The organism is Clostridium sp. chh4-2, assembly GCF_002899675.1.
GTDB lineage: Bacteria > Bacillota > Clostridia > Lachnospirales > Lachnospiraceae > CHH4-2.
This window is the reverse complement of record NZ_PKUU01000008.1, coordinates 57,672-115,342: the sequence shown is the minus strand read 5'-3', so window position 1 is coordinate 115,342 and position 57,671 is coordinate 57,672. Positions and strand designations below refer to the sequence as shown.

Annotated in this window: 53 protein-coding genes (2 of these 53 cut by a window edge); 25 read left to right on the top strand and 28 right to left on the bottom strand. The window is 46.3% G+C overall.

From position 1 onward, the window contains the following. From C0033_RS10505 to C0033_RS10495, 3 genes are all read right to left on the bottom strand, one after another. Positions 1 to 430: the start of an ABC transporter ATP-binding protein gene (locus tag C0033_RS10505; protein WP_103227825.1), read on the bottom strand. 1,301 nt of this gene lie to the left of the window's left edge; only the first 430 of its 1,731 coding nucleotides appear in the window; its start codon is at positions 428 to 430; its stop codon lies beyond the left edge, outside the window. 4 nt (positions 431 to 434) lie between these two features. Further along, positions 435 to 872 (bottom strand): hypothetical protein, encoded by a 438-nt coding sequence (locus C0033_RS10500; RefSeq protein ID WP_103227824.1) that lies wholly within the window; start codon positions 870 to 872, stop codon positions 435 to 437. Positions 873 to 1,110: 238 nt separating this feature from the next. Then, positions 1,111 to 1,407 (bottom strand): hypothetical protein, encoded by a 297-nt coding sequence (locus C0033_RS10495; RefSeq protein WP_103227823.1) that lies wholly within the window; start codon positions 1,405 to 1,407, stop codon positions 1,111 to 1,113. Positions 1,408 to 2,195: 788 nt separating this feature from the next. On the opposite strand from C0033_RS10495, the gene C0033_RS10485 reads away from it, so the two are divergent. Beyond that, positions 2,196 to 2,831 (top strand): HD domain-containing protein, encoded by a 636-nt coding sequence (locus tag C0033_RS10485; protein ID WP_242984468.1) that lies wholly within the window; start codon positions 2,196 to 2,198, stop codon positions 2,829 to 2,831. A 187-nt stretch (positions 2,832 to 3,018) separates the two neighbouring features. Here C0033_RS10485 and C0033_RS10480 read toward each other — a convergent pair whose 3' ends face one another. From C0033_RS10480 to C0033_RS10455, 6 genes are all read right to left on the bottom strand, one after another. Beyond that, entirely contained in the window at positions 3,019 to 3,717 is a 699-nt protein-coding gene (locus tag C0033_RS10480; protein WP_103227820.1) for a GntR family transcriptional regulator, read from the bottom strand. A gap of 151 nt (positions 3,718 to 3,868) precedes the next feature. Continuing rightward, entirely contained in the window at positions 3,869 to 4,744 is an 876-nt protein-coding gene (locus tag C0033_RS10475) for a dihydrodipicolinate synthase family protein (RefSeq protein ID WP_103227819.1), read from the bottom strand. A gap of 10 nt (positions 4,745 to 4,754) precedes the next feature. After that, positions 4,755 to 5,078 (bottom strand): L-rhamnose mutarotase, encoded by a 324-nt coding sequence (locus tag C0033_RS10470; RefSeq protein ID WP_103227818.1) that lies wholly within the window; start codon positions 5,076 to 5,078, stop codon positions 4,755 to 4,757. A 16-nt stretch (positions 5,079 to 5,094) separates the two neighbouring features. After that, entirely contained in the window at positions 5,095 to 5,973 is an 879-nt protein-coding gene (locus C0033_RS10465) for an amidohydrolase family protein (protein WP_103227817.1), read from the bottom strand. Between the two features lie 41 nt (positions 5,974 to 6,014). Further along, entirely contained in the window at positions 6,015 to 7,097 is a 1,083-nt protein-coding gene (locus C0033_RS10460) for a Gfo/Idh/MocA family oxidoreductase (RefSeq protein ID WP_103227816.1), read from the bottom strand. Positions 7,098 to 7,126: 29 nt separating this feature from the next. Beyond that, positions 7,127 to 8,137, bottom strand: coding sequence for an L-rhamnose/proton symporter RhaT (locus C0033_RS10455; RefSeq protein ID WP_103227815.1), 1,011 nt, complete (start codon positions 8,135 to 8,137; stop codon positions 7,127 to 7,129). Between the two features lie 315 nt (positions 8,138 to 8,452). Between C0033_RS10455 and C0033_RS10450 the strand changes: the two genes are divergently transcribed. The 4 genes from C0033_RS10450 (at position 8,453) to C0033_RS10435 (ending at position 12,450) form a co-directional block, all read left to right on the top strand. Next, positions 8,453 to 9,592 (top strand): extracellular solute-binding protein, encoded by a 1,140-nt coding sequence (locus C0033_RS10450; protein ID WP_103227814.1) that lies wholly within the window; start codon positions 8,453 to 8,455, stop codon positions 9,590 to 9,592. Between the two features lie 69 nt (positions 9,593 to 9,661). Beyond that, positions 9,662 to 10,810, top strand: coding sequence for a CaiB/BaiF CoA-transferase family protein (locus tag C0033_RS10445; protein ID WP_103227813.1), 1,149 nt, complete (start codon positions 9,662 to 9,664; stop codon positions 10,808 to 10,810). A gap of 42 nt (positions 10,811 to 10,852) precedes the next feature. Beyond that, positions 10,853 to 11,980, top strand: a complete 1,128-nt coding sequence (locus tag C0033_RS10440) for a CaiB/BaiF CoA-transferase family protein (RefSeq protein WP_103227812.1) — start codon at positions 10,853 to 10,855, stop codon at positions 11,978 to 11,980. A gap of 23 nt (positions 11,981 to 12,003) precedes the next feature. Then, positions 12,004 to 12,450 carry a MaoC/PaaZ C-terminal domain-containing protein gene (locus C0033_RS10435; protein WP_103227811.1) on the top strand — a complete coding sequence of 149 codons (447 nt, stop codon included), beginning with the start codon at positions 12,004 to 12,006 and terminating at the stop codon, positions 12,448 to 12,450. Between the two features lie 161 nt (positions 12,451 to 12,611). Here C0033_RS10435 and C0033_RS10430 read toward each other — a convergent pair whose 3' ends face one another. After that, positions 12,612 to 13,496 (bottom strand): AraC family transcriptional regulator, encoded by an 885-nt coding sequence (locus C0033_RS10430; RefSeq protein ID WP_180994674.1) that lies wholly within the window; start codon positions 13,494 to 13,496, stop codon positions 12,612 to 12,614. Positions 13,497 to 13,963: 467 nt separating this feature from the next. Here C0033_RS10430 and C0033_RS10425 point away from each other — a divergent pair, with 467 nt between their 5' ends. The 7 genes from C0033_RS10425 (at position 13,964) to C0033_RS10395 (ending at position 22,657) form a co-directional block, all read left to right on the top strand. Then, the gene (locus C0033_RS10425; protein WP_103227809.1) at positions 13,964 to 15,325 is read left to right on the top strand and encodes an extracellular solute-binding protein; all 1,362 of its coding nucleotides are present in this window, start codon (positions 13,964 to 13,966) and stop codon (positions 15,323 to 15,325) included. 114 nt (positions 15,326 to 15,439) lie between these two features. Beyond that, complete coding sequence (locus C0033_RS10420; protein WP_103227808.1) at positions 15,440 to 16,309, top strand: sugar ABC transporter permease; 870 nt, start codon at positions 15,440 to 15,442, stop codon at positions 16,307 to 16,309. Between the two features lie 53 nt (positions 16,310 to 16,362). Continuing rightward, positions 16,363 to 17,136, top strand: coding sequence for a carbohydrate ABC transporter permease (locus C0033_RS10415; protein WP_242984476.1), 774 nt, complete (start codon positions 16,363 to 16,365; stop codon positions 17,134 to 17,136). A 13-nt stretch (positions 17,137 to 17,149) separates the two neighbouring features. Continuing rightward, on the top strand, positions 17,150 to 18,649 hold the full coding sequence (locus tag C0033_RS10410) for a sulfatase-like hydrolase/transferase (RefSeq protein WP_103227806.1): 1,500 nt from the start codon (positions 17,150 to 17,152) through the stop codon (positions 18,647 to 18,649). Then, positions 18,592 to 20,049, top strand: a complete 1,458-nt coding sequence (locus C0033_RS10405) for a sulfatase-like hydrolase/transferase (RefSeq protein ID WP_103227805.1) — start codon at positions 18,592 to 18,594, stop codon at positions 20,047 to 20,049. The genes C0033_RS10410 and C0033_RS10405 overlap by 58 nt, the downstream gene beginning before the upstream one ends. Positions 20,050 to 20,066: 17 nt before the next feature. After that, positions 20,067 to 20,993: a glycoside hydrolase family 43 protein gene (locus C0033_RS10400; RefSeq protein ID WP_103227804.1), complete on the top strand. Its 927-nt coding sequence runs from the start codon at positions 20,067 to 20,069 to the stop codon at positions 20,991 to 20,993. Positions 20,994 to 21,025: 32 nt separating this feature from the next. Beyond that, positions 21,026 to 22,657, top strand: coding sequence for a DUF6259 domain-containing protein (locus C0033_RS10395; protein ID WP_103227803.1), 1,632 nt, complete (start codon positions 21,026 to 21,028; stop codon positions 22,655 to 22,657). 132 nt (positions 22,658 to 22,789) lie between these two features. On the opposite strand, the gene C0033_RS10390 is transcribed toward C0033_RS10395, so the two are convergent. The 6 genes from C0033_RS10390 to C0033_RS10365 all read right to left on the bottom strand — a co-directional run bounded on the left by C0033_RS10390 (position 22,790) and on the right by C0033_RS10365 (position 29,477). Continuing rightward, complete coding sequence (locus tag C0033_RS10390) at positions 22,790 to 23,644, bottom strand: MurR/RpiR family transcriptional regulator (RefSeq protein WP_103227802.1); 855 nt, start codon at positions 23,642 to 23,644, stop codon at positions 22,790 to 22,792. 397 nt (positions 23,645 to 24,041) lie between these two features. Next, positions 24,042 to 25,532 carry a sulfatase-like hydrolase/transferase gene (locus C0033_RS10385; protein WP_103227801.1) on the bottom strand — a complete coding sequence of 497 codons (1,491 nt, stop codon included), beginning with the start codon at positions 25,530 to 25,532 and terminating at the stop codon, positions 24,042 to 24,044. 3 nt (positions 25,533 to 25,535) lie between these two features. Then, positions 25,536 to 26,399, bottom strand: coding sequence for a glycerophosphodiester phosphodiesterase family protein (locus tag C0033_RS10380; protein WP_180994671.1), 864 nt, complete (start codon positions 26,397 to 26,399; stop codon positions 25,536 to 25,538). 12 nt (positions 26,400 to 26,411) lie between these two features. Beyond that, positions 26,412 to 27,233, bottom strand: a complete 822-nt coding sequence (locus C0033_RS10375) for a carbohydrate ABC transporter permease (RefSeq protein WP_103227799.1) — start codon at positions 27,231 to 27,233, stop codon at positions 26,412 to 26,414. Between the two features lies 1 nt (position 27,234). Further along, entirely contained in the window at positions 27,235 to 28,104 is an 870-nt protein-coding gene (locus C0033_RS10370; protein WP_103227798.1) for a sugar ABC transporter permease, read from the bottom strand. 20 nt (positions 28,105 to 28,124) lie between these two features. Then, complete coding sequence (locus C0033_RS10365) at positions 28,125 to 29,477, bottom strand: extracellular solute-binding protein (RefSeq protein WP_103227797.1); 1,353 nt, start codon at positions 29,475 to 29,477, stop codon at positions 28,125 to 28,127. Between the two features lie 194 nt (positions 29,478 to 29,671). Here C0033_RS10365 and C0033_RS10360 point away from each other — a divergent pair, with 194 nt between their 5' ends. From C0033_RS10360 to C0033_RS10350, 3 genes are all read left to right on the top strand, one after another. After that, on the top strand, positions 29,672 to 31,399 hold the full coding sequence (locus tag C0033_RS10360; RefSeq protein WP_103227796.1) for a sensor histidine kinase: 1,728 nt from the start codon (positions 29,672 to 29,674) through the stop codon (positions 31,397 to 31,399). Beyond that, positions 31,396 to 32,778 (top strand): response regulator, encoded by a 1,383-nt coding sequence (locus tag C0033_RS10355; RefSeq protein ID WP_103227795.1) that lies wholly within the window; start codon positions 31,396 to 31,398, stop codon positions 32,776 to 32,778. The genes C0033_RS10360 and C0033_RS10355 overlap by 4 nt, the downstream gene beginning before the upstream one ends. A gap of 112 nt (positions 32,779 to 32,890) precedes the next feature. After that, positions 32,891 to 34,855 (top strand): NosD domain-containing protein, encoded by a 1,965-nt coding sequence (locus C0033_RS10350; RefSeq protein ID WP_103227794.1) that lies wholly within the window; start codon positions 32,891 to 32,893, stop codon positions 34,853 to 34,855. 29 nt (positions 34,856 to 34,884) lie between these two features. Here C0033_RS10350 and C0033_RS10345 read toward each other — a convergent pair whose 3' ends face one another. Next, positions 34,885 to 35,307: a DUF2000 domain-containing protein gene (locus C0033_RS10345; RefSeq protein ID WP_103227793.1), complete on the bottom strand. Its 423-nt coding sequence runs from the start codon at positions 35,305 to 35,307 to the stop codon at positions 34,885 to 34,887. Between the two features lie 464 nt (positions 35,308 to 35,771). Here C0033_RS10345 and C0033_RS10340 point away from each other — a divergent pair, with 464 nt between their 5' ends. Then, positions 35,772 to 37,037, top strand: a complete 1,266-nt coding sequence (locus C0033_RS10340; protein ID WP_103227792.1) for a hypothetical protein — start codon at positions 35,772 to 35,774, stop codon at positions 37,035 to 37,037. A gap of 489 nt (positions 37,038 to 37,526) precedes the next feature. Here C0033_RS10340 and C0033_RS10335 read toward each other — a convergent pair whose 3' ends face one another. The 5 genes from C0033_RS10335 to C0033_RS10315 are packed head-to-tail and all read right to left on the bottom strand — an operon-like array spanning position 37,527 to position 40,854. Continuing rightward, the gene (locus C0033_RS10335) at positions 37,527 to 38,285 is read right to left on the bottom strand and encodes a PHP domain-containing protein (RefSeq protein WP_103227791.1); all 759 of its coding nucleotides are present in this window, start codon (positions 38,283 to 38,285) and stop codon (positions 37,527 to 37,529) included. Next, positions 38,278 to 38,613, bottom strand: a complete 336-nt coding sequence (locus tag C0033_RS10330; protein WP_103227790.1) for a hypothetical protein — start codon at positions 38,611 to 38,613, stop codon at positions 38,278 to 38,280. The genes C0033_RS10335 and C0033_RS10330 overlap by 8 nt, the downstream gene beginning before the upstream one ends. 34 nt (positions 38,614 to 38,647) lie before the next feature. Further along, a complete protein-coding gene (locus C0033_RS10325; protein WP_103227789.1) occupies positions 38,648 to 40,045 on the bottom strand; it encodes a [Fe-Fe] hydrogenase large subunit C-terminal domain-containing protein in 1,398 nt (465 codons plus the stop codon). A gap of 39 nt (positions 40,046 to 40,084) precedes the next feature. Then, positions 40,085 to 40,507, bottom strand: a complete 423-nt coding sequence (locus tag C0033_RS10320) for an ATP-binding protein (protein ID WP_103227788.1) — start codon at positions 40,505 to 40,507, stop codon at positions 40,085 to 40,087. Continuing rightward, a complete protein-coding gene (locus C0033_RS10315) occupies positions 40,507 to 40,854 on the bottom strand; it encodes a DRTGG domain-containing protein (protein WP_103227787.1) in 348 nt (115 codons plus the stop codon). Before C0033_RS10315 ends, C0033_RS10320 begins: the two co-directional genes overlap by 1 nt. Positions 40,855 to 41,078: 224 nt before the next feature. Here C0033_RS10315 and nuoE point away from each other — a divergent pair, with 224 nt between their 5' ends. The 5 genes from nuoE to C0033_RS10290 all read left to right on the top strand — a co-directional run bounded on the left by nuoE (position 41,079) and on the right by C0033_RS10290 (position 46,143). Next, the gene (nuoE, locus tag C0033_RS10310) at positions 41,079 to 41,570 is read left to right on the top strand and encodes an NADH-quinone oxidoreductase subunit NuoE (RefSeq protein ID WP_103227786.1); all 492 of its coding nucleotides are present in this window, start codon (positions 41,079 to 41,081) and stop codon (positions 41,568 to 41,570) included. Positions 41,571 to 41,574: 4 nt separating this feature from the next. Next, positions 41,575 to 42,132 (top strand): ATP-binding protein, encoded by a 558-nt coding sequence (locus C0033_RS10305; RefSeq protein WP_103227785.1) that lies wholly within the window; start codon positions 41,575 to 41,577, stop codon positions 42,130 to 42,132. Positions 42,133 to 42,199: 67 nt separating this feature from the next. Next, positions 42,200 to 42,577 carry a (2Fe-2S) ferredoxin domain-containing protein gene (locus C0033_RS10300; RefSeq protein ID WP_103227784.1) on the top strand — a complete coding sequence of 126 codons (378 nt, stop codon included), beginning with the start codon at positions 42,200 to 42,202 and terminating at the stop codon, positions 42,575 to 42,577. 14 nt (positions 42,578 to 42,591) lie between these two features. Then, the gene (gene nuoF, locus C0033_RS10295) at positions 42,592 to 44,379 is read left to right on the top strand and encodes an NADH-quinone oxidoreductase subunit NuoF (RefSeq protein WP_103227783.1); all 1,788 of its coding nucleotides are present in this window, start codon (positions 42,592 to 42,594) and stop codon (positions 44,377 to 44,379) included. A 15-nt stretch (positions 44,380 to 44,394) separates the two neighbouring features. Next, a complete protein-coding gene (locus C0033_RS10290; protein ID WP_103227782.1) occupies positions 44,395 to 46,143 on the top strand; it encodes an NADH-dependent [FeFe] hydrogenase, group A6 in 1,749 nt (582 codons plus the stop codon). Positions 46,144 to 46,194: 51 nt separating this feature from the next. Here C0033_RS10290 and C0033_RS10285 read toward each other — a convergent pair whose 3' ends face one another. Continuing rightward, entirely contained in the window at positions 46,195 to 46,842 is a 648-nt protein-coding gene (locus C0033_RS10285; protein ID WP_103227781.1) for a helix-turn-helix transcriptional regulator, read from the bottom strand. A 227-nt stretch (positions 46,843 to 47,069) separates the two neighbouring features. After that, the gene (locus C0033_RS10280) at positions 47,070 to 47,723 is read right to left on the bottom strand and encodes a hypothetical protein (protein WP_103227780.1); all 654 of its coding nucleotides are present in this window, start codon (positions 47,721 to 47,723) and stop codon (positions 47,070 to 47,072) included. Positions 47,724 to 48,044: 321 nt separating this feature from the next. Between C0033_RS10280 and C0033_RS10275 the strand changes: the two genes are divergently transcribed. From C0033_RS10275 to C0033_RS10260, 4 genes are all read left to right on the top strand, one after another. Then, complete coding sequence (locus C0033_RS10275; RefSeq protein WP_103227779.1) at positions 48,045 to 49,490, top strand: phospholipase D family protein; 1,446 nt, start codon at positions 48,045 to 48,047, stop codon at positions 49,488 to 49,490. Positions 49,491 to 49,554: 64 nt separating this feature from the next. Next, positions 49,555 to 50,196 (top strand): SGNH/GDSL hydrolase family protein, encoded by a 642-nt coding sequence (locus tag C0033_RS10270; RefSeq protein ID WP_103227778.1) that lies wholly within the window; start codon positions 49,555 to 49,557, stop codon positions 50,194 to 50,196. A gap of 70 nt (positions 50,197 to 50,266) precedes the next feature. Beyond that, positions 50,267 to 51,544: a S8 family peptidase gene (locus C0033_RS10265; RefSeq protein ID WP_242984467.1), complete on the top strand. Its 1,278-nt coding sequence runs from the start codon at positions 50,267 to 50,269 to the stop codon at positions 51,542 to 51,544. Between the two features lie 128 nt (positions 51,545 to 51,672). After that, positions 51,673 to 52,422: an SIMPL domain-containing protein gene (locus tag C0033_RS10260; RefSeq protein WP_103227777.1), complete on the top strand. Its 750-nt coding sequence runs from the start codon at positions 51,673 to 51,675 to the stop codon at positions 52,420 to 52,422. Between the two features lie 982 nt (positions 52,423 to 53,404). Here the strand turns inward: C0033_RS10260 and C0033_RS10245 are convergent. The 4 genes from C0033_RS10245 to kdpB form a co-directional block, all read right to left on the bottom strand. Beyond that, a complete protein-coding gene (locus C0033_RS10245; protein ID WP_103227774.1) occupies positions 53,405 to 53,590 on the bottom strand; it encodes a hypothetical protein in 186 nt (61 codons plus the stop codon). Between the two features lie 102 nt (positions 53,591 to 53,692). Further along, entirely contained in the window at positions 53,693 to 55,540 is a 1,848-nt protein-coding gene (locus tag C0033_RS10240; protein WP_103227773.1) for a DUF4118 domain-containing protein, read from the bottom strand. 26 nt (positions 55,541 to 55,566) lie between these two features. Then, complete coding sequence (gene kdpC / locus C0033_RS10235) at positions 55,567 to 56,175, bottom strand: potassium-transporting ATPase subunit KdpC (RefSeq protein WP_103227772.1); 609 nt, start codon at positions 56,173 to 56,175, stop codon at positions 55,567 to 55,569. Positions 56,176 to 56,233: 58 nt separating this feature from the next. Further along, a protein-coding gene (kdpB, locus tag C0033_RS10230; protein WP_103227771.1) for a potassium-transporting ATPase subunit KdpB crosses the window boundary here: on the bottom strand, positions 56,234 to 57,671 show its 3' portion. Its footprint extends 632 nt past the window's final position; only the last 1,438 of its 2,070 coding nucleotides appear in the window; its start codon lies beyond the right edge, outside the window; the stop codon is at positions 56,234 to 56,236.

Sequence of the window (57,671 nt, the reverse complement as noted above, 5' to 3'; positions counted from 1 at the left end):
AACAAAAAGATTCTATTATATTATCCGTAATAACATTCATATATTGGGGAGTGTCTGCATTAACTGTATGTACTGCATCTCCTGATTTCATCTTAGACAAGAAACTCCCATACGCGGAATATATTTTTTTCATAATAGCCAATCTTATATCTAATGCAAAACGTAATTGCGTAAACCAAAACCCTGAAGTAATAATAAATTCTAATAAGATACTTACTACTATAACAAGTCCAAGTATCTTAGCTAAACTAAAAAATACCTTTAAATTTTGATGATAGATAATCTCATCAATAACAAGACCATTTATTATAGGCAAAGCAACTTTAACCAGGGATTGCAAAACCATCGCAATCCCTAAAGTAAAAAAACGGCCCATATAAGGTCTGGAATAATATTTAAATATATCGATTAAAGTCATTTTATTTTTCACAATGCTAATCCTCTATAAGCCTTTCAAATAAACTTATATATTCACCTAATAGTTCAACCCTGACTTTGCTTTTATTATAGCTATCATTTTGAAGGTCATTTATATTAATGTTTATAACATACTCATTATAAAATTCGCTATACTGTACGATCCCCCTATATCTCTTGCTTTGATCATCATAAAACCACAATACCTCATCACCTTCAATATAGTCGGAATATGGATCTGCTCCATCAAGTCTTATTACATACTTATTCATATCATCCAACACTATCTTACCAGTAGTTTCATAATATTTATTGACTTGTGTCTTATTCAATATTTGAAAAGTTAATGCAATGCACAAAAATGTAATAGCAATAATAAAAAAGGGCTTATCGATTGCTGCCATAATAAATAACTTACTTATTTTTCTTCCGACCTTCCGTATTATTTTTTTCATTTCTTGGCCTCTTATTTCATTTTTAACTAGGATTATAGAAGTGAATGTAATATTTCTTTAATTAACGGATCATTATACTTGGTAAAACTTGTTTATTCAAATAATTTTAACTTGAATTCGCTTATTCTTATTCTCATATATATATGCCCTAAAATCAAACAAGAAATAGCCGGATATAAAAAAGAGCGTAAACCCTTAATAACTCACTAGAATTTACACTCTCATTTATGTGGCTGCATTATGAAATTCTTTGTAACTTTTCGCTATGCTCAGCAATTACCTTTTTCATAATTTCAATATCGGCTTGCATGGCCTCAATCTGTGGCACCGCTTTTTCGTATTTTTTAGCGGCAGGTACGTAATTTTCAGCTAAAAGTTTGATATCTGGTTTAATGATATTTTCGATATCAAGTTTTATGCACCTGATATCATTTTTCATTTCATGAATGTCAACTTTTAACGGTTCTAGCTTTGCATCTAATTTCGTGTCCAGCATTTGTGATATCGCAAGAAGATCCTCGTTTGTTAATGCCATTGCATCACGCTCCTTAATATTATGTAAGTATCTTACCACAATCGTCTAAGAGTGTAAACACGATTCAGTTATCAAAATTTGACTTTTTTCTTCATTCATAGTTTCATAACAGCCGTTGTATTCCGATGCTTGGGAGGAATTATCTATGAGTATGATACTAATTGCCACCGCCTTTTTTCTAGCCGTTTTTCTGAACAAACAGTACAGGATTAATCTCGGTTTGACAGCAGTTGCTTTAGCCTATTTAATTGGCTGCTTTGTCTTGGGAATGAATCCGGGAGTTTTGAAGGAATATATTCCCTTAAAGATTATTTTTCCAGTGGTATCGATTACCATGTTTTATGGAACGGCTGTTGAAAACGGTACTTTAGTCAAAGTAGTAAAACATTTTATAAGGAAAAAACAGAAAAGCTATCATCTGTCGGTCATGCTGTTTCTATGCTGTATTGGCATGGGCTTTATAGGTCTGGACTCGGGGACCATCACCATGATTATGGCCCCGATCACGTTGTCACCGACAAGTATAACAGGAGTTTCGCCTTTAACCGTCACATGCGCCGTCCTTTTAGGTACGCCTGTGGGCTCAAACTACATGTTTGCAGCCGTAGGGACTATCATCCGAGGAATTATCGAAGATTTGACATGCTTAATTCGAACATATATTATGATAACAGAAATAAATGAATCCAACTCTTTCAAAAAACCTCAATTACAACCGCCCACAATCAGGAGAATAAATAATGAATACCCAAACCTACGCCCTTCTCGAAAACCACATGCTTTCCTGCATGAAGGACAGCGCCCACGACAAAGAACATATCTACCGTGTACTCTACCTGGCATTAGACATTGCAAAAACAGAATCTCATGTTGATTATGATGTATTAATCGCCTCCTGCTTACTCCATGACATCGGAAGGCAGGAGCAGTTTGATAATCCCAAATTATGTCACGCCCAAGTTGGTTCAGAAAAAGCATATCGTTTTTTAACCAACCATGGTTTTGAGCAGCAGTTTGCAGAAAAAGTCCGCCAGTGCATTTTATCACACCGGTTCCGTAAAGCCGCTCCTCCTGAAAGCCTGGAGGCCAAAATCCTGTTTGATGCGGATAAGATTGATGTATCAGGTGCTGTCGGCATAGCCCGCACGCTGCTTTATGAAGGCCATTTATCAGAACCGCTTTATACCATATCGCCAAACGGCACCATATCCGATGGAACAGATGATGATACCCCATCGTTTTTCTACGAATTCAAGCACAAACTAGAACGTCTTTATTCCAATTTTCACACGGCCAGAGGTGCAGAAATAGCCGGACAGCGGCAGGATGCTGCCGCTGCTTTTTATAATAGCTTAATCACTGAAGTGAAAGAAACATACCAAACCGGCAGATCCCTGCTTAATGAATGCCTGGATAAGGAATAGTCTTACTGTACTAAATTGCTATTTAAAACTGAGCGTACACAAGATTGATGTAAATCTTTTTCATTTTCAGCTGGTCAATAGCTGCAAAAAAAGGATTCCCCGTCAATCCGGGGAATCCCTTCTTTCCAACATTTTTTACTCCACAAAAAACTCTCTGCACCAGCCTCTTATTTCATGCCTTCCCTTCTCAATGCATAGAAATCTCCTTAATCGAATACTTAAAGAAATCGCTCAGACATTTCTTCACCTTGGCCCTGTCATCCTGATGAAAAGAATTTAAAATCTTACACCGGTAAAACACCGCGCTTTCCTTTGACGATTCCAGAGACAATATCTTTATAGCCGATTCCTTTCTCATCAAAACCATGATCTGCATCAGCTTGGCGTATATACTGTTGCCGCAGGCATCTCCCACATAAGTGTCGATCTCCGTTAAAATCTGGCAAAATTCTTCCGCTGTCATCTCTTCAATCTCCATATCCAAAAGCCGGTCTCTGAACTCGTCCAGTTTTGCCAATATCTCAGGAGTTTTATTGTCATAGCAGGTCAGGTAGACTTCCGTTTCAATCAGGCGTCTGGCCGCATAGACCTCATCGTGCTTATGCATCTCCTGGTAATACATCCACATCACGGTTTCTTCCGGCAGCTTCATGCCCTCTTCACTGACAAAACTTCCGTCGCCCGGCTTGATGGTCAGCATGCCAACCAAAGAAAGAGCCCTTAACGCCTCCCTGATTCTGCTTCTGGTCACATGAAACATCTCTGCCAAATCGCGTTCATTGGGAAGTTTATCGCCCGGCTTTAACTGGCCGGAGGTGATCATCCCCGCAATCTGTTCTATAATCTGTTCTGTTAATGTTGTCTTTTTTAACGGTTCACATTCCATACCGACATCTCCTCTTCCGGTGTAACTTTCTGCCTAATATAATATCATACCCATTCCTCTTATGTCCAACAGAAAATGTCCCGCCGAAAGGTTAACAGCCCCAGATTTTGCGGCTCATATCCGAATGTCCGATCCGGTTTTGGCATCGCTGTCAGATGATTTCCAGATACTGTTTTAACACCTGGTTGATTTCTTCTTTCTGCGCCTGATCAAGCGGTTTCATAGGCTTTCTCACATCTCCCGCTTCAATTCCCTGAAGCGCCGCGATATATTTTAAGCTGGCGCAGAGGCCGTTTTTCAAGACCACATCCAGGATGTTGTTGGACTTTGTCTGCAGTTTTCGCGCCTCATCTCCCCGGTTATCCAGGTAAAGTTCCATGATCCGTTTGTACTGGGGGAGCATAAAGTTGAAATTGCTTCCGATAAATCCGTCGCATCCAAAAGCCAGAAATGCCACCATACAGTTTTCAAATCCGCCAAAACATTTGATATCCTCATTGATGCTGCGGATTCGTTCCATCTGATATAAATTTAAGTTGGTGTGCTTCACAGCCCCGATCGCTCCTGATTTTAAAAGCGCCCGGATATCCGGATGGGATAAGTTTAATTCCCTGTGGGTGCTGCTTGGAATGTTGTAATATAAAACAGGCGCATCCACCGCTTCTGCGATATCATAATAATAGCCTGCAATTTCCTTTTCCGAAAAGCCGAAGTAAAATGGCGGCGTAGCCGCAATCTGACCGATTCCCAGCTCTTTTGCCCGTTTTGCATAGGCAACTGCTTCCGCGGTGCTGATTGCGCCAACATGGGCGATCATCTCCGTCCGGTCCAGATATTCGGACGCCAGTTCAAAGGAATGAAGCCGCTCCTCTTCTGTCAGAAGAAAGCATTCTGCGGAGCTTCCTCCGATAAAGAAACCGTCCGCCCCTTCGGAGATATTTCTGTCCCATAACTGTTTCAGGGCATTTTCATTGACCTTGTTATTTTCATCAAACGGCGTGATTGACGCCACATAAAGTTTTTTCATTGCCAGACCTCTAATCTAAATGATATATTTCCTGCATATCCATCCACGGACCGTCTTCTGATAACGGATTCATGCACGGTACGCATTCGCCCCACCAACGCTGTGTTTCCGGGTCGGCCGCCATCTTTGCCATATCGGCCTCATAATCTTCGCCCACGTACTCATAATAGGAAAACAGATAGTTGTCATGACAGTAAATGGAGTAGTTCTGAAGGTTGCATTCCTTTATCATGTCATTGATCTGTTTCCATGGAGCCGCATGAAGTGATTTATAATAATCAGCTTTTTCCGGTGTGAGTCTTGAGATGCTGCCGTAACGTTTTACTTCTGCCATAATAATTTCTCCTTCTCTATAAACGGTAAATCCTCTTTGCATTCTTATAAAATAATTTTTCCTGGAATTCCCCGCCCCGGCCCCGTGTAATTTCGATCAGGGCGTCAATCCAGGGAGCCAGCCCGGTTGCCACGTTGCATACCGGGAAATTGCTTGCAAACATCACCCTGTCTTCTCCGAAACTGTTAAGAGCGATATCCACGGCAGGGCGCAGAGTCTCCGTATTCCACTCCCCGGCCGGATTCAGGCCTGAAATCTTGCATACCACGTTCTCAAGGGATGCCAGGTTATGAATATTGCTGATCCAGGCCTCTTTGTACTTTTTTTCCTCTTCGGAAGGATTTTCTGCGGATATGATATCAGGATCTACGATTCCCATATGGTTCAGCACAATTACCGTTTCCGGGCACTCTTTTGCCATGCGGTACAAATCGTCCAGCTCTCCATTTCTCACACATCCTTCGAAATTCATTCCTTTGCTGCCCAGATAACGTACATTATCCAGAAAGCCGCTTTTCAAGCAGGTTCCCGGCAGAGCCTCCGGCACATGAAGCACTTGTCTGACGCCCTTTACATAGGGGGAGCTGAAACGTTCCAGATAATCCCTGAATCCCGGATCATTTAAATCTCCTGAGATGGCGGCTCCCATAAACAGGCTTTCGGGATTCTGACACTGGCTGATGATAAAGTTATTTTCCTTTTCTTTATCCTTTTTCGCGCAATCCACTTCCACATAAACCGCACCTTCCACCTCGTAACTTCCATCCTGGCTGAGAGCGCCTTTGTAGTCCTGCGGGGTATAGGTCCTGTTTAAGACCTCCCCTTCCCCGTCGAGCCAGGGCAGAGATAATTCCTTCAGGTTCCAGATATGTAAATGGGTATCAATAATCTTCATAAAAACCTCGCTTCCGCCGCGGACAGCGGCATATATTTTATTTATTCATTATAGGCAACCGGAGTTGCGCCTTCTTTATTGGACTGATAGCAGGCTTCCACCACGCACATGGTGTGATAAGCGTCTTCCACGCTGTTCATGTAATGATAATCCGGATCTTCCAGCTTCTTCATCAGTCCGCCCATGGTTCCGATAAATGCTTCGTTAAACCAGCTTCCCTTCACATCCAGAGTTCTCCAGCCCTTGCCGTCATCCGTGATATATTCCACCTTATCAGGTCTTCCTGTCGGATAGTCTAAAATCAGACCCAGCTGAATGCGGATCGCGCCCTTCATTCCTTCGATCTTCATCATGCTTTCCTGATAGTCAGGAGCATAGTCGTGATTGTGGTTGATATGAAGGTTTACTCTCAAAGTGTCGCCGTAATCCATGATAATGGAAGTTCTGGTCTGTGACAATGCTGTCATCTTAGGATGCTGCATGGTTTTGCAGTACACGCCTGTAGGATCGCCCACAAAGCTTCTGATGCAGTCAATATAATGAATGCTGTGGTAATTGATCTCCATTCTCTCAAGGCCAAACAGGAAACTCCACAGATGCCACGGATGAAGCTCCACCACACGCCAGTCGATATCCACGATATCTCCGATCACGCCGTCTGCGATCAACTTTCTGGCCGCGATCATATACGGCGCCTGGCGCAGCTGGAAGTTTACCCCTGCCGTCAGATCCTTTTCATGGCAGATGTCCAGAATCTCTTTTGCCTGTTCAATGCTTTCACCCATGGGTTTCTGCATCAGCACTGCGGCATGATCCGGAAGCTGTTTCAGTATTCCTGCGGTTTTAGAAGCAGGAACTGCGATATCAAATACCGCGTCTTCTTTGATTCCTAATTCGATCAGCTTTTCTACGGAGTCAACTGCATTCGGTATTCCAAAGTCAGCTGCTGCCTTTTTTGCCTTCTCAAAATCCAGGTCATAAATTCCCACCACCGGATAACCGGCCATCTGATAAGCCGGAAGATGGGAACCTGTTACGATTCCGCCTGCTCCTATAATTACTATATTTTTAGCCTTTTTCGGCATCTCCGGTACGTAATTCAACTCTTCAATTTTATTTGCCATGACTGTAACCTCCCAGTTTTCTTTTCTTATTATAATCCATTTGAAATGCCTACGACAACCAGTGCCACGATAATTACTGCATTTCCTGACAGCGCAACTTTTTTAGCTTTCTCAAATCCCTTCCATTCTCCGTCCAAAAAGCCCCAGATATTCGCAATGATCAGAGCCAGACCGTTGAATGCAACCCATCCTGCAACAGGTCCCAAGGTTCCTAAAAGAGCCGTTGCCTTACCATAAATCGCCAGCGCCGAGAACCATACGATTGAAGTGAGCACCACTTTAAAGTAGGCTTGTCCACAACCCGGCTTTGTATAATCGGTGTAAGTTTTGTTCTTAAATAATTTTATCACGGCATACACAAAGTTTGCCAGAAAACCACCTGCAAATACCACTACCCAGGACAATAAGCTGGCGCTGGTGGAGTTGATGCCGTCCGCAACCGCCAGATTAACAGGATAATTGGACGCCGTTGCACCGATATTGATAGCCGCTGATCCGGCTCCTGATGCCAACGCCATAATAAGTCCTGTTACAAATACGGAGGAACCCGCTTTTTCCTTGCTCTTTTGACTGCTGCTGTCTCCATTTTTCATAAAACCTGCCTTTGACAGCACAACCACGCCTGCTAACAGAATGGCCTGTCCTAACAGCAGTACGATCATGACTCTGGCGGAAGGATAGGTTCCTAAGATAACCATAGGAACAAAGCTTCCCAGAAGATTGGACAATCCCAGGTTAATTCCCGTTACCAGGGAAACTCCGATCATGTCAATAGCCTTGCTGTACCAGATCGAACTGATTCCCCAGAAGAAACCGGCTAATGCTCCGCATAATAATGTAGTTATCGGTGTTGCTTTTATGTAGCTCATATAGTTCGGCACTTCAATCATGCACCAAATATGGGGAATAAACAATACCCCTATTATGGAAAACAATACCCAAAACGCTTCCCATGAAAATGGCTGGTACTTCTTAAAACAAATACCAAAGCTCCCCTGAAACAAACAGGCAAATAAAAGTACTAAAAATGCTGATGCCATCCTGACCTCGATTCCGCCGCCTCTGCGGCATATTTTTGTTTTTGCTGATGCGGTGTTTTTTGTTTATCGATAAACTTTTCTTGGTACTACCAACGTACCGTTCGCATTTATCATATTTCAGACACTCCGTTATGTCAATGTATGTTTTTTACAGTTAAATTCCATATTTTTTGTGTATTTTTAACATTGCCAGCCTTTTTTTACTCGTCTATAATGCAATCATGGTAGTACCAATTCATTTCATTTTACCTTTTTCGCTCATTCTTGGTAGTACCAACTTTTAAATCATAAATACATATTTTGGAGGTCATTCTCATGAGCATTCAATTAAAAGGAATCACATGGTCACACAGCCGGGGCTATACATCAATCGTTGCAGTTTCACAGAGGTTCTGCGAACTCCACCCGGAAGTCTCTATACAATGGGAAAAACGTTCCCTTCAGGAATTCGCCGATGCGCCGATTGAAAATCTGGCTAAGTCCTACGATCTGTTGGTGATCGATCACCCATGGGCCGGCTTTGCTGCGACTACAGGAATTCTGCTTCCTTTGGAGCAGCATCTTTCTAAAGAATATCTGGACGACCAGAAAGCCAATTCCGTAGGCGCTTCTCATATGAGCTACAATTTCAACGGATTCCAGAGCGCACTGGCAATCGATGCAGCCACCCCAGTGGCAGTTTACCGCCCCGATTATTTTTCACAGCAGGGAGAAATGGTTCCGGCCGGCTTTTCAGACGTTTTGGAACTGGCAAAAAAAGGCCGCGTAGCCTATTCCGGAATTCCGCTCAACCTGCTGATGGATTTCTATATGTTCTGCTCCACTTCAACCGACAATTTCTTTGATAAGGAAGATATGATCGTGGATAAGGATCTTGGCGTTGAAGTTTTGGAAACCATGCGCCAGCTGGCCTCCTATTGTAAAAAAGATATCTTTAACTGGGACCCAATTCAGGTGCATGAGGCTTTGGCCGAAGACAATACGCTGGCCTACTGCCCATTTGCATACGGATATACCAACTACTCCCGCCGCGGCTACTGCAAGAATCCGTTAAAAGCCGGAGATCTGGTCACTTATAAAGGAAAGATGTTAAAAAGCGTGTTGGGAGGCACCGGCCTCGCGGTCTCCAGCTTATGCCGGAACCGGGATACGGCGGTCAGCTTTGCCGAATATGCGGCCTCTCCACTGATTCAAACTACCTTATATACGGAAAACGGCGGTCAACCCGGACACCGGAAGGCATGGCTGGATGAGATTAATAACAGCATGACCATGAATTTCTTTAAAGACACTCTGAAAACCCTGGATAACGCTTATCTCCGCCCCCGTTACAGCGGATATCTGTATTTCCAGGATCATGCCGGAGATTATGTCCGGGATTACGTGATGAACGGCGGAGACCCTGCCGCAGTTCTGGAACAGATGAACCAGTTATACCGGACATCCAAAAAATAGGAAAATCCGGTATAGCCCTAGCTTTTACCGGTAAATACGCCGCTTTTACGGCGACATGGAGGAAATGATATGAAACCATTAGAAGGGATGCTTGTCCTGGATTTCAGCCAGTACTTAGCCGGGCCGTCTGCGGCCCTCCGCCTGGCCGACCTGGGCGCAAGAGTCATTAAAATCGAAAGGCCCGGAAGCGGCGACGGATCGAGGCCGATGAAATTACATAATCTGGAAAGCATGGGCGACAGCGTCCTGTTCCAGACCATTAACAGAAATAAAGAGAGCTTCTGCGCCGATTTGAAATCGCCGGAAGATATGGCGATGGTAAAGAAACTGATCGTCAAAGCAGACGTCATGATTGAAAACTTCCGTCCCGGAATCATGAAAAAGATGGGCCTGGATTATGAATCCGTAAAAGCAATCAACCCGCAGATCGTATATGGAACGGTCACCGGCTACGGCTCCACCGGCCCCTGGATCAAAAAGCCGGGGCAGGACCTTCTGGTTCAGTCCATCTCCGGCCTGGCCTGGTTAAACGGGGACGCCGGACAGCCTCCTATGCCGTTTGCCCTGTCATTAGCCGATTCCTACACGGGAATCCATCTGGCAGAAGGCATTATGGCCTGCCTGTTCCGCCGCTTCACCACAGGTATGGGAGGACAGGTGGAGGTGAGCCTTCTCGAATCCGTTTTAGACTTACAGTTTGAAGTCATCACTACTTATTTAAATGACGGCCATAAACCGCCGAAACGCAGCGAATACCACAATGCCCATGCCTATTTAAGCGCTCCTTACGGCATTTACCAGACCTCAGACGGTTATATCGCCCTGGCGATGGGATCGGTCACCGAGTTAGGCCGCATTTTAGGCTGCTCTTCCCTGGATATTTACACAGACCAGGACGAATGGTTTACAAAACGGGATGAGATCAAGCGTATCATTGGAAGCCATCTGATTTCCAACACTACTTCCTATTGGCTGGATCTGCTGGAAACAAACGGCTATTGGTGCTCCGACGTCTATACCTGGGATCAGCTTCTTCAATCCGAACAATTCCGTTCCCTCGACATGCTGCTCAACGTAAAACGGCCGGGCGGAACCGACATCTATACCACCAGATGTCCGATCAGCTTCGGCAGTGAACCTTTCCGGGATGAAACCTGCGCCCCGGCCCTTGGGCAACACACGGAACAGATCATCAGGGAATTCAGTCTGAACCAATAACCATAAAAACGCTGCCGCAGCTGCGGCGAAATGGAGGAAAAAGTGAAACCATTAGAAGGAATAACCGTACTGGATTTCAGCCAGTTTTTATCCGCCCCCTCTGCTACCCTCCGCCTGGCAGACTTAGGCGCACATGTAATTAAAGTGGAACGGCCGGAGGGCGGCGATATCTGCCGCACCCTTTATATATCCAATCTCCGCATTGAAGACGACAGTTCCCTGTTTCATGCCATCAACAGGAATAAGGATGGAGTCGCTATCGATTTAAAAGATGTATCCGCCAGAGACAGCCTTTGGGCGCTGATAAAAAAAGCGGATGTCATGGTAGTTAATTTCCGCCCCGGAGTGGTGGAAAAGCTGGGTCTGGACTATGAATCCGTAAAAGAGAAATGCCCCTCCATCATCTACGGTGAGATCACCGGATATGGAAAAACAGGCCCCTGGAGTAAAAAACCCGGACAGGATCTTCTGGTCCAGTCTTTATCCGGACTGACCTGGTTAAACGGCAATCAAAACCAGCCGCCGACCCCATTTGGACTGTCTATCGCCGATCTGGTGGCAGGACAGCACCTGGCTCAGGGAATTTTAGCCGCCCTCATCAAACGCGGACGCACAGGAGAAGGCTCTAACGTCCATGTCAGCATGCTGGAATCCATCATGGATATGCAGTTTGAAGTCTTTACTACTTATTTAAATGACGGGCACCAGCCGCCCATCCGCTCTTCTATCAATAATGCCAACGGCTATATCAACGCCCCTTACGGCATTTACGAAACATTCGACGGCTATCTGGCGGTAGCCATGGTCCCGATTCCCGTTCTGGGTGAGCTGACCGGCTGCGAAGCCCTGCTATCCTATACAGACCCGGAAACCTGGTGTAGCAAAAGGGATGAGATCAAAGGAATATTGGCGGATCATCTGAAAACACAGACCACCGAATACTGGCTTTCCAAACTGGAACCGGCGGATATCTGGTGTGCGGATACATTTACCTGGGACCGGCTTTTTGAAACAGAAGGATTTCAGGCCCTGGATATGCTTCAAACCGTCCGCACCGTACAGGGAACGGAATTCACCACCACCCGCTGCCCCATCACCATCGATAAAGAACATTATAAAAGCCAAAAAGCCACCCCATCCATCGGGCAGCACAATAAAAACTATATTTAAGCAGAATAAAGGAGAAATTCATTATGGAACAGACTATTTATTATGAAGAATATGAAGTGGGAAGCGTCCGCGAGACCATCGGACGCACCATCACAGAAACAGACATCGTCCTTCACGCAGGACAGACCGGAGATTTTTTCCCACACCACATGGACGCGGAATTTGCAAAAACTACGGAATTCGGAAAGAGAATCGCCCATGGCACACTGACTTTCTCAGTTGCGGTGGGAATGGCAGCCAATTTAATCAATCCGGCCGCGTTTTCATACGGATATGACCATTTGCGTTTTATCAATCCGGTATTTATCGGGGATACGATCCGGGTTAAAGTTATTTTAAAGGAAAAAAGAGAAAATCCTAAACATCCGGATCAGGGATTTATTACGGAAGCGCTGGAGATTTACAAACAGGACGGACAGTTGGTTATGGTTTGCGATCATATTATGTCTTGCATGAAAAAACCGGCATAAACAGCACATTTACATAAAGGAGGCTGCCGCTTTCACGATGAAAAAATCGTGAAGCGTCAGACCCCTTTTTCTTTCTCTCTGTAAGAACATTCGCGTTTTTAGGACCCAGGAATCTTTGGAACTTGACATTCCATCCAGTATACGTTTCGCACTCTTCCTTATCAGAACGATTCCCATCTCGCTGGTGATTCGGTTCCGGGATGCTCCACGCTGCCGTAGTTCTTCTGATAATCTCTGGGGGCAAGTCCGGTTGTTTTTTTGAACACACGGCTAAAGTAGAGCGGGTCCTTATATCCGACCAGCGGTGCAATGCTGGACAAAGACATATCTGTCTCCACCAAATAGTATTTAGCTCTGGAAATCCTCAGGTTTGTCAAGTACTGCATTGGTGCATATCCCGTTGATTCTTTAAAATAATGGGCGAAATATCCTTCGCTTAAATTGCAGAACTGGGCCATTTCCTTCACAGTCCAGTTTTGCTGATAACGCTCATTGAGTTGTATAATTAGAGAATCCATCAATTTGGAATTTCTATCATTAGAAAGAATATCATTTTTACAACGGTATATGGTAGCAAGCAGAATTTGAAAGTAGGAATCGATTACCATTTTGTAGCCAGACTTCTTGAGTTGAAGCTCTGTGATGATTTTACTCAATAGCTTGATGATGGATGCGTGATTACCGATATACCCGGAACGGATTTGAAAGGTTTCTAAAAGAGATTCCACATTGTTTCCAGTAAAGTGAATCCAGTATACAATGGGATTATCCTCATAATAATACGAATATACCTGCTGTTCGTGGGGCCGGAAAAGAATGAGTTCGCCTTCCGACAGCTTTTTCGATTCACCATTTAGAAGAAAGAAACCGCTGCCCTGAGAAATGTAAATCAGTTGATAATCCAACCGCCCCGATTTTCTGTTTACAAACAGGTTCTTGGTAATAAATTTTTGATATCCGCAGCAGTTAATGACTAGCGGTTCGGAATCATCCTGAGTACCCATCGTTTTAAGAACAGTTCGCCAATATCCCGAAATCTCAATCATAATATTCTCGTCTCCCATAGAAAGCAGTTTTGTCTATAAACTCATCAGGAATGTGTATGGACGAATACATCTCCCAATGCTATAATCCAAGCAAGCAGAAGAAAATATGCACAATGCAAAATCCAAAATATAGTTTTTGTTGTGCAATTACACTATAAATTAACTACAGCAACCACAGAGGAAACATCCTAAGATCTATACTCCTATTCTGGCAGCAAGGAGAATTCCAGATTCCGGAAAACCGGATGCCATTCAAAATAACAATCATTTCCTAATTGATTTGTTCCTGATTTGCTGAACTAAACACGGATTTATTTTCTTTTTTTAGAAAATTCCGAATATTTCCGAAAGAAAAGGCGCCTCTGACATTATTTTTATTATACAACAACACGGCTGGAAACGAAAGAAGAAAAACGGATACCCTTCAGGTATCTGATAATAATTATTAAAAACAAGGAGGAGATACGATGAAAAAGAAAATCATTGCGGTAACAGCAGGATTGTGCCTGATAATGTCTATGGCAGCCTGCCAAATTACCACTGACACAGGTGAGACGGCTGCTAAACAAACGGATGCACCGGCCGAAACCAGTGCAGCAGAATCAGAAAACAAGGAAACCTCTAATGCAAAGCCCTACGAGGGCGCTGCTATCGAAATTGCAGTCCGTTATTCCGGCGGCTCTCTGGATATTTTTAATGCCATTGTAAACCGTTTTGAAGAAGAAAGCGGTTGTAATGTGGATGTAACATCCTATGGCGATGACTATGAAAACACCATGAAGACTCGAATGGCATCTAATTTGCTGCCCGATGTGTTTGAGACACATGGCTGGTCTATCCTGCGTTACAAGGAATATCTGACAGATTTATCCGGCGAGAGCTGGGTTGCAGATTATGACGAATCTGCACTGGGTACGATCACGGATGATGACGGCAAAATCTATGTCTGCATGCCGTCTGAGTTATACACCTGCATGTTGGTCAACAAGGGTGTATGCGATCAGGCAAATGTGGATATCTACTCCATCAAGACCTGGGATGATTTTGACGATATCTGTGCTCAGATCAAGGCCGCAGGCTTTACTCCCATTGCCTCTGCTCCTGTGCCTGCCACCATGGCCAATCCGGCTGGCACTTGGGTCAGCTACGAAGGCGAGCTGGCAGAAGACTCTGCAGCTATGCTTGACGGCAGCTACGACTTCGAGTCCTTTGTTCCCTGGCTTGAGGAGTTGGCTGGCTGGATTAGCAAGGGCTATATGTTTGAGGACTTTGCTACCATCAATAACACCGATACCAGTGAGCGTTTCTCCTCCGACAAGGCAGCATTTATGATTGCACAGGGCGGTGCTCTGCTGCAGGGCTGCCTGACCTTGAACCCTGACGGGGATTATGCCATCATCCCGATTCCTGCCTCCAAGGAAGGCGGCAAGCAATTTGTGGCTATCGGTGAGGGTGATGCATTTGGTCTGTGGAAGGATTCCAAAAATCCTGAAGCTGCCAAGGCATTCATGGAATACCTGACCAGACCTGAAAACGCCAACGAACTTGCAGTAGCTTCCGGTACTGTCAACTGCATGAAGCCTACTATGGAAACCGATGACAGCAAGATTCTGGAGTACTTCACCATTATGAAGGAAAAATGTGCCGGAGACAACATCCTTTACGATAATTTCTGGGACAGAGAGTATATGCCTTCCGGTATGTGGAATGTGTTTAAGTCCGGTATGGGTATGCTGGCCACCGATTACTCTGAGCAGGGAATCCAGGCAGTCAAGCAGATGCTGTTGGAGAACTATCAGGATCTGTATGAGGCAGCACACGCAGAATAAGCTTTAAGTAGCAGCGGGTCCCCGGAACTGCCGGAGTGATCCGCGAATGCAGAACGGGCAGGACAGCAGCTTGCTGTCCCACCTGTTGAAGCTACCCATGAAAGGACACGTACCATGAAGTCAAATCAGCGAAAATACATTCTAATCGCAGTCCCCGGGCTGCTTTTGATCTTCTGCTTCGTTTGTATACCATTTGTCAATGCCCTGCGGTTAGGCCTTTACAAATGGAATGGCTATTCCCAGAATATGAAATTTGTGGGTCTGGACAATTTTGAAAAGCTGTTTACCGATAAAGTGTTCTGGAGATCACTCTTAAATACCATGATTTATGGCTTTGGTTCCACTCTGCTGCAAAATGTGGGCGGCTTAGCCATTGCCTTGTTTCTAAATAAGAAATTCTTTGGCCGCAATGCAGTCAGAGCTATTGTGTATGTACCCATTATGATCTCTGCCTTTCTTATGGGCCAGATTGTTTACTATTTCATTCAGTACGAAGGTGGTGTATTCAACGAGATCCTGGGCATGGCCGGGCTGGAGCCTGTTTACTGGATGAAAACCGGTTGGCGTGCCGTAGTGATGATTACACTGGTCAATTCCTGGCAGTATCTGGGACTATGCATGGTGATTTATCTGGCAGGGCTGCAAAACATTCCGGCCATGTATCAGGAGGCTGCGATGATCGACGGTGCGGGAAAATGGAAGATGTTCAAAAAGATCACCCTTCCCCTGCTGATCCCCTCCATTACCACAGCTGTTGTGACCAATCTGATCAACGGATTCAAGATGTTCGACGTGATTGCATCCATGTCCGGCGGCGGCCCCAACCGGGAATCCATGTCCCTGTCATACTACATTTCCACGCTGTATTTCAACGATGAAAAGGCAGGCTATTCTTCGGCACTTGGCATTGTAAGTTTTCTCGTGATTATGGTGATTGCCTTTCCTGTAAATGCGTATCTGAGAAAGAAGGAGGTAGAGTACTGATGCGTCTGAACAAGAAAACCTCTGTCTGGACCTACGCGGGAGCCATTGCCTTGGTGCTAATTTATCTGCTGCCCATCTATGTGCTGGTGACTATGTCCCTGCGTACTGTTCAGGACATTGGCTCCAAGCTCCAATTTCCCCGGATTATTAACATTGGCAATTATATTGCAGTCTTCCGGGAGGGTACCATCTGGCGGGGCTTTGCTAATTCCATTATTTTGGTAGTTATCACCTGTTCAGTGGAGATCGTTTTTGGTGCTCTTGCGGCCTACGGCATTGCCAGAAGCAAAGGACGATTTGCTAAATATCTGCGCTACGGCAGCATGACCATTATGATGATCCCCCGGGTAACGCTGCTGGTGGGTACCTATTCACTGATGGTCAAAACGAAAATGGTCAATACCCTTTGGGGACTGGGGCTGCTGTTGGCGGCTACCGGTATGTCCGCCACTATGTTTTTCTATGTGAACTTTCTTTCATCCATTCCCAGGGCGTTGGATGAAGCAGCTACCATCGATGGCGCCAGTGTACTGCAGACCTTTTTCTACATCATTATGCCCCAACTCAAGGCGATTACGGTAACACGTATCATTGTAGTCGCCAACGGCTCTTGGAATCAATATCTGATGCCTATGTATCTGTTACAGGATAAATCCAAGCACACGATTATACTACAAATCAAAAATGCTTTCAGTCTGTCCAACGGTATTCCTAATGTACCCAAGGCCTGTGCCTTGTGTGTGGTAGGAATCTTACCGGTGATATTGCTGTATTTATTTTTGCAGCGCTATATCATCGAAGGGCAGATTGACAGCTCCGTGAAATGAAGGAGGGTTGTCTATGAAGAAAAATATTGTGTTACTGGTCAATGACCATCAAGCCTATTACGGTCATGATGCCTCTTATATCCGCCGCCCTAATTTCGACCGTTTGGCACGGCAGGGTGTTTCTTTTGATAAAGTCTACTGTTCCACTCCTCTGTGCGCTCCTTCCCGGCGTACTATGATTACCGGACTTCATACCTGCCATCACAAGCAGTATAAGAACAATGCACAGCAATACCTCCATCAGACTTATCCGGAGGCACTGAAGGATGCCGGGTATGACCTTTTCTATTACGGAAAATGGCACACCGGCAGGGGAACTCCTGCGGACTTCGGAGCAGAAGGCACCTTTTGTGAGGATTACGGCAGCCCCTATCTGCTGCCCCGGTATCAAGAATATCTGCACGAACAGCAGCTACCCTTCCCCCGGGCACTGATTGAGCACAACTGGTGTACCCCCGGATGGATTGATGACATTGTGGAAGGCGAGGAAAAGGTGCTGGATCGCAAAACCATGAACGAAAGTGCCTCCGGAATTCTGGTCACCCCCAAGCAGACTCATGAGGCCTTCTTCCTTGCCCACGAAGCCTGCAGTAAGCTGCGGGAGTTAAAAGACAGTGACCGTCCTTTCTGTCTGCAGGTGGAATTCTGGGGTCCTCACCAACCCTATTTCCCTACCCGGGAATATGCGGATATGTATCCTCCGGAGCAGATTCCGGAGTATCCCAGCTTTCGAGATGATTTGAAGATGAAGCCGGATATCTATCGATTCGAAGCCGCTAAGGGCATTAGCCGGGACTATCGAATCCTTCAGGACAATCCTGCCCCCTGGTCCCGATATGCTGAGACACTGTCACGATGCTATGCACAGATCACCATGACCGACGAAGCAGGCGGCCAGGTTTTGGACACCCTGGAAGAGTTGGGGATGATGGAAGATACCATGGTGATATGGACCACTGACCACGGCGATGCCATCGGGAGCCACGGCGGTCATTTTGACAAGGATGCCTATATGGCAGAGGAAGTGCTGCGCATACCATTTGCTATGCGTTTGGATGGTGTGATCCCGCCGGGTTCCCAGGGAACCCAATTGATCAGCAATGTTGACCTGGCTCCAACGCTTCTGGCAGCCGCAGGGACACAATTTCGCGAAAAGGTGGACGGAAAGAATATTCTGGAGTTATTTACCAACCGGAATACGCCTTGGCGGGAGTATTTATTCGCTGAAACCTATGGTCACCACATTCCCCACCGCGCTTATGCCTGGTCAGATCGCAGGTATAAATATGTCCGCAACATTAATCAAATAGAGGAACTGTACGATCTGGAGAAAGATCCCTATGAAATAACTAATTTAGTCTTTGATCCGGACAGCTTACCAGTACTGAACCGGATGAGGCGATCTTTGGATGACTTTTTGTTGGAGTATGATGTGAAGGAAGGAGTTGATTCTCAATGCGCAGGCCGAATGTTCTATACATATGCACAGACCAGCAACGCTACGATGCTTTAAGTTGTTATGGCAATGACCGGCTGGATACACCAAATATTGACAAGCTAGCGGCCGAAGGTGTTCTGATGCGTAATACCTACTGCCAGAGTCCGGTGTGCGCACCCTCCCGGGCATCATTCCTAACAGGCCGTTATCCCAGAACATGTGGAGTCCGTCAAAATGGCCAGCGGATGCCCCGGCAGGAGAAGCTGGTGACGAAATTGTTCGCAGATGCCGGATATACCGTTGGATTGTCCGGAAAGCTGCACATTGCACCTTGTCATACCAGTGTGTGTGTATCCGGTGAGCCCAGGATAGACGATGGATACAGTGTATTCCATTGGTCTCACCATCCGGACTTTCGGGGTGCGAAGAGCAATTGGGCTAATAATGAATATAACATTTGGCTTGCTGCCCGGGGACAAGAATATAATCGTGTTCCGTATTGCGGTTCTCCCTATGTTTATATTGGACCGGATACCGTTAATTCCCACAGCCACTGGTGTGCAGAAATGGCGATCGAGTTCATTCAGTCGCTTGGCCTTTACCCTGAAAATCCATGGATGTTCTCGCTGAACTTTTTTGATCCGCATCACGATTTTGATCCACCCAAGGAACTGCTGGAAAAGTATATTGCCCGTCTTACGACGGAGGATTTGCCTAATTATCAACCGGGAGAATTGGATCACAAGCCCGCCCCCCAGCAGGTTGATCATGAAGGAGCCTATTCTACCAAGGGCAATTTTGCATACGATGCGATGCGCAAGGAAGACCACCTTTTAATCAAAGCGGCCTATTATGCAATGATCGAACAGCTGGACAAAGAAGTAGGAAGAGTTGTGCAAACGCTAAAAGACACCAATCAGTATGAGGATACCGTGATTGTTTTTACATCCGATCATGGTGAAATGCTGGGAGATCATGGAATATACCTCAAAGGCGGATATTTCTATGATCCCATGGTTAAAGTACCGCTCATCATCAGCTGGCCGGGACATTTTCTAAAAGGTGTGGTTCGTGAAGCCATGATTGAATTAGTTGATATTGCACCTACGTTGTTGGACATTGCACAGCTGCCTCCTTATACCGCTATGCAGGGAAAGAGCTTTTACAAGCTGTTAACGGAACCGGATGCAGAGGATTGTTTTCGGGAGACAGTATACTGTGAGTACTACAACGCTATGCGTCATGGTACCGTTAAAATCTTTGCAACCATGATTTTTGACGGACGATACAAACTTAATTATTATCATTCCTCTAATCAGGGAGAACTCTACGACCTAAATCTGGATCCTCAGGAACGGTTAAATCTTTACAACGATGCCTCATATGTCAATATAAAGATAATGATGCTGGAGACTATGGCAAACAGAATGGCCTTTACTGCTGATCCTTTGCCAATGCGGGAAGCCGCATACTAAGGAAAGGCCTACCGGATATGAATATAAGAACTATAAAGAATCCAGTGCCTATTACAAATATTGGAGACCCTTATGTACTGAGGCATGAAGGGGTCTATTATCTGTATGCAACCAGCAGGTTCCATGGATTTTATTGCTGGAAATCGGATAATCTTTCGGATTGGTCGGATCCCAGGATATGTTATCGTGCAACGGATAAAAGCTTTGGAGGTTCCTGCTTTTGGGCTCCGGAAGTATATGAGTTCAAAGGCAAATTCTATATGTACTATACTGCGCAGTGGAAAATATATTCGCAGGAGCAGCTGCGAATAGGTGTAGCCGTTTCTGACACACCGGAAGGGCCCTTTCTGGATGTTTACAATCAACGTCCAATGTTTGACCCCGGATACGGAGTCCTGGATGCGCATATCCTAAAGGACGGAGAAAGAAACTATCTGTATTATTCCAGAGCCGGTGCAAATCATATTGTGAACGGAGCCAAGGAAGCTGACATTTGGGTTGCAGAGCTGGGGGACGATTTCATTACGGTCAAGGGAGAGGGCTGTTGTATTCTCAAGCCGGAGCAGGCATGGGAGAGAAAAGAGCCTGAAAACAACCAATTTTGGAATGAGGGCCCTTTCGTGGTAAAGCATAATGGATACTATCATCTGATGTATTCGGCAAATTATTTTGGCTCAATATACTATGGAATAGGAGCAGCTGTCAGCCGTAGTCCCACAGGACCCTTTGTAAAATACGGAAATAATCCTATTCTGTGTGCAGACAAACAGATTTCCGGTCCTGGTCACAACAGTGTTGTCACTGATTCGGAAGGAATGTTTTATTGCATCTATCATGCCCATACCGATTACAGCACGGCCGGAGAAAATCGTCAGGTATATATAACCCGAATGGACTTTGAGCAGGATCGTATTGTGCTGCACCACCCTCCATTGACAGTCTGAGGGTATAATTTCATTAAGTGAGGTGGGATAAAATGCAGGAACTTAGTTTCACTTTTTCAAATGCGAGCCTGATTGTCGGCAGTATTCATATTTCTGCCATGATTTATACCTTTACAAATGTCTATTCATTGGATCCTTTAAAGAGCGGTGTCACCGTCAACGAAAACAACGCCCTTTTACAATGTAATGGGCTGCTTACTGCAGGCGGCCAGCTTTCTGCACCGGGATATGCCGAAATCCGGGTAGATACAAAGGAGGACACCACCGGTATTACATTTCAGGGATTTATAGATCATGCTGAAGAGGAAATCCGTTCGGTTAAACTGATCGTATCCGCATTTCCCGTAGGAGATATTATCAATTTGACTGATGCCCGAAAGCGCCCCATTCCCGAGGAGGGGCTGCGTTTCAAATATCCGGAAGGATGGAGAGACGCAGGAACTCCATTGGTGGTGTTTAATCAGCCGGATGGCTGTTTCCTGTATTTTCAATCCTTGGATAATTGTGTTAGAGAAAAAACATTTGTATTTCAAAAAATAGACGATACATCTTTTTCTGCGGAATTAATATACGAAGAACTGGCCACTGAAATGACCAATCATATTCAGGTTCCCAGATGGGAAATCGGAATAAGAAAAAGTTTGAAGGAAATATATCGCCCCTTTATGGCACATATCCAACAGGCTTATGATTTGGTGCCCTGGGAACAGCGTACGGATGTGCCGGCGTGGGCTCGAGAGATATCTCTCATTGCTGCAATCCACGGCCAACACTGGACCGGATATATCTTTAATGATTATGCTGCTATTTTGAATAACATAAAGCTGCTGTGTACTTATATCGAACCAAAACGAATCCTGGTCTATTTGCCGGGGTGGGAAGGGCGGTACTACTGGAAATATGGTGCGTATAGTCCGGATGTACGCATGGGTGGCGAGGAAGGGTTTCGCCGATTGTGCAAAGAAGCAAAAGAACTGGGGGTACATGTAATGCCCATGTTCGGAATCAACATAAGTGGTATACATCACGATGGATTCAGCCATTGGGGAGAACCTTCTGAAATGAGAACAGCATCTGGCAACATAAACCGCTCCAGCGTGGACTGGGATGCTTCCAGACATTATGATCATAGCTCTAACCGCAGCCTGAATCCAGGTGCTCCTAAATGGCAGAACCGATTGACCCAGCAAATTCTGACACTCTGTGACGTATATGGATTCGATGGAGTCTTTCTTGATATTGCTGCAATTTGGAAAAACGACCCAAATCATAATGTTTACAATGGTGTAAAGCAACTTGTGCATAAGCTTCGCCAGAACCATCCGGAATTGCTCATTGCCGGTGAGGGCTGGTATGACGGACTTTCCGCCTGCATTCCTCTTCTGCAATGCGGACACACAGACGGAAAACTGCACTGGCATGATGAAGCATATCCGCCAATATTTGACACCTATACAAGGAATTTTGGACACCTTTGTCTTGGAGATCCCGGTCGGTTCAGTACAGGTGTGCATGAACTAGGCACCAATCCTCAATGGAGAACCCCGTTGAGAAAAGGGATCATTCCTACGTTGACAATTGTGGAACAAACACTTCAAACTTCTCCGGAAAAGGTACAGAAGATCATACAAGATGCGAAAACTTATGCCGCTCGATTTCTATAACGGCAAAATTCCCAACAGCTAGAGAACGAGTGCATCCCGAAAGGGAAGCACTTTTTCTTTTGGGCCTCATCCAGCCAGTCAACAGCCGGAAAGAAGGGGAAACCTGGGCGGGCGGCGGAACTAAGAAAGATTTCAACACATCTTCTCGATTACCGCTTCGGAAGTCTTTTCATTATTTTTACTGCATTTATCAAAATACCGCCTATAATATTCACTATACAGCACGTCGATCAAAAACAGCTGGCTGATCTCCGCCGAGGTAGACCCGCCCTGAAGCGGCCCTTCATTGGCCCCGCAGAGAAGCGTATAATCCGCAAATGCAGTCAACGGAGATTTCACAAATCTCGAAATGCATACGATCTTCGCCCCCGTCTCCTCAGCCGTCTTCGCCACATGTATGGTATCTTTCGTAGCGCCGGAATATGAAATGATCACCGCCACATCATCCTCATCCATCATGGAAGCTGCCATGGCCTGCATATGGGAATCCTGGATGCAGTAAACCTTTGGCTCAATTCTCAAAAATTTATTCATCGCTTTCATAGCCGTCAGCATACTTGTCCCCACTCCGAAGAAATAGATCCGTTTCGCCTCATGGAAACAGTCAATCACCTTTCCCACGGTCTCCTCATCCAGCAGGGAATAGGTTTCGTTCAGCGCATTGATATTGGTATTCAGAACTTTCTGTGCCGCTTCCGCAAAGGAATCGCTAAGCGTAATATCCCCCGCGAACTGATCTTTCTCATCTCCGCCCTCACTCAAACTGAGAGAAAGCATCATCTTAAACTCCTGATATCCCTTCAGCTCCATGGTTTTGCAGAACCGGAAAACGCTTGTATCCCCCACTTCACATGCTTCCGCCACATCGGTAATGGACATAAAAAGCACCTTCTTAGGATTTTGCAGGATAAAATCAGCCACTTTCTTTTCGGCCTTCGTAAACTGGTTCGAAGCAGATCTAATTTTAGTCAAAAAATCGCCTTGCATAAGTTCCCCCTTCCGCCTCCCGGACGGCCTCTCATTTGTCGAATTATTTTCATCTGTCCGCTGTTTCCGTGCTGTTTCTACCTTAAATTTGGTTTTACTATATCACTATAAAAAAATATTTTCAACCAATACGTAAAATAAAAATGTTTTTTCCACTTTTCTATTTTTTCTTACAGGTAAGGGAGTACGCAGAAAATGAGAACGCAGGACAGAATCGATCAGAACAGAAAAAAACAGGCCATGAAGTGTCGTATAAAATGTCAATTATGATATACAAAGTAAAAAGCGGTGAACTTCTGCCAGCAATACACAACCAAATAAATATCTCGCGTTAAAACTGCTCAGACACTTTTATTTGGAGATGCTGCGCAAAATCTCACCGCCATCTCATAAAATCCTATCTCTTTTTCTTTCTCACGGCATCTTTCATAGGAAGTCCCGTATTATAATCCAGTTGGCGCGGTTCATTTTCTTCATTTTCCGGCTGCCTGGTATACCCGTCATTCTCCCATACGGGCTTTTTATCCTTCCTCCAGCTTCGGGCCGCCCACTGGTATCCGCGGTAGAGATCCCTTGTCCGGTTCATAAAATCCAAGAGCTGATCGTGCAGGTGATCCCTCACATCTGCGTAATCATTATCTTCAATCAGGTTGTGTACTTCGTATGGATCTTTTTCCATATCATAAAATTCGTCGCTGTCCAGCAGATGAATCACCAGCTTGTATCGTTTTGTAATAACCGCCCTCATAAGCTGAAGGCCGCCAAAGCCGTCATGATCCGCTTCATATCTGGTGAATTCGGTGTATACGGCATCATTGATCCTGCGGGAGGAATCCGCAATCTGGCTCATCATGCTCTTTCCCTCCAAGCACTTAGGTAACGTCAGTCCAAAGTAATCTAATATAGTCGGAGCCAAATCGATGTGGGAAGCCGGATCATATATGGTTTTTCCCTTTGCCTTTCCCTTAATAATAAGCGGAATATTGGCAACTTCCTTGTAAGCCGCCGCATTTTTCATCTGCAGGCGGTGGGCCCCCAGCATGGCGCCGTGGTCCGACGTATAGATTATTAAAGCATCCGGCGCGTAATCTTTTACAGCTCTTAGAACCCGGCCGATCTCATAATCAGCAAATGAATTACAGCCGAGAAACAGCGAAAGGTCTCCGGACGGCCGGTTTATCTGACCGGCCGGCGCATGAAGCATTTCTCCTGCCCACAACTGCTGCATCAACGGTTTTTTACTCAAATCGTCCTGAAAATTCGGATTATCCTCAAAACAATACCCATCATACATCTCGTTAAACGGCTTAGGGCAGAGAGACGGCCCATGAGGTTCATCGTAGGATACGGTGAGGAAAAAGTCCTGATCCTGACAACGGTTTAAAAAATCGATGGCCCGGTTTGAACATCTGTGGGCATATGTAAATTCTTCCGTCATATCCGGTTCATATGCGGTCTCCTTTTTTCTCGATCTCAAACGCTCCTGGTCTGTTAATTCTTCCAGATAGCACCTCATATCATACCAGTACTCCGAATCCCAGCCGTCCGGACACTTACCCAGGCCAAAATAATCGCCTCCGTCCAGATGCCATTTACCCACATAGGCGCAGTGTATGCCTTCCCCGCAAAGTCTCTGCCCAAGAGTTTTCACATTCTCTCTCAAGGCCACGCCGTTTGTTACCATTCCATTTGAATGAGGGAACATTCCTGTAAAGACCGCGCTTCTGGCCGGGCCGCAGACCGGCTGGCAGGTATACGCATTTTCATATCTGACCCCCTCGGCCGCCAGCTGATCCAGATTCGGCGTCTTCATGGCAGGGTTTCCGTAGCAGCCAAGCATGTCTTTCCGCGTCGTATCCGTCATGATCAATATTACTTGTTTTTTCATCTTCTACCTCTCCGGCTCCCCAGTTCCCAATCCTGTCCGTTCCATATACCGCTTTAATTCATAGGGCCAATCCGTCTGTATAATCCCCACCCCCCGCTCAATCAGATGTCTCCATCCGGCATCTCCGCCATAGCGCAGGGATTTCAGGTCATCATGACCGGCTCCATATACCAGCCGTTTTCCCAGGCTCAGGGAGTTGCACCAGACCTTAATATGATTTTTGTCCAGCAGATCAAATGTTTCTTTTTGAAATACGGCATCGGATATCTTTTTAGGCAGTATTTCCAGGGCCGGAAGCTGTGAAGCACTTTTTAGTGAAAATACGCGTTCCAGATCGGCCGTATCTTTCAGCATGGGAATAAACATACATTCCGGATGCCGGTAAGCCCATGACAGCGCCCGGTCATCCTCTATATAGAACTTGAATACTGCCTGTTCCACCATATCCCATTCCATCAGCAGGCGATGGACTTCATCCCAGCAGTCCCAGCATTTATCCAGGACAAGAAGAGTTCTGCCCTTTAATTCCTTTAATATGTCTTCAAAGGATTCGATCTTCTCCTCGCATACTTCCCCTATATAGTTGTAAAGTTCCATTTCTTTCAATTCATTCAGGCTGTAATCAGCGATTGTTCCTTTTACGTGAAACAGCCGTTCCATGGTATCGTCATGATGCGCCGCCAATTTCCCGTCCCTTGTCATCGCCAGATCCATTTCCACCATATCCGCCCCTTCTTCTAAAGCCAGATGGAATGCGAGAGAGGTATTTTCCATAACGTTGGACGAGAATTTTCCCCGGTGGGAAGCGATCATCACCCGCTTATCGCCGGAATCACAAAGCCGGTCCCTTATTTCTTTCCAATCCATTTTCATCCTCCCCTATTTAACAGCGCTGTCCATAGCCCCTTTGACAAAATATTTCTGGAGCACAATATACATGATGACCGGAGGCAGGACGACGATAAACGCCGCCGCTGCTGCCGCTCCCATATCCTGCTTCGTATCGGTAAAAAACGTGGTGATTGCCAATGTTATGGTCCTGAGCGCCGGCTTTTGCAGAAAATACAGCTGGAACTGGTAGTCATTCCAGATTCCCACGCCAGTCAAAATAATGATGCTGGTTGTGGTCGCTTTTAAGCTGGGAAGAATAATTCTGAAAAACACCTGCAGCCTGCTACATCCGTCAATCAGCGCCGCATCATCCAGTTCCCTCGGCACCGTACTGATAAAATTCGTATACATATAGATGGCCAAAGGAAGATGAAAGGTGGCCGATACTATGATAATTCCCCAAAATCTGTTTATGCCGCCCAATGCCACCATTTCTTTGTAAAGAGGCACCAGCACGCTAAGCTGCGGAACCATCATCACCCCTACCACAACGGTTAATATCCATTTATTTTTCCTTGTGGCATGGCGTGACAGCGGATATGCCGCCATCGCGCCCACCACTACGATGATTATGACAGAACATATTACGATAAACAGGGTATTTCCCATTGCCCGGAACAGGTTTCCAAGCTCCATGGCATTATAATAGTTCTGAATATACGGTTTCAGCGAAATCATCCATCTGGAACTCCGGTCCGACGCTTCTTTCATGGACATATTAATCATGATGTAAAACGGTGAAATATGTATTCCGATAATAAATATGGCGGCCAGCGTTTTCAGTAAATTCAATTCATGTTTTCTTTTCAACTTAAATCCCCCACCTTTTTTCCAGGAAACGCCTGACAACCGTGCCGATGACCATGATAAACAGGAATAAGACCAGTCCTACCGTTGTCGCATAGCCTGCATTCTGATTTTGGAAATACAGATAATTAATCAATGTGGACAGGGAATGGGATGAATATCCCGGCCCGCCCGACGTGGTGGATAAAATGATTCCAAACAGCTTCAATCCACCGATCAGATTCAGCACAACGCTGGTGGTTATCGCCGGAAGCAGCAGCGGCAGCGTGATGTATCTAAGCCGCTGAAGGTATGCCGCCCCGTCAATGGCGGCCGCTTCCTCGTAGGATTCGGGGATTCCCTGAAGTCCTGCAATCATCACGATCATCGTTTTTCCCACAAACTGCAGGGCATTGATGATGACAATAATCCATACCGCCCGCCGCCCGTTATCCATCCAGTCAACCGGAGCCTTTCCGAAAAGCATGATAATGTCATTTAAAGCCCCATTGTTGTACTGCACCATAAAATAGGAAATATATCCCATAATCAGAGATGCGATCATCGCCGGAAGATAAACAATTACCCGGGTCAGCGTCTGTCCCCGAAATTTCTTCTGGAGCAAAAGCGCATAGGCGATTCCGATCACGGTTTGAAGCGATGTGCTTCCCACTCCATAGATCACCGTGTTTTTAAGAGCGGTAAAAAACATCTTGTCCTTTGCCAGTTTCAGGTAATTGGCCGCCCCCACATATTTATACTTGGGCGAGTAACCATTCCAGTTAGTAAACGATATATGAAGCCCTGAAAGCAGAGGATAGACCACAAAAACCACCAGTAAAACCAGCGCCGGAAGATACAGGATATCGATTGAAATATCTTTTTTCTGTTTCATTTTCCTCTCTTCTTTCCCGTCTAATTCTGCTCACGAAGCGTCTTATAGTCTTCTTCCATGGTCTTTACGCTCTCTTCTACCGTCATCTCTTCCCCGATGAGAGCGGAGCCTATGGTTCTCATGGTGCTCCACATTCCGTTTGGCAGATAAGCACGGTCAAAGGAAGGATAGATTTCCGTGTCCGCATAAGCAGCGTAATCCTCTGCTACCGCTCCCAAATCAGGATTCACGTCCTGAATGGCCGAACGTTTTCCGCTGGCTTCGCAAACCAGCTTAATATTCTCCGGTTTTGCCATGTATTCCAGCACCGCAAGGCAGATGTCCTCATGTTTCGTGTCCTTATTGATGCCGTATGCTTCCCGCTCTCCTCCTGCAAATACCGGCTTATAGCTGTCATTGAGTGCAGGCACCGGCGCCAGCCCATACTGGGCATCCGGATTCAGATCGGATACCACCCGGACCAGGGACGGGTCGGACGTAACCACAAACAACACATTATTCTCCGCCAGCCTGGACGGTATGTCGATGGTATCACAGGTAACGCAGTCCACATTTAAATACCCATTGGTCTTTAAGTCCAAAAGGAACTGAGACAGCGGCGCCCAGTCATTCCAGTCAAAGGAACCGTCAAGCAGCTGTTTCGTATAGTTTTTATCCGTGCAGGCCGCTAAAAATGTCTGTGCAGAAATATTTAACAGAGAAGCCGGCTGTCGGTTATCCTTTCCCGCCATAAACACGCCCGTATATCCTTTTTCTTTCCCCTTTTCGCATATTGCCAGAAACTCGTCCCAGGTCTTTGGAACCTCAGCCCCCAATTCTTTCAGAAGCCCTTTATTATAGATAATTCCGGCCACATCCATATTCAACGGAAGCACAAAAATCTCACCGTTTTCATTCTCAATATTGCTTAAAAATGCCGGTTCAATGGAAGCGTACCAAGGCTGGTCATTTAACGCCCGCAGATATTCACTGTACCGCTTCACGGACCATCCGTGGGTTGCAAATATATCCGGCAGGTCGTTGGATGCCATTCTGGCCTTCATCAGCTGTTCATAATCGGACCCCTGGGTGGTATAGCTGATCTTAACCCCCGGATTTTCTTCCATGAATTTCTGCAGGACCTGGTTCACCGCTTTAAATGTCTCTTCATTTGCATTCGTCACAATCTCCAGCTCTCCGGCCAGTTCCGGCTTACTCACGCCGGAAGTTTCTCCGCCTTCCGTTTTCCCCTCCGTTCCCTCTGTTAAAGCTTCTGTTGTCCCTGCCGAAACAGGTTCTGACGGTTTGGCGGCTTCCCCCTGACATCCCGCCAGACCGGCTGCTAATACCACACTAATTCCTGCTATCATATAGTTTCTGATACATTTCTTCATATACACCCCTCCTTGGTTTATTTATATCTCCATTATAGATCCTGTCTTCCCTCTCTTATATAGCTCATTTTTACGATTCCGTTGCACTATCTTCTGATTTTCATTTCCCCCTGTTCTAGTCTTTGCTTTTTAAGTTTGCTTGCATTATTATTAAAGAACAGACAACAAAACTCTTCCTTAAAAAGGCGGCTCCTATGAAAAATAATAAGTCTTTTTCAATACAATTGCTCAAAAATTTCCTGATCAGCACCCTGATTCCGTTTATGCTGGTCACTACGGTTATCGCCAATACTTATTCCAGAAATTATAACAAAGATATTCATATTCTTTTAAATGCCACCGTAAATTCCATGACCGGCGGCATCATCACCTATTTAGACGAACTTCAGCAGGTCACCCTTTTGCCCTATTACAATGATGAGATGTACAATTACCTGAAAAACTTATCTTTAAACCATCCCTACGAAGATGTTTTAGAAGAGCTTTCCCTTCGCAGAAACCTGGATTCCAATATGAGCTTTGTCCGTTACAACCGGGCTGATACCAATGGAATTTTTATCTTTGAAGGGGACCGCTGCTTATATTATACGACGATCAATACAGATAAAAAGACGCTTGTCCAGCCTTACGATTATTCCGCGGAGCCATGGTATCAGGATGCCATCCGCGCCAACGGCCGGTGCATTATTTTAGGCCCTCATATTCCGGATTATATCAGCCCTTACGATACGCCTGTTATCTCCATGGTCCGCTCCATTATGGTATTAAACACCAGACAGCCGTTATGCGTGATTAAACTCGACATCAATACATCCATATTTGACCGTATATTTAATGAATTCGCCTTCCATGTGGATTCAAAAATCATTATAAAAGATGAAAAACAACAGATTATCTATACCAATGTTCCCCTCAGCCCCCAGGACCGCAGTTCCCTGAGCCGGGACCTCAATGACAACGCCATTTCCTTAGAAGACGGCACCTACAAACCATATACCTACCCCATCCAGGATTATCCATGGAACATCACCATCCTGCTCTCCAACGCCCAGCTGCAGTCCAGAACCAACATCTTTTATCTGGCCGCTCTGCTTCTTTATCTGGTAGGGGTTGTAACGGCGGCGCTTTCCTATGTCACGGTTTCCCGTAAAATGGTGCGCTCCATCAACCAGATGAAATCCATATTTCTTTCCATCCAAAATAAGGATTTTACCAAACGGTACCACTATGTATCCAACACCGAGCTGGACGCCTTAGGCGATTCCCTCAACCAGACAGTATCACAATTGGAAAATAAAATCCAAAAAGAGTATCTGATGACCATACAGCAGAAAAATATCGAGTTTCACGCCCTTCAGTCTCAGATACAGCCTCATTTTCTCTTTAACACGTTGAATAACTTTATAGCCCTGAACCAGGTTGGGGACCGGGATACTTTGGAAAATGCGCTCTATGAACTTTCCGATATGCTGCGCTATGTTTTAAAAGCGCCTTCCCTGGTCTATCTCTCAATGGAGCTGCAGTTTATAGAAGATTACTGCGCCCTTCAAAAACTCCGGTTCAGCGACCGTCTCACCTACGAGATTCAGCTGAACACTCCGGTTGACAGATACCGGATTCCCAAATTGCTGCTCCAGCCCATTGTGGAAAATTCCATTCTTCACGGCATTGAGCCGTGCAGCCACGCCTGCCGGATTCTGATCGATGTCAGTTCCCGGGACGATCAGCTGGTGATTACGGTCTCCGATAACGGGGTGGGATGTTCAATTGAAGAAACAGAAAACAGCATCGGGCTGACTAACGTAAAAGAGCGCCTGGAATTTTTCAGCGCCGAAAGTAAATTTCAGATGGAAAGCGTCAAAGGAAAAGGAACCCGTACCACAATCTATTTATCCAAATACAGCATGGAGGAAAACCGATGAAAATATTAATTGCTGATGATGAGGCCCTTGTCCGCCGTTCGATCCGTCTGTTTCTGGTTAACTTGGGAGTTCTGACCGAAGATATATCGGAAGCTTCCAACGGCCTGTTCATGCTCGACGCTTTGCAGACCGGCCATTATGACCTGGCTCTGGTGGACATCCGCATGCCCGCCATGGACGGCCTGAAAGCGATCCGCCAGGCCCAGACAGTCTCCCCATGTACAAAATATTACATCTTATCAGGTTTTGACGATTTTAAATACGCACAGGAAGCAATCCGCCTGGGAGTCTGCGACTATATCCTAAAACCAATAAAGCCCGTTCAGATTGAGGAGCTGTTGGAAAAGACCATTTCCGACATCGAACAGCAGAAGGCATTGCTGTTAAAGGATTTAACTGTATATACCACCGCGCTTTTTACCTTTACCGATGCCCCCATTGGTTTTCCCATAACCTGTCATCCGGTTTTAATCACCAATGATATTTACGGAGAGTTTTTATCCACATCAGAACTGCTTGCCAAAGATAATGACAAGATCATGGTGGTTCCGTATAAAGAAAAAAACGGAACGTTTCTCTTTTTGTTTGAGACACCGGAATATCCGGGCTATTATAAAAATTATCTGGCAGAGCTCATTCACCACTGCGCCGGAAGGCACACCATCATCGAAGGCAGGGAGCTGCAAAACAACTTGATCTGGAAAGAGGAATATGAGCGGATCATTTCCATAAAAACAGGCCGCCCGGTGTTTAAGCCTCAGACGCTTTACCGCAGCTTCCAAAAACCTCCCCAACTTCCGCCCCTTCTCGTTGAGCTCTGCGTCCAGTGCAACAAAAGCCTTCAGGCCCTTACCGGGAACGATTATGGAAAGTTCACTCTGTCCTGCGGCTTTTTAATCAAACATCTGCCTTCCGCCGTGGAAGCCTATCCGGCGGCAGCCAAAAATATGCTGCAATTTCTGAAAAATGCGTATAAACTCAGGGAATGTTCCGTCCAAACGCTGCAAAACCAGCTGATGTTCCTGTCCGCAACCGTGATGCAGCCTTCTTCTAAGGATTCCGTTCACGACGAACTTCTGTCGTATGTGCAGCAGCACTATAAAGAGGATTTAAGTCTTTCAGGACTTTCTTCCATATTCGGACTGTCGCCAAATTATATATCCACCATCTTCAAACAGAAAGCCGGCTGTAATTTTGTCAATTACCTCACCGGCCTGCGTATGAAAGAGGGAAAACGGCTGCTTCTGGAAACCAGGATGACAATTCGGGAAATCGGTATCTCCGTAGGCTATAACAATACCAGTTTTTTCATTCGTTCCTTTAAAAAGGCGGAAGGCATAACTCCTACCGAATACAGGAAAAGTATGGTTCAGCAATAATATTTGCAAATTTTTCAAAATTTTTCCATTTCCCCTGTTGTTAAATCCCCCCTGTACCATGTACAATAAAGGTACATCAAAACAAAAACTATATAGGTCAGGAGGATTTATTATGGCAAACCATTTTCATGTTTCTCCAAACGGGTGCAACTCTTATGCAGGCACCTTAACACGTCCGTTCAAAACGATTCAGTTTGCGGCTGATCTGGCTTCGCCGGGCGATACCATCACGGTTCACGAAGGCATTTACCGGGAATATGTCAATCCAAAACGGGGCGGAAACAGTGACAGTGAGAGAATTACCTATGAGGCGGCTTCGGGGGAAACCGTTGTAATCTCCGGCGGAGAAGTGATTACCGACTGGGAAAAGGTGGAGGGCAGCGTTTACAAGACCGTAATTCCCAACACATTTTTCGGTGATTTTAATCCTTATAAGGAAGTGGTATGGGGAGACTGGTTTGAAAGTCTGGACAGGTGCTATCACCTGGGAGAAGTTTATATCAACGGAAGGTCCTTGTTTGAAGCGGCTTCCTTAGACGGTGTGTTGAATCCCGTACCATTTGAAAAAGCCAGGGAACAGGAATGGTCCCTGCATACGTGGTATTGTGAAACCGATGAGGAAAACACAACCATTTATGCCAATTTCGGCGAGTTTGACCCGTCTGAAAACACAATTGAAATCAATGTCCGCAAGTTCTGCTTCTGGCCGGAACAGACCGGAATCAATTATATTACGGTACGCGGATTCCATCTTACCATGGCTGCGCCAAACTGGGCGCCTCCTACCGCTCTTCAGGAAGGCCTGATCGGCCCGCACTGGAGCAAAGGCTGGATCATCGAACACAATGAGATCAGCAATGCCAAAAACTCCGGTATCAGCCTTGGAAAAGAGATTGAAACCGGACATAACGAATGGGTTCTGGTGGGCACCAAGCAGGGAACCCAGCGCGAGCGCGATGTGATCATGAACGCCGTACATATGGGCTGGAGCAAGGAAACCATCGGTTCCCATATCGTGCGCTATAATGTGATCCACGACTGCGAACAGACCGGAATCTGCGGTCATTTAGGCGAAGTGTTCAGCCAGATTCACGACAACCATATTTATAATATCCACCATAAGAGAATGTTCAACGGCGCGGAGGTGGCCGGAATCAAACTTCACGCATCGCTGGACTGCCAGATTACCAACAACCATATCCACAACTGCGACCGCGGTCTCTGGATGGACTGGCAGGCACAGGGCACACGGATCTCCGGCAACCTGCTCTATGACAATGATACGGAAGATTTATTTGTGGAAGTGAGCCACGGCCCTTATGTGGTGGACAACAATGTAATGCTTTCCATGAAAAATGTAAAGGATCTGTCCCAGGGCGGCGCCTATATCAACAACTTATTCGGCGGCTTTATTACATGGGAACGGGTTACCAACCGCTTCACCCCTTATCACTATGCACACGAAACGGGCGTACACGGCTTTATGACCATCATCGGCGGCGACAACCGTTTCTACAACAATATTTTCACCGGAACCCAGGATGAAAATGCGGCGAAGGAACCATTGGCGGATACAAGCGTCTGGATTCAGAGAGACGCCGCCGGAATCATAGACGGCAGCGTGCCGAGAGGTCTTGCCCTCTACAACGAATGCCCGGCAGACGATGAGAAATGGTATGAAAACCTGCACTCGGTTGATGAATTTGCCGATGCCAGACTGCCGATGTACTGCGGCTCCAATCTCTATTTCCACGATGCCCAGCCGTTCCGTAAGGAACCGGGCACACTGGTATGTTCCGATGTGAAGCCGGAAGTAAAGGTAGTTTCCGAAGAGGACGGCATCTATCTGGAATTTGATTTCGGAGACAAACCGGCCCAGGTGGAGACAGTGACCGTCACCACGGATTCTTTAGGCATCGCCTTTGAACCCGAACTCCCATATGAGCAGCCCGACGGCACGCCTTTATGCATTGAAAATGATTTCTTCGGCAATGCGCGCCCTGCCGGTAAGATGACGGTTGGCCCGTTTGAAGGAATTGTATCCGGAGTAAATAAGATAAAAGTGGCTGAAATTTAATATTTGATTCATGAGCGGGTAGCGTGCCGTCAGCGCAAAAGCGGCATGCTTCCCGTTAATTTATTTACTTTTTTCCTGCTTCCGCAGATGGCGATTCCCAGATACTCCAGTTCTTTTTCTTCCACCAGATGCATCTTGCCGATAAACTCATCATATGTTTTACATCCCTGAGCCAGCTCTGAAAAATCAACTACCATCAGATCGGAATAATCCGGTTCATACAGCTTTTCCCGGATCTCTTTAATCAGCACCGGATTCCCCTTTAAGATCGGCACCGGAAATGCAATGATTCCCAGATGTTCATTTCCCGTTTTATCCACCACATCAGTTCCGACCACGTCCGGCATCCTCTTTCCAATGGTAATTCCCATAATTGCCGCCGTATTGGCAATGATTCCCAGCGGAAGGTTTTCATCAATAATCATAACGCATTTTTCATTTTGTAAATCCATTTTAATTTCCCCTTTTTGTCTTTTGAACACGATTATACTATCCCGGATTTAAAATTTCTTGTACGATATCTTCATTTTGGAATATTTGTAACAGTTTGTCCTTCCGATGCCTGCGCCTGCTCCGGCCGTTTCCATGGGCGTTCCTATGACTTTGCAGGGCATAAGCAATTCTAAATGTGCAGGATTTTTCTAAAAACCAAGGAAAATGTCCACCTGTTTGAGTGAAACGAGTTTGGACATTTTCCTTGGTTTTTAGAAAAATCCTGCACATTTAGAATTGCTTATGCCCGAAACCGGAATAGGAACGCCCATGGAAACGGCCGGAGCAGGCGCAGGCATCGGAAGGACAAACTGTTACGAATATTTTTAAGTTTTCAATATTCCTGATTGATGGCAGCTGCAATTCGTGATATCCTTTAGATCAGATTTTATTATTAGGGGAAAGATGAGGGAAATTGTCAATTATGGGAACAACCGCAGAACAGATTTATGAAGAATTTGCAGCCCAGCTCTGTGAATGGTCTGAGACCGGGAAAATTCCGTCCTCCGCCAACCAGGATATCCGCTACGGATTATCTTTGCAGAAACAGCGGCTGGACAAATGCCATGCCAGAATGGAATACCGTTTAAAGCTGCGCGGAGAGACTCTGGATAAGATTTCAAACACCGTATTTTCAGATACAAAATATACAAACCAGCTGGTTTGGAGACATTACAACAAAACGGCTGATTACTACGTGGGAGACCGCAAATGCTTATCGGTCAAGGGTGATGAACTGCTCTACACCATTATAACCTGGCTGAACCGTTCGGAAGTACAGGAAACCTATTGTTGTCCCAACTGCGGAAACATCAGCGAAATCAGCGCGCTGATGGAGGGCTGCCCCTACTGCGGCACGAAATTTCTGATGTCGGATTTATTTCCCAAAGTCACAGACTTCCATTTTCTCCGGGATTACGCCATGAATAACAAAGAGGCGAAAACCAGAATCTCCAAATGGCTGATTACCGGCGCTTTAATCGGCCTGGTTCTCTTCGCTCCCAGCACCGTGATGAATTTCTTCCGCGACGGAAGGGAAGGCGTCAGCCTGGCCGGAAGGATCTTTTACGCCGCCCTGTCCCTTGTGACTTCCGGAGCTTTAGGCGCTGTGGCCGGTTATGCCGCAGGCGCAGTCCGAATGCTTGTTTCAGTGTTAAAAGACGGCGTCCGTCAGGCTCCCATGGCCGCCGGTCTGTTAAAGGCCAGAAAAGCCCTGGACTCTTTTATGAAACCCTTCGATCCTTCATTCTCTTTCGAATACTTCATAAGCAGCATGCAGGCGCTTTTAAAAATTCTCATATTTACGGATGACCGCAGCAATCTTGCCGTATACGAAGGGCCTTCAACAGGAAATCTGTTCGATACCGTAATCGACGCCCAGTTCGGCGGAGCAATCAATCTGAATAAATGCTGGATACAAGGAAACTACTCCTACCTGGACCTGGATATCTATATGACAGACGTCTACTGCCAGGACGGCCGCATCTATCAAAAACCCGAAGTATTCCAAATGGTCGTCTGCAAAAATATCAGCCGCCCCGCCGATTACGGTTTTTCCATAAAAAAAGTAAGCTGTAAAAACTGCGGCGCCAGCTTCGACGCATCCAGGGAAAAGCACTGCCCTTACTGCCACAGCAGCTATGACTTAAAGGAAGACAGCTGGGTAATCATGTCTATAAGGAAAAAATAAAGAGTCTGTTGCTTGACTGGCTTAGGATAAAAAGATTTGCTGGGTGGAAGAGTAAGTTTTTACATCAACCGTTAAGTCTTTTTCAAAAATCCCTTGAGGATCTATGTAAATGTGATTCTGCATAAATGCCTAAGCACCAATATCGTTTTTAACCCGGCCAGCGAAAACCAGCCCGGAATCGGGAGGCGAAGCCGGGAGATGAAGATCGGAGGGGCCGTCCGGGCCGGGGAAGGAAGATGCAGCCGGCTGGGATCGTATGGAACCCCTTTAGAACTACTTAGACCCGTAAGGGCAGAACGAGGCAGGTAGAAACTGAATTCCAGATCAGTTTCTAAAGCGCCACTGAGCAGCGAAGTCATCAAGAGTTCACTGCGAATGGCGCTGGCCTGCCTCGTTCTGTCCTTACGGGTCTTAGTAGTTCTTAGGGGCGAATCCCGAATCCCAGCCGGCTGCATCTTCCTTCCCCGGCCCGGACGGCCCCTCCGATCTTCATCTCCCGGCTCCGCCTCCCGATTCCGGGCGTACGCGTACCCTTCCGCCGCCCAATGCATTCAGCACTCCCTCAATGCTTTTCTCCTCCACCCCAATGGTCAGTTCCGGCTCATTGATGTGTTCCAGATAATGTGCATCCGAATTGCTGATAATCCTGCACTGATCCAGATAGGGATTATTCTTTCTCAGCTCATGAAGCTTCTTTAAATCCTTCACTTCCGCTGTCTTAAACTTGCTGTCAGGCGGCACAAAGCCCAGATTGCTGACTAAGCTGTTGGCCGTCTTGTCTATGTGGGCCGGAAACATCACTCCGCCGTAAGAACGGACCAGATCCCACAGATAATCGAAGGAGATATCCACACTGTTGATCAAAAGCAGCGGTTCCGTCCCCACACATTCGTCCTCCATCCCATAAATCTGCTGTTTTCCAAACACCTCTTCTTTATTGGGAAATGGAATCAGCCGTTCATAGACATAAGAATCAAATCTGAGCGCGGATTCCAGATCCGGAAACAGGCAGACCGCATGCACTTCTTCCGATGTGTTGATCTCCATTCCCGGAATCGCCAAAACCCCGTATTCTTCAGCAAATTTCATCACAGCAGGACAGTTTTTACAGGAATTGTGATCCGTCAGAGCAATCACATCCAGGCCTTTAACCGCCGCCATTCCCACAATATTGGCCGGCGTCATATCATCATCCCCGCAAGGGGAAAGGCAGGAATGAATATGAAGGTCATACGTTAAATTAATCATTCATCATCCTGTAAACGGTAAGGGCGGCATCGAAGATGGGAAGATCCGTATTTAATACGGTGATCTCCTGCTCCTTCGCTTTTTTTAAGGCCGTTTCATCCAGAGACGCCCCCTCTGCCATAATCACCACCGCCGCATCGGCCAAAGAAGCCACTGCCAGCGTGTTCATATTCCCCATAACAGTCACCCAGGCGCAGCCCTCGGGAGCCCTTCCCATGGCAACGCTTAAAAGGTCGCAGCAAAATGGCTTCGTAATGCTCCGCTCCGTCCCGTCTCCTATATTTACAACCTGAAATACCTTACGGTCTATCAATTCTTTAACTGTCATTCATTCCTCATTTCCGCCGTTTATCCGGCTCATGCTATTCCTTGTCCTCTGCCGACATCTTGGTATCCAGCAGTGACATCTCGTCGGAAATCCGCTGTATGTACTCTTTCAGTATTGCCAGAGTTTCGTCACCGCCCTTATCCCCGGACGCCAGATCATCCGCCAAAATCCCCACTTCCTCAGAAAGCTTATGGAGATTGTCTCTCAGATAATAGACGCAGTCCTTTTCACTGGCCTCGCCTCTCACGATATCTTCCGCCAACGCTTTACAGGTGGGCGCTCCGCAGGAACCGCAGTCCAGGCCCGGAAGGCGTTTGCATAAGCGCTCCACCTGGTTCAATCTGGAAAAGCTTTCCATCATGGTATTGCCCAGATTAAATACCGGTTCGAATTTAACTCCTGTAGTCCACGGAATATACGTTTCCGCATCGTGTTCCATATGGGTTCTGGCCACCGGCATGTACTTGCGGAGACGTTTTAATTTCACTTCCGCAACATAAGGGTTTTCCACGGTTAAAACGCCGCCCACGCATCCGGCGTTGCAGGCGTTCAGTTCCACGAATTTCAGGTTGGTAAACTTCTGATCCTCTAAGTCTTCCAAAACGCGGATTACATTCTCGATTCCGTCCGCAGCCAGATAGCTCTCCGTAAACAATCCGCTGGCCTCTCCGCCGCTTCTGCCCCAGCTGACACCGATCTTTCCCGATGTGCCGATCTCCGGGGAATCCTCCCCCACCGCTTTCATACAGGACAGCAGCTGGGGATATACTTCTTTAATTGCCAGCACCTTATCCACCTGGCTCTTTTCCGTCCCCAGCGGCGATTTCACATAAGTCACCTTAGACGGACATGGAGAGATGAAAATGATCCCGATGTCTTCTCTGGGAAGTCCAGTCTTTTTAAGCGCCTGCTCCGCCGCCAGACACGCAGCCACCTCTACCGGTGGATTTAGCGGGAGGAGATGGGGAATCAGATTCGGAAATCTTACCCTGATCAGCCTCACCACAGAGGAACAGGCCGTGCTGATAATAGGCTGCTGGTCCTCATGCTCAGACAGGTATTCCCTGGTGGCTTCCGACACCAGCTCTGCGGCGGCTCCCACCTCAAAAACATCATTAAATCCCATCATCAGCAAAGCATTTAATACGATATTCACATCATCCAGATTATTGAACTGGCTGTATAGGGACGGAGCCGGAAGGGCTACCGTGTATTTGTACTGCTTGATCACATCCAGCTTATCATAGGTGGCATGTTTGGCATGATGCGGACAGACGCGGATGCATTCCCCGCAGTCGATACAGAACTTGCTGTTAATTAATGCCTTTCCGTTGCGCACCCGGATCGCTTCTGTCGGGCAGCGCTTGATACAGTTGATACACCCCATGCAGAGTTCCGGGTCCAGCCGGACCGAATGATAAAACTTATCCATAACGGAACCTCCTTTATATATTTACTTATAACCGGCTGCTTAAATATACACAGTCATTGTAATCTTCGTTCCCACACCGATCTCCGTTTCAATCTCCATCTCATCCGAATATTTCTTCATGTTGGGAAGTCCCATGCCGGCTCCGAATCCCAACGAACGCACCTCGTCCGGCGCGGTGGAAAATCCTGCCTGCATAGCCATATCCACATCCGGAATTCCCGGCCCCACATCGTCCAGAATCATCAGGATCTTCTCCGGCGTGATCTCAACCGTGATCTCGCCCCCCTTTGCGTGAATCACCATATTAATCTCGCCTTCATACATGGCTATGGCCACTTTTCTGATGGCTTCCGGGCTGACGCCCATCTGCTTTAGTTTCCTTTTTACATCACTGCTGGCTTCTCCCGCCCTTGTGAAATCATCCGGTGAGATCGGATAATTTAATGTAATCACTTCATCCATTAAACAGCACCTCCATGTAACCCGGCCTGGTAAAGCATTCCGCAGGCAGAAAACATCCGGTGCCCTGTTTCCAGTACGATGAGATCCCGTTCTTCGGCCATCTTTAATATGGTCTCATCCGGCTTTTTGCCTCTGACAAATATGATGCAGACAATATCCAGCATCTCCGCAGTTCTGATCACCTGAGGATTGCAAAGTCCGGTCAGCAGCACGGAATGGTCTTTTGAAAAGGCCAGAACATCGCTCATCATATCGGAACCGCAGGCGCTTCTCACTTCCCTGTCTAAGTGGTTCTCTCCCACCAAAACCCGTGCGCCCAATACATCTTGTACATCCTTAACTGTCATATTAACCTCTCATTCTGCCGCGCAAAATCCCCTCTTGGGCGGCCTGACTCTCATGATTTATGCACTGAACAAGTACTATAAAACTAGGATATCATCGGTTTTATTAATTATCAACAGGAATCCACGTTATTTTTTTCACATTTTCCGTTTTATATATAGATTTTTTCTCATATACATGATAAAATACTAGATACATTGCACATAATACACAAGGAGGTTTTAAGATGGCTTGCAAAAAAGAGGGCGTTCCATTTTCAGGAACCGCAGAGCAGGAAGCAGCGCTTAAAAAAGTGATTGCCGAGCTCAAAGACACACAGGGTGCTCTTATGCCGATTATGCAACAGGCACAGGATATTTACGGTTATCTTCCTATAGAAGTTCAGACCATGATTTCTGATGAAATGGGTATCCCGCTAGAAAAGATTTACGGAGTAGCAACCTTCTATTCACAGTTTGCTCTTCAGCCAAAAGGTAAGTATCAGATTTCCGTTTGTTTAGGTACCGCTTGCTACGTTAAGGGTTCCGGAGACATCTTCGCTAAACTGGAAGAGCTTTTAGGAATTACCAACGGCGAGTGTACCCCTGATGGTAAGTTTTCACTGGATTCATGCCGCTGCGTTGGCGCCTGCGGACTTGCTCCGGTTATGATGATCAACGACGAAGTTTACGGACGTTTGACCGTAGACGACATTCCGGGTATTTTAGCAAAATATTAAGCTTATGATGACTGAAATTTCATTAAACATATTGGACGTAGCAGAAAATTCCACACGGGCAGGCGCTTCACTGGTTACAATCACGGTAGCAGCCGATTTTCTGGCCGACAGGCTGACCGTCACCATAGCGGATGACGGATGCGGGATGACTCCCGAACAGGTTGCCCGGGTTACAGACCCGTTTTTCACCAGCAGAACTACCAGAAAAGTGGGACTGGGTGTACCATTTTTCAAGTATGCGGCAGAAAGCACCGGAGGCAGTTTTACCATAGACTCCCAGGTAGGTGCCGGAACCACTGTAACCGCAGTTTTCGTACTATCTCATATCGATCGTATGCCGCTTGGAGATATCTCCAGCACCATACATACTTTGATTGTATATCATCCGGAGACGGATTTCATTTACATTTACCGGTATAATGACAAGTCCTTCCGCTTAGATACCAGAGAGTTCCGTGAAATCCTTGGAGATGTTCCGTTTAATGCTCCTGAGATTTCAGCCTATATAATGGAATACCTGAAGGAAAACAAAACAGACACTGACGGTGGTGCTATTTATTGAGCACTACTCTTTTGATGCTATGCGGCATCTCTTTTGAATACACCGCATAGGAAGAATGGAGGCAAACATGAAAAGTCTTGAAGAATTAAAAGCAATTCGAGAGAAGATGCAGGGCCAGGTAGGGCTTCGTGCAGAAGACCATACACATACCCGTGTTGTAGTCGGAATGGCTACCTGCGGTATCGCCAGCGGCGCAAGACCTGTACTCACTACATTATCCACCCTTGTTCAGGAAAAGGGCCTGACCGACAAAATCTCCGTTACACAGACCGGATGTATCGGCTTATGCCAGTACGAACCGATCGTAGAGGTTATGGAACCAGGTAAAGAAAAGGTTACATATATTAAGATGACACCTGATAAAGCGGCAGAAGTGGTGGAAAGACACCTGATTGGCGGCCATGTAGTTGAGGCTTACACACTGAATTCTGCAGATCTTAAATAATAGGAGGAAGCCAGATGTATCGTTCACACGTATTAGTCTGCGGCGGAACAGGATGTACTTCTTCCGGAAGCCAGCAGATTATGGAAGCATTAAAAGCAGAGATTGAGAAAAACGGATTATCCGAAGAGGTATCCGTAGTACAGACCGGTTGTCACGGACTCTGCGCATTAGGACCAATTATGATTGTATATCCGGACGCAAGTTTTTACTCCATGGTTAAAGTGGAGGATATTCCGGAGATCGTATCCGAGCATTTATTAAAGGGCCGTGTTGTTACAAGGCTTCTTTATAATGAAACAGTAACTCCTACCGGCGTTAAGGCTTTGGCCGACACCGATTTCTATAAAAAACAGCACAGAATCGCATTGAGAAACTGTGGTGTTATCAACCCGGAAGTAATTGAAGAATACATAGGTACCGGCGGCTATGCGGCTCTCGGTAAAGTTTTAACAGAGATGACCCCGGACGAAGTAATCCAGACTATTTTAGACAGCGGATTAAGAGGACGAGGCGGCGCCGGATTCCCTACCGGTTTAAAATGGAAATTAGCCCGCGGCAATGACGCAGATCAGAAATATGTCTGCTGTAATGCCGACGAAGGCGACCCGGGCGCATTTATGGACCGTTCCGTACTGGAAGGCGATCCTCATGCACTTCTGGAAGCCATGACCATTGCAGGTTATGCAATCGGCGCTTCCCAGGGATTTATCTATGTGCGTGCCGAGTACCCAATCGCTGTAGAGCGTTTGAAAATCGCTATCGCACAGGCCAGAGAGATGGAACTTTTAGGCGACGATATCTTCGGTTCCGGCTTCTCCTTCAACATCGACCTCCGTTTAGGCGCAGGCGCATTCGTATGTGGTGAGGAAACCGCGCTTATGGTATCCATCGAAGGAAACCGTGGCGAACCAAGATGCCGTCCTCCGTTCCCGGCACAGAAAGGCTTATTCGGCAAACCAACCATTCTGAATAACGTTGAAACATATGCCAACGTTCCTCAGATCATTTTAAACGGACCGGAATGGTTCTCATCCATGGGTACGGAAAAATCAAAAGGAACCAAAGTATTCGCTTTGGGCGGCAAGATCCACAATACAGGACTTGTTGAAGTTCCTATGGGAACTACGCTCCGCGAGATCATCGACGAGATCGGCGGCGGCATTCCTAACGGCAAGAAATTTAAAGCAGCTCAGACCGGCGGACCATCCGGCGGATGTATCCCGGCAGAGCATTTTGATATTCCGATTGACTATGACAACCTGCTTGCAATCGGCTCCATGATGGGTTCCGGCGGTTTGATCGTACTGGACGAAGACGACTGTATGGTTGATATCGCTAAGTTCTTCCTGGAATTTACAGTTGAAGAATCCTGCGGTAAATGTACTCCATGCCGTATCGGTACCAGACGTATGCTTGAAATCCTGACAAAGATCACCAAGGGCGAAGCCACCATGGAAGACTTGGATAAACTGGAAGCCCTCTGTTACTATATTAAAGAGAATTCCTTATGTGGTCTTGGACAGACAGCTCCAAACCCTGTTCTTTCCACACTGAGATTCTTCCGCGACGAATACGAAGCGCATATCCTCGAAAAGAGATGTCCTGCCGGCGTATGTAAGGCTCTTCTGTCTTACCATATCGATCCTGCCAAGTGTAAAGGATGTACCTTATGTGCTAGAACTTGTCCGAATGGCGCTATTATTGGCTCCGTTAAACAGCCGCATGTTATCGATACGGATAAATGTATCAAGTGCGGTGCATGTATGGAGAAATGTAAATTTGGCGCAATCTACAAACAGTAATGGAGGAGAATCAGGATGGAGAATATTACAATTAAAATTAACGGCTTAGAAGTCAGCGCTCCAAAGGGTTCAACCATTCTCGAAGCAGCCAGATTAGCTCATATTGAGATCCCTACTCTGTGTTTCTTAAAGGAGATCAATGAAATCGGCGCATGCCGTATCTGCGTGGTTGAAGTGAAGGGCGCGAGAAGTTTAGTGGCTTCCTGCGTATACCCAATCAATGAAGGCATGGAAGTATGGACCAACACCCCTAAGGTATTGGATTCCAGACGCAAAACCCTGCAATTAATCTTATCAAACCATGAAAGAAAATGTCTTTCCTGCGTAAGAAGCGGAAACTGTGAGCTTCAGCAGTTAGCAAAAGAACTGGGCGTGGAGGATGAAGGATATTACGACGGTGCGAAAACACCTTCCTGCATCGACGACAGCGCAGTACATATGATTCGCGACAACAGCAAATGTATCCTTTGCAGACGCTGCAGCGCTGTCTGTGAAAAAGTACAGGGCATCGGCGTAATCGGAGCCAATGAGCGTGGTTTCGCAACCATGATCGGTTCCGCATTCAACATGGGCCTTGGTGAAACAAGCTGTGTTTCCTGCGGACAGTGTATCGCAGTCTGCCCAACAGGCGCACTCCATGAGAAAGAGAGCATTGACGATGTTCTGGCTGCAATCGCAGACCCGACAAAACATGTTATCGTTCAGACAGCTCCTGCAGTACGTGCCGGACTTGGCGAAGAATTCGGTTATCCGATCGGAACCAATGTGGAAGGCAAGATGGCCGCTGCTCTCAGAAGACTTGGATTTGATAAAGTATTTGATACAAACTTCAGTGCCGACTTAACCATTATGGAAGAAGCAACTGAATTCTTAGACAGAGTACAAAACGGCGGTGTTCTGCCGATGATCACTTCCTGTTCCCCAGGATGGATCAAATACTGCGAGCACTATTTCCCGGATATGACGGAAAACTTATCCAGCTGTAAATCACCGCAGCAGATGTTCGGCGCAATCGCTAAATCCTATTACGCTGAAAAGACAGGAATCAAGCCTCAGGATATCGTATCCGTATCCATCATGCCTTGTACCGCTAAGAAATTCGAAGTACAGAGACCGGATCAGGCAGCCAACGGAGTTCCTGATGTGGATTACAGTATGACTACCAGAGAATTAGCCCGCATGATTAAACGCATGGGCATCCGTTTCCAGACCCTTCCTGATGAAGAATTTGACGCACCATTAGGTCTTGGTACCGGTGCGGCGGTAATCTTCGGAGCTACCGGCGGAGTTATGGAAGCTGCTTTAAGAACTGCAGTTGAGACTCTGACCGGCGAAGAGCTGGCAAATCTGGACTTCACCGATGTGCGTGGTATGGACGGCATCAAAGAAGCTTCTTACAACGTTGCAGGAATGGACGTAAAAGTTGCAGTCGCTTCCGGCCTTGGCAATGCAAGAGAACTGTTAAATAAAGTAAAATCCGGCGAAGCTGACTACCACTTCATCGAGATCATGGGATGTCCGGGCGGATGTATCAACGGCGGCGGACAGCCTCAGCAGCCTGGCTATGTGCGCAACACGGTTGATATCCGTGCGCTCCGCGCTAAAGTTCTCTATGATTCTGATAAGAACAACCCAATCAGAAAATCACATGAGAATCCGGCTATTAAAGAACTTTATTCCACTTATCTTGGCAAACCGGGAAGTGAAAAAGCACATCATCTGCTTCACACAACCTATGTTAAGAGAAAAGTGAACGAAATCTAAAAAATATGGGTCATTCGCCTTAGGGCGGATGGCCCATATTTTAGTTTTTCTTTACATCGATTTCGTTTTTGACCTCATCAAGTAATGCTTTTCGATAAATAATGTCACAAATATTGATACTCCTATGTAAATACTAAACACAATACACTCTACAACCAGATTGGAATACGAACGGGGATAGGAACTCATTAATATTGTTATCAAAAATCTGATTGGAAAATATAATCCCAGCCAAGTGGATATTTTATAGAAACGCTTACGAAATAACGCTGTCGTTTCATTCGCACTACTTATTTTTTTCCTATAGCCAAATTCAAAGCCGACAATAATAACTGAAAATTGAATAAAACTAAAAAATCCGAAGAAAACATTTTTCAAAACGCAGGTTGCCGTAAATTGTATCAATAAAACCATAAACTCAAGAATCACTAAGAAAATTAAAATAAGTTTGCTGTTATCTTCTTTGATCTCTTTAATTTGTGGCAAATCACTGTCGTTCTTGTAATCATCATTTAATAAATAATCCGCAGTGACGCCAAACAATTTGCTGAGCTGTAAAATATTTGACGCGTCCGGTAACGCTGAGCCCATTTCCCAGCGCGAAACCGCCTGTCTGGATACATTCAATTTTTCCGCCAATCCCTCTTGTGACATCCCTTTCGCTTTTCTAAGCGCTACAACCTTCTCTGATAACTTCATATGAAATCCTCCCTTAGTCTTGTGATTTCATTGTAAGTAAATATCTTTTTAAACACTACCACAACAGCTTTACATTTTCGCAACATGACTTTACATCTTGATATTTATAACTTTTTATCCCATAGAAAGAATTTATAACCGATTTCGAGTACAACAAAAAGGACTGCCAATGCCATTTTCCATTACCATCCGGTATGCAGCCCTTCATTATTTGGTTTATTCCTAATTTACTGCGCTTTTCCTATCTTCAAAGGATAGTTAATATCCGTATCCGCAGAAGTCACGTAAACCACCTTCACTTCATCCCCGCTGTCCTTACTAAGAGCGCCCTCTTCCATCTCACAGTTATCCTTCATAAAGGAGACCTCCTCTCCTTCGCCGTCTTTGACAATAAAAGTGCTCATCGCATTGGAAACAGTGACTCCAGTGGCAGTTTTTATCTCGTACTGCACCTGGGGATTCAAGGTAACAACTAACTGTACGCCCTGCAGATCCTCGCCTTCCACCGTACCGGAATAGGCGATCGCAATCTTCTGCCCCGGCTTAATCGTAGTGATCTCTTCTAAAGGCACACTGGTCGTAAATATATTGTAATCATTGCCGTTATCCGTCCTGATGGTAATGGATTCCGAATAGTCGGAACCGTCGATTACGGTGCCTCTTAAAATGCCGCAGCCCTCTGATTCCTCCGTCTTTTTTTCTGCTAATGTTTCTTCTATCTCCGCCATGGAAACGGACTCGGCTGCTGCGGTTGTTTCCATATTCTGTGAACTGCCCGCCTGTTTAGAGCCCTGACATGCAGTCATGCTCACCACTGCGGAAGTCATAAGCACTGCCAGAAGTATGCGGGGATATCTATATCTATTATTAAACCATTTCATAGTGTTCATTTCCTTTTTTACCGAATTTCTCAAGTATCATTTTAAGTATAACACTTGGCTGCAAAAACTGCTATTAATTTCCGCTGTCAAATTTATGAAATTTTATAAATGTTGAACAGGTCTGAACAATTGTGGTACACTGTAATAAAATTTTCGTAATTGTTCAGTACACAATTACGAGCAAAAATCCATGCGAAATCGCCTGCGGTGATGGGATTTTTGCCTGCTTTTCCAAGTTTTACTACGGTCAGCGCAGTAAATGCGCAGACCTACTGAACAGTTACAAATTTTCCATTATTTTATGAGAAAGGTTCTGGCTCTATGAAAAAGTTCCGATTCAAGTATTTATTCACAATATTTGCAGTGTTTTTGATCTATGTGATCCTGGGCTGTCTGATTCCGTTTATGCACCCTAAGCAGGTAGGAGATTCTTTTAAATCCTCTTTTGATGCCGCCGCGTTTTATAACGATACAGGCGGATACAGTCTGGACAGGGCCGCCGTGGTTGAAACCAGCATGGACGCGTTAAATTCCAGAATACAGATGATTCATCAGGCCAAAGAACGCATTGTGCTGTCCACCTTTGATATCCGCGCCGGGCAAAGCTGCGATGACATCTTTTCCTCTATTTTGGAAGCCGCAGACAGAGGGGTGAACGTTCAAATTCTGGTGGACGGTCTGTACGGAAGTCTCCACATGAAAAACGAGCCCATTTTTTATGTACTGGGCGCCCATCCTGATATCGAAATCAAATTTTATAATATTCCGCATGTGCTGAAACCATGGACCATTCACGGGCGCATGCATGATAAATACATTTTAGTGGATGATAAACTGCTTTTGATGGGCGGACGGAATACCTTTGATTACTTCCTTGGGGAATACAACATGAAGAATCTCAGCTATGACCGGGATGTGCTCATCTATAATACCGGTTATGAAAATAAAGAGGATAAATCCAGCGCCGTATGGCAGACCGACGCCTATTTTCAGAATATGTGGAACTCCTCTTATTGCGAAACGGTTTTTGAACATCCGTCAAAATCCATGAAGAAAAAAATGGAAGCTGCAAAATCAGAATTAAAAAGCCACTATCAGTCCCTGGCCGGGGCCCACCCGGAATTGACGGCTCCGGATTATGACTATACGGATTCCACGCTCCCCATTAAAAAGGCGACTTTAATCTGGAATCCCACTCATATCATGGGAAAAGAGCCCTGGATCTGGTATCAGCTGGAATCCTTGATGAAACAGGCAAAAGAACGGGTTTACCTTCACACTCCCTATGCGGTGTTCAGTGAAGATATGTATCAAGGGATGGCCGAGACAGCCGCAGCAGTTCCCGACTTTAAAATGATGTTAAATTCCGTGGCCGTGGGCGATAATTTTATGGCTTCTTCCGATTATATCCATAATAAAGGCCGCATACTGGATACCAACGTCACCATTTATGAATACAATGGCCCCCACTCTTCCCACGGAAAATCCATGCTGATCGATCATGACCTCTCTCTCATCGGTTCCTACAACCTGGACATGAGAAGCACCTATGTGGATACGGAAACCATGCTGGTGATCCATGGGGAAGAATTTAACAAACAGCTGGAAAGTCACATTCTGAACCTTCAAAATGACTCCGTACTTCTGGCTCCGGACGGAACCGTAACTGAGGACGATCTGCATAAGGTGAAAGAAGTGCCAAAAATGAAAAAAATCCTGTTTTCCGTCACTTCCAGACTGTTTCAGCTGATTCACTATCTGATATAATGAGATGGAGCCGGGCGTTTTAATGTTCCCGCTATCTTACATCAATAAAAAAGGAGAACTATCTATGCTAAAACATATTGTATGCTTCGGAGATTCCAACACTCACGGTTTTCGTTCCGTCAATCAAAGACGCTATAATGAGGACATCCGCTGGACACAGCTTCTCGCCAAATCTTTGGGAAATGAATATTTGGTGATCGAAGAAGGACTGAACGGAAGAACCACCAGTTTTGAAGATCCCGTCTCTGAAGGCAAATGCGGCGTCAATTATATCCTGCCATGTCTCCAAAGCCATGCGCCGGTAAATCTTTTAATCATTATGCTGGGAACCAACGATACAAAAGAACGCTTTGGCAGTTCGGCGGCCTGCATCGGCATGGGACTGAAACGGCTGATCGCCAAGGCTCAATCAGTGGAAGGATGCTGGTTTAAGGATACTCCCAACATCCTGGTTATTACTCCTAAAAGCATTGACAAACGATATGAAACCAGACAGGTATTACAAACTATGGGACGGGGCTGTGCAGAAAAATCGCAGATGCTGGCCGGCGAATATGAAAAAATTGCCCGGCTGATGAACTGTCACTATCTGGATGCCAATGAAATCGTTAGTGAAACAGATGAGATCGACTATATACATCTGACAGAAAAAGGACATCAGGAATTGGCCGCCGCTCTGTCCAAACTGATTCCGAAATTAATATAAAAGTTCACATTTTTTTCAAATCTGCCTGATACACTACTATAACATGTTTGAAAGTTAGGAGATTAAGATAATGGTGTTAAGAACAATATTCGCCGCTCTTGCGGCCTTGACGGCTGTCGCCCCTATGGTGTCAGCCGGTCCGGCAGATTCTTTTCAGAAATATAATCGTCCGCCGTCTGCGAATGAAGATTCTGCGCTCAGGACATTTGCCGTGGGCCCCGGACTTGTAAATCTCTCTCCCGGAGATTCCTATGCCACCTATCAATGGGGCTTAAAAAATGACGGAGAATTCCAGATGATCGAACTCATCGACCATTTTAAATATGCCAACGGACTGTACCACGCAATCACCGGCGACCCTTCGGTCAGCCTTCCTAACCCAGTGGGTCCTGATTCCGTAGAATTGAGAAAAACACATGCTGTGGCCGGAGTGGATATCAATATCCGGCCGGCCTGGGATCTTTATAACAGTGCCGAATCCAAACGGGATGTGATTGTAGCGGTCATTGATACAGGCATCGATACCAGCCACCCCGATTTACAGAGTTCTTTCTGGATCAATGAGGACGAAATACCGGGCGATGGAATTGACAACGACGGCAACGGATATATCGACGATGTCAGCGGCTGGAACTTTTACGGCAATAACAATACTATTTATAATGGAAAAGAGGATACTCACGGCACTCACGCGGCCGGAACCATTGCCGCGTCCAAGGACAACGGTGGAATCGTGGGCATTGCCGACAACAGCCATATCAAAATCATGCCGTTAAAAGTCCTGGGCGGTGAAAATGGTTCCGGTGATCCGGCTTCAGTCATCGAAGCCATTCATTATGCCGAAGCCAACGGAGCCTCTATCTGTAATCTCAGCTTTGGCTCCTCCTCTTACAGCGAAGAGCTGGCTCAGGTGATTCAGGCTTCCCCTCTCCTCTTTGTGGTCGCCGCAGGCAATGGCGACGCGATGGGAGTGGGATATAATATAGACCAATATCCCGTTTATCCGGCTTCTTTTCCATCGGACAATATCATCGCCGTAGGCAATCTGCTGTTCGACGGATCGCTGGATTCCAGTTCCAATTACGGAACCGCTTCTGTGGATATCGCCGCACCGGGCACTTATATTCTCAGCACTTCCATTGAAAACAGTTATGCATTTATGAGCGGAACCTCCATGGCCGCTCCCATGGTCACAGGTGCAGCAGCCATGCTCTATTCTTACCGCACCGATATCAGCCTGGCCGACGTAAAAAACATCCTTCTGGCCTCCTCCAGAAAAATGGATGCGCTGTCAGGAAAAGTGGGCTGCCAGGGCATGTTAGATGTTTATTCGGCTTTTATATATTAAGATCCGGCTTTTTATCTCTTAATTCCCGTTTGAATTCTGTAAATAATTAGCCATGGATTATTAAGGGAAAAGAAATACATCTTCCAGATTTTTCCGATACAATAGAGACAATAAAGGAGGTATGTATTATGAATAAAATAACAAAACGAAGCGCATTTGCCGCTGTCATCGCAGCCGGTGCCATCACCTTATCCGCCTGCAGCCAGGCCCCGTTCCCGGACACCATTAAAGTACAGAATACGGAAAATCAGGTAATTACAGTCCAAAGTACGGAGACAGTAAAGGTAGTTCCCGATATGGCCGAGATCACTTTGGCCGTCTATACCCAGGCAGCAGACGCAAAGACATGCCAGGATCAAAACAAACAGGATCTGGACAAAACTCTTGCCGTACTGGAATCCGCAGGAATTGAAAAGACTTCTATCCAGACTTCCAACTATGGTCTGGACCCCGTCTACGACTGGAACAGCGGAAAAACAATCACAGGATATGAGATGAATACCAATATCACAGTTTCCGACCTTCCGATCGATCAGGTAGGCGGACTGATTACCAGCTGTGTTGACGCCGGAATCAACCGCATCCAATCCGTAGATTATCTTTCCAGCAAGTATGATGAAAGCTACCAGGAAGCATTAAAGAACGCTATGGCCTCCGCCAAGTTAAAAGCTCAGGCGATTGCGGAAGCAGGCGGCGCGTCTTTAGGCGGCGTTGTTCACGTAGAAGAATACTCATCCAGCCAGCAGGCCCGCTATAACGGATATCAGCGAAGCGCCGCTATGGAATCTGCAATGGACACGGCCGCTTCCATCGCAGTCGAACCCGGCCAAATCGGAATCGAAGCCCGAATTTCCGTAAACTATGAGATCATAAAATAAAAATTACACTAAATTGTTATTTAACGGATTTGTGAAAGATACGCCCAGAATCGGGAGGTGGAGCCGGGAGAGGCAGGTCGGAGGAGCCGTCCGGGCCGGGGAAGGAAGTATGCAGCCGTATGGGATTCGGGATTCGCCCCTAAGAACTACTAAGGCCCGTAAGAACAGAACGAGGCAGGCCAGCGCCATTCGCAGTGAACTCTTTATGACTTCGCTGCTCAGCGGCGCTTTAAAAACTGAGACGGAAATCAGTTTTTACCTGCCTCGTTCTGTCCTTACGGGCCTAAGTAGTACTAAAGGGGTTCCATACGATCCCATACGGCTGCATACTTCCTTCCCCGGCCCGGACGGCTCCTCCGACCTGCCTCTCCCGGCTCCGCCTCCCGATTCCGTGCTGGTTTTCGCTAGCTTGGTTAAAAACAATTTTGGTGCGTAGGTATTTATGTAGAATCACATTTACATAGATCGTTAAGGGATTTTCAGAAATGACTTCGGGTTTTACTTTAAACGTCAAGTCATTTCGCAAAATGACCTCACCCTTTACATTAAATGGTGAAGGCATTTCTGAAAAAGACTTAACGGTTGATATAAAAATTTACTCTCCCATCCGGCAAATCTTTTTTTCCTCAGCTAGCCAAGCAACAGCCGGAAAGAAGGGGAAACCTGGGCGGGCGGCGGAACTGATAAGAGATAGGGGATCGTTTGCAGACCCTTAGAGGTACTTGGCCGGCAGAAACGGAAAAAGGCAGACAAATACTGAATACCGAATCAGTATTTGAGGCGCTCTTAGAGCGATACGCCCACTTGAGCAGTGAAGTCATCAGGAGTTCACAGCGAATGGGCGCCGCTCTGCCTTTTTCCGTTTCTGGCGGCCTTAGTACCTCTTAGGGTCGAAACTCGAATCCCCTATCTCTTATCAGTTCCGCCGCCCGCCCAGGTTTCCCCTTCTTTCCGGCGTACTTTAGTTAACTAAATAAAGATTTTACATGATGCCGAATAATTTATAAAAAAGCCAGATAACGCTGCATCCTGACAAGGCGATGGCGGAGACGATGATAAGCATAAATAGTGCAACGGATATCTGCATCGCGATCATGAGCAGCAGCGGGTGTTTTTTTAACAGGCGTTCTAATGGCGTTTCTACGAATAATAATAATTTCTCTGCCATATCTGATCCCTTCCTCTCTATTTCTGATTACATCATACCGTGATTGCCAGTAAAGATTCTATATGAGACATTTGCAATGATGTAAACATAATATAAAGAGTTTCAGTCTGTTTTCAAAGCTGACACAGTCTCGCTTATCATGATATTCAAGATGTTCTTATTGTTCGGCTCAATGCGGCCTGTCTGCCGCAGATCGATTCCCAGCACGGCATAAACTATGCCCGCTCCCGCCACAGGCATATACCTGGCCTGGGCGCCGGGAAGGGTATCTGTGGTTTTGCCCGCTTTATGCTTGTTTTTATAAACCCATTCGGCCACTGCCCTTTCGTCGCTTTTTGCGAACATCGCTTCGCTTTCGGCTTTATCTTCGGGCGGGTAAACGCCCACCTTTTCTAAATGGTTTTTAGAGGAGACAGCGCTGTAAATGATCACGTGGCAGTGCAGCAAACCCGAGGCCTGTATTCCCAGAATCTCCAATTTTTCATCATCATTTTCCGCCTGTCTCAGCCTGTGGCTGATATTCATCAGCGCCTGCATCTGGCCGGACTCTTCTTCTGAAATCATCGCTTGTTTTTTCAGCCGGGAGGCCATGGAATTGGTGATTACCGCGCAGATGGTCATTGCTGCAAATGCGAAGGGATAGGCGGCAGCATAGGAAAAAAAGGAATATCTGGGTTCTACAAAAAAGAAATTGTACATGAGTACCAAAAAAGCGGCGGCCCCTGCCGCAATTCCCGCTATCCGCAGCCATTTCTGTGTTTTTTCCCGATTTCCGCCCGTCAAAAACCAGGGTGTTTTCTTTCGCTCATCCATGACTGCGCCGCTGTCGGGGATCACATAGATATCCATATTAGGAACGGCTTTGATCAGACGGTCGATTAAGGTCTGTTTCAGATAGAACAGGCTGCGTTTTCTGACCGTCCTGCCGATCACAATTTTAGAAACTCCGCTTCGCCTGGCGTATCCGGCAATCTGTTTTGCAATATCGTCTCCATACACGGTAATCGCGTTGGCTCCAAACTGCTTTGCCAACGCAATGTTATCTTCCAGCGCTTTTTCGAATTTGCCCTCCATATCTTCCATGCCCTCTGTTTTCACGACAATGGCGGTGAGGGTTCCATGAAATGCATCGGCCATTCTGGCGGCCGTTCGTATTACCTTTTCATTGGACGGGGCTGAGGACACGCAGACCAGAATATGTTCCGCGGTGAAGTAATCCTTTCCATCCGCTCCCCTTTCCCGGCTCACAGAGCGGTTTACCCGGTCGGCGGTTCTTCTCAGGGCGATTTCTCTCAGCGCCGTCAATTTTTCCAGCGTAAAGAAATTCCCCATAGCCCGGCCGGCCTGGTCTTTTCGGTATACCTTGCCTTCTTCCAGGCGTTTCATCAGGTCTTCTGGTTCTATATCAATCAGCTCTACCTGATCCGCCCTGTCAAACACCCGGTCCGGTATCCGTTCCTTTACCCTCACATGGGTAATGGACGCTACGATATCGTGAAGGCTTTCCAAATGCTGAACATTTACCGTGGTATACACATTGATTCCGGCATCCAAAAGCTCCTGGATGTCCTGATACCGCTTGGAATGGCGGAATCCCTGGGGATTGGTATGGGCCAGTTCATCCACCAGCACGATCTGCGGTTTCCGGATCAAGGCGGCGTCCAAATCAAATTCCCTGAGCCGGATTCCTCTGTACTCCAGATACCGGGGTGTAAGAAGTTCCAGCCCATCCATTAAAGCCAGCGTTTCCGGCCTTTCATGGGGTTCAATATACCCTGCTGCCACATCCACGCCTGCATTCAGGTCATCTCCGGCCGCCTCCAGCATGGCATATGTTTTCCCCACCCCTGCTGCATATCCGAAAAATATCTTCAATTTTCCTTTTCCGTCTGAGTTCTGCCTTGGAAAATGTTCCGCCAATATTTTATTAGGATCAGGCCGTTCTTCCATGTGTTTTCCTCCCCTGCAAAAGTATGCTAACCTTTTAAAATGCCGTCCAACGCCAGATTCACTTTCAGCACATTTACCCTGGGTTCTCCAAAGATCCCGAAGGTTCTTCCTGTGGAATACTGTTCAATCACTGATTCCACATCATTTTTTGAAATGCCTCTGGCTTTGGATATTCGTTCAACCTGATATTCGGCTGCTGCCGGTGATATCTCCGGGTCCAGGCCGCTGCCGGATACGGTAACCAGATCGGAAGGAACCGGCTGCCCTTCTTTTTCCGGATGAGCGGCTTTTATCCTTTCTACCCTTTCGGCAATCATGGTCTCCAATTCTTCTCCTGCAGGACTTTTATTGGACGGCCCCGCATACAATACCGGATTGCCTTCCTCATCCGTATATGTGGAAATATCCGCATTCATAGGCCTTCCCCACAAGTAAGTATCCGATGTAAATTCCTGCGCCAGCAGTTCGCTTCCATATTTTACACCGTCAATCTCAATAATAGAACCTTTCGCCTGTTTCTGAAAAAACACCTGGGAAATTCCGGACACACAAAGCGGATAAATCACGCCGCATATCACGGTTAAAACCAGAAAAAATGCAAATGTTTTAGGAATTACCGATTTTATTAATTTCATTCTCTCCACCGTTTTGCCGCTGTAAGCGGCATCCTCTCTTCTTAATTCACCGGTTCTTTTAAAAGAACCCTGCGCCCACCAGCATCATATCAATTGCTTTAATCGCAATAAACGGAATCACAATTCCTCCGAGCCCATAGACCAAAAGGTTTCCTGCCAGCATCTTGGCCGCCGGCACTTCCCGGTATCTTACGCCTTTTAAGGCCAAAGGTATGAGGGCAATGATAATCAGCGCATTGTAAATGATAGCTGAAAAGATCGCGCTTTGGGCGCTGTGAAGCCTCATAATATTGAGCGCCGCCAGCCCCGGATAGATACCGATAAAAAGCGCCGGGATAATTGCAAAATACTTCGCAACGTCATTGGCAATGCTGAATGTGGTAAGAGAACCCCGGGTCATCAAAAGCTGTTTTCCGATTTTAACGATTTCAATCAGCTTGGTAGGCGAAGAATCCAAGTCCACCATATTCCCGGCTTCCTTAGCAGCCTGGGTTCCCGTATTCATGGCTACTGCCACATCGGCCTGAGCCAGAGCTGGCGCATCATTGGTTCCATCCCCTGTCATCGCTACAAGATGACCTTCCGTCTGAAATTTCCGTATCATATCCAATTTGCCTTCCGGCGTAGCTTCCGCCAGAAAATCGTCCACCCCTGCTTCTGCTGCAATCGAAGCGGCTGTCAGCGGATTGTCTCCGGTGATCATAATTGTTTTGATCCCCATCTTGCGCAAATCGGCAAATTTTTCTTTTACGCCTTGTTTTACAATGTCTTTTAACTCAATTACTCCTAATACCCTGCCGTTTTTTGCCACTACAAGGGGAGTTCCTCCCTGGCCGGCCACTTTTTTCACTGTCTCTTCGCATTCCCGGCTGAATTTCCCACCGCAGGAGACCACATAATCCCTCACCGCATCGGCCGCTCCTTTACGGATCTCCATATCCTGACAATTGATTCCGCTCATCCTGGTTTTGGCGGTAAACGAAACAAATTCCGCTTTAAGTTCTTCCATGCTGCGGCCGCGGAGGTTGAACTCCTCCTTAGCCAGAATCACAATGCTGCGGCCTTCCGGGGTTTCATCTGCCAGCGAAGACAGCTGCGCCGCATCCGCAAGTTCCTGCTCTGAATTGCCGTCCACCGGTAAAAATGCATCCGCCTGCCGGTTTCCAAGAGTGATTGTACCCGTCTTATCCAGCATCAGTATATCCACATCGCCTGCCGCTTCAATGGCCCGGCCGCTCATGGCCAGCACATTGGCCTGGTTTAAACGGCTCATGCCTGCAATTCCTATCGAGGATAAAAGCGCTCCTATGGTGGTCGGAGCCAGACATATGAACAAGGCCACCAGTGAAGTTACTGAAGTTGGATTTTCCATTCCCTTCTGGCCTGCTGAAAAGATGGAATAACAGTACAAGGAAACGGTTACCAGTAAAAAGATGACGGACAATGCGACCAGAAAAATCTGAAGCGCCAGTTCATTGGGCGTCTTTTTTCTGGAA

Bases quoted from the DNA above. Each gene is read 5' to 3' on its own strand.
- C0033_RS10500 (WP_103227824.1), bottom strand. From the start codon at position 872: ATGAAAAAAATAATACGGAAGGTCGGAAGAAAAATAAGTAAGTTATTT.
- C0033_RS10495 (WP_103227823.1), bottom strand. From the start codon at position 1,407: ATGGCATTAACAAACGAGGATCTTCTTGCGATATCACAAATGCTGGAC.
- C0033_RS10485 (WP_242984468.1), top strand. From the start codon at position 2,196: ATGAAGGACAGCGCCCACGACAAAGAACATATCTACCGTGTACTCTAC.
- C0033_RS10480 (WP_103227820.1), bottom strand. From the start codon at position 3,717: ATGGAATGTGAACCGTTAAAAAAGACAACATTAACAGAACAGATTATA.
- C0033_RS10475 (WP_103227819.1), bottom strand. From the start codon at position 4,744: ATGAAAAAACTTTATGTGGCGTCAATCACGCCGTTTGATGAAAATAAC.
- C0033_RS10470 (WP_103227818.1), bottom strand. From the start codon at position 5,078: ATGGCAGAAGTAAAACGTTACGGCAGCATCTCAAGACTCACACCGGAA.
- C0033_RS10465 (WP_103227817.1), bottom strand. From the start codon at position 5,973: ATGAAGATTATTGATACCCATTTACATATCTGGAACCTGAAGGAATTA.
- C0033_RS10460 (WP_103227816.1), bottom strand. From the start codon at position 7,097: ATGGCAAATAAAATTGAAGAGTTGAATTACGTACCGGAGATGCCGAAA.
- C0033_RS10455 (WP_103227815.1), bottom strand. From the start codon at position 8,137: ATGGCATCAGCATTTTTAGTACTTTTATTTGCCTGTTTGTTTCAGGGG.
- C0033_RS10450 (WP_103227814.1), top strand. From the start codon at position 8,453: ATGAGCATTCAATTAAAAGGAATCACATGGTCACACAGCCGGGGCTAT.
- C0033_RS10445 (WP_103227813.1), top strand. From the start codon at position 9,662: ATGAAACCATTAGAAGGGATGCTTGTCCTGGATTTCAGCCAGTACTTA.
- C0033_RS10435 (WP_103227811.1), top strand. From the start codon at position 12,004: ATGGAACAGACTATTTATTATGAAGAATATGAAGTGGGAAGCGTCCGC.
- C0033_RS10430 (WP_180994674.1), bottom strand. From the start codon at position 13,496: ATGATTGAGATTTCGGGATATTGGCGAACTGTTCTTAAAACGATGGGT.
- C0033_RS10425 (WP_103227809.1), top strand. From the start codon at position 13,964: ATGAAAAAGAAAATCATTGCGGTAACAGCAGGATTGTGCCTGATAATG.
- C0033_RS10420 (WP_103227808.1), top strand. From the start codon at position 15,440: ATGAAGTCAAATCAGCGAAAATACATTCTAATCGCAGTCCCCGGGCTG.
- C0033_RS10410 (WP_103227806.1), top strand. From the start codon at position 17,150: ATGAAGAAAAATATTGTGTTACTGGTCAATGACCATCAAGCCTATTAC.
- C0033_RS10405 (WP_103227805.1), top strand. From the start codon at position 18,592: ATGCGCAGGCCGAATGTTCTATACATATGCACAGACCAGCAACGCTAC.
- C0033_RS10400 (WP_103227804.1), top strand. From the start codon at position 20,067: ATGAATATAAGAACTATAAAGAATCCAGTGCCTATTACAAATATTGGA.
- C0033_RS10395 (WP_103227803.1), top strand. From the start codon at position 21,026: ATGCAGGAACTTAGTTTCACTTTTTCAAATGCGAGCCTGATTGTCGGC.
- C0033_RS10390 (WP_103227802.1), bottom strand. From the start codon at position 23,644: ATGCAAGGCGATTTTTTGACTAAAATTAGATCTGCTTCGAACCAGTTT.
- C0033_RS10385 (WP_103227801.1), bottom strand. From the start codon at position 25,532: ATGAAAAAACAAGTAATATTGATCATGACGGATACGACGCGGAAAGAC.
- C0033_RS10380 (WP_180994671.1), bottom strand. From the start codon at position 26,399: ATGGATTGGAAAGAAATAAGGGACCGGCTTTGTGATTCCGGCGATAAG.
- C0033_RS10370 (WP_103227798.1), bottom strand. From the start codon at position 28,104: ATGAAACAGAAAAAAGATATTTCAATCGATATCCTGTATCTTCCGGCG.
- C0033_RS10365 (WP_103227797.1), bottom strand. From the start codon at position 29,477: ATGAAGAAATGTATCAGAAACTATATGATAGCAGGAATTAGTGTGGTA.
- C0033_RS10360 (WP_103227796.1), top strand. From the start codon at position 29,672: ATGAAAAATAATAAGTCTTTTTCAATACAATTGCTCAAAAATTTCCTG.
- C0033_RS10355 (WP_103227795.1), top strand. From the start codon at position 31,396: ATGAAAATATTAATTGCTGATGATGAGGCCCTTGTCCGCCGTTCGATC.
- C0033_RS10350 (WP_103227794.1), top strand. From the start codon at position 32,891: ATGGCAAACCATTTTCATGTTTCTCCAAACGGGTGCAACTCTTATGCA.
- C0033_RS10345 (WP_103227793.1), bottom strand. From the start codon at position 35,307: ATGGATTTACAAAATGAAAAATGCGTTATGATTATTGATGAAAACCTT.
- C0033_RS10340 (WP_103227792.1), top strand. From the start codon at position 35,772: ATGGGAACAACCGCAGAACAGATTTATGAAGAATTTGCAGCCCAGCTC.
- C0033_RS10335 (WP_103227791.1), bottom strand. From the start codon at position 38,285: ATGATTAATTTAACGTATGACCTTCATATTCATTCCTGCCTTTCCCCT.
- C0033_RS10330 (WP_103227790.1), bottom strand. From the start codon at position 38,613: ATGACAGTTAAAGAATTGATAGACCGTAAGGTATTTCAGGTTGTAAAT.
- C0033_RS10325 (WP_103227789.1), bottom strand. From the start codon at position 40,045: ATGGATAAGTTTTATCATTCGGTCCGGCTGGACCCGGAACTCTGCATG.
- C0033_RS10320 (WP_103227788.1), bottom strand. From the start codon at position 40,507: ATGGATGAAGTGATTACATTAAATTATCCGATCTCACCGGATGATTTC.
- C0033_RS10315 (WP_103227787.1), bottom strand. From the start codon at position 40,854: ATGACAGTTAAGGATGTACAAGATGTATTGGGCGCACGGGTTTTGGTG.
- nuoE (WP_103227786.1), top strand. From the start codon at position 41,079: ATGGCTTGCAAAAAAGAGGGCGTTCCATTTTCAGGAACCGCAGAGCAG.
- C0033_RS10305 (WP_103227785.1), top strand. From the start codon at position 41,575: ATGATGACTGAAATTTCATTAAACATATTGGACGTAGCAGAAAATTCC.
- C0033_RS10300 (WP_103227784.1), top strand. From the start codon at position 42,200: ATGAAAAGTCTTGAAGAATTAAAAGCAATTCGAGAGAAGATGCAGGGC.
- nuoF (WP_103227783.1), top strand. From the start codon at position 42,592: ATGTATCGTTCACACGTATTAGTCTGCGGCGGAACAGGATGTACTTCT.
- C0033_RS10290 (WP_103227782.1), top strand. From the start codon at position 44,395: ATGGAGAATATTACAATTAAAATTAACGGCTTAGAAGTCAGCGCTCCA.
- C0033_RS10285 (WP_103227781.1), bottom strand. From the start codon at position 46,842: ATGAAGTTATCAGAGAAGGTTGTAGCGCTTAGAAAAGCGAAAGGGATG.
- C0033_RS10280 (WP_103227780.1), bottom strand. From the start codon at position 47,723: ATGAAATGGTTTAATAATAGATATAGATATCCCCGCATACTTCTGGCA.
- C0033_RS10275 (WP_103227779.1), top strand. From the start codon at position 48,045: ATGAAAAAGTTCCGATTCAAGTATTTATTCACAATATTTGCAGTGTTT.
- C0033_RS10270 (WP_103227778.1), top strand. From the start codon at position 49,555: ATGCTAAAACATATTGTATGCTTCGGAGATTCCAACACTCACGGTTTT.
- C0033_RS10265 (WP_242984467.1), top strand. From the start codon at position 50,267: ATGGTGTTAAGAACAATATTCGCCGCTCTTGCGGCCTTGACGGCTGTC.
- C0033_RS10260 (WP_103227777.1), top strand. From the start codon at position 51,673: ATGAATAAAATAACAAAACGAAGCGCATTTGCCGCTGTCATCGCAGCC.
- C0033_RS10245 (WP_103227774.1), bottom strand. From the start codon at position 53,590: ATGGCAGAGAAATTATTATTATTCGTAGAAACGCCATTAGAACGCCTG.
- C0033_RS10240 (WP_103227773.1), bottom strand. From the start codon at position 55,540: ATGGAAGAACGGCCTGATCCTAATAAAATATTGGCGGAACATTTTCCA.
- kdpC (WP_103227772.1), bottom strand. From the start codon at position 56,175: ATGAAATTAATAAAATCGGTAATTCCTAAAACATTTGCATTTTTTCTG.